Genomic DNA, 53084 nt, shown 5'->3' with positions numbered 1-53084 from the left:
CGCCCGCCGCCGTGCCCCCGGCCGTGCCCCCCACCCCCCCCCCCCCCGGCCCCGGGCGGCCCCCGGCCGCCCGGGGGCCGCCGGGGCCCGCGGGCGGGGGGCCCTGCGGCGGACCGCCCACCCGCCCCCCCCCCCAGGACCGGTCCTGACGGCCGGCGGGCTGATGACCAGTCCCGCGGGCACCGTGCATCCCGAACAGCGCGTGGTCGACGCGGCGCGCATCATGGAACGCCGCCACATCGACCGGCTGCCCGTGGTGGACGAGGAGGACCGTCTCATCGGCATCACCACACGCCGCGACCTGCTGCGCGTCTTCCTGCGCACCGACGAGGAGATCCACGAAGCCGTGGTCGGTGTTGTGTACCCCCACGGTCCCGCACACGACGCCGGCAGGCTTCACATCGATGTCCGGGACGGGATCGTCACCATCGAGGGCGTCGCCGGACCGGAGATCGACACCACGGCCCTGGTCCGGGCCGCCTGGCGGGTCGACGGCGTCGTCGGCGTGGTCAACCGGCTGACGGCCGACAGGCGAGACGACTCTCCCGGGCCGCGCATGCCCCCTTCTGTTTGAAGATGCCCGGGAGGCGGACGCAGGGGTACGGGGCCGTTCGCTGCGCAGCCGGTCGAGCGGCACTGCACGCGTACCGCGCCCGCCGTTCGGGTGCGCGATCTGGCGGCGGGCCTGCTGTGCCGTACGCAGGCAGAGCAGCGACGGCTCCGTCCGTGCCGCGGGTCGGGTGAAGCCGCGCCAGGGTGCTGCGGGGGCCTGTCGAGGCATTCAATGCTGCCCGGTGCGGACGGTGGGATCATGCCGGCTGCCGGCCGTTGTTCCAGCTCCAGTCGGCGACCTCGGACAGGTCGGTGCGGCGTTCGCGGATGAAGGCGTGGTGGCGGATGCGGGCGTCGGCCATGACCTGGCGCACGCCCACGGCTCGTACGGCGAGGCCGGGAACGCGGTCGATCACGTCCGTGACGAGGCGGTAGCGGTCGAGGTCGTTGCGCACGACCATGTCGAAGGGCGTCGTGGTGGTGCCCACCTCCTTGTAGCCGCGTACGTGCAGGTTCGGGTGGCCGGTGCGGCGGTAGGCGAGACGGTGCACGAGCCAGGGGTAGCCGTGGTAGGCGAAGAGCACCGGCTTGTCCCGGGTGAACAGGGCGTCGTATTCCGGGTCGGTCATGCCGTGCGGGTCTTCCTCGTGAGGCATGAGCCGGGTCATGTCGACGACGTTCACCACGCGTACGACGAGCTGAGGGAGATGGTGCCGCAGGAGGCCGGCCGCCGCGAGGATCTCCTGGATGGGGACGTCGCCGGCGCAGGCCAGGACGACGTCCGGGTCGCGGGTCCCGTCCTCGGTACCTGCCCATTCCCACACGCCGGCGCCGCGGGCGCAGTGGGCGCGGGCGTCGTCGAGGGAGAGCCAGTCGAAGCAGGGCTGTTTGCCGGCGACGATCACCTTGACCTGGTCGCGGCTGCGCAGCGCGTGGTCGGCGGCGGTCAGCAGGGTGTTGGCGTCCGGCGGCAGGTAGACGCGGACGACCTCGGGGCTCTTGTTGAGGACGTGGTCGACGAATCCGGGGTCCTGGTGGGAGAAGCCGTTGTGGTCCTGGCGTCACACGTGTGACGTGAGCAGGTAGTTGAGTGAGGCGACAGGTGCGCGCCAGTGCAGGGGGCGGGAGGTCTTGAGCCACTTGATGTGCTGGTTGACCATGGAGTCGACGATGTGGACGAAGGCTTCGTAGCAGGAGAACAACCCGTGCCGGCCGGTCAGGAGGTAACCCTCCAGCCAGCCCTGGCAGGTGTGCTCGGAGAGGATCTCCATGGCCCGGCCGTGCCGGTCGAGGTGCTCGTCGGTGGCCAGGAGCGGTTCCTGCCAGGCCTTGCCGCTCGCTCCGTACACGGCCCGGAGACGGTTGGAGGCGGTCTCGTCGGGGCCGACGAGGCGGAAGTCGCGGCGGTTGGCGGTGGATGCCATGACGTTGTCCAGCTAGTCCCGTACTTCGCGGGTCGTTGATTCGTATGGTGTGACCGGTCCGGGGGTGTCCTGGGCCGGTGGTGTGGCGTTGGGTGGGGTGTGTCGATGACTTCCCGGTCCCCGCGGCCACGGTCTGTCCGTCAGCGTCTTGATGTTGTGGTGACGTCCGTGGTGGAGAAGCGTCTGGGTGCTCTGCCTGTCGCTGCCGAGTTTCTGCGCCGGCTGGATGTCGCCGGAATCGTCGACGAGGTGTGTCCTGGCGGCGCGAGTGCGCTGGTGACGCACGGGCAGGTGATCGAGGCGCTGGTGGCCAACCGGCTGACGTCGCCCGCGCCTCTGGTGCGGGTGGAGGACTGGGCCCGGTGCTGGGCGGTGGAGGAGGTCTTCGGGATCGAGCCCGGTCTGCTCAACGATGACCGTCTGGCCCGGGCGCTGGATGCGATCGCTCCGCATCTGGAGCACATCGCGGGCACGGTCGGGGCGCGGGCGATCGGTGAGTTCGGGATCGATGTGGCCCGGATGCACTGGGACATGACCAGCATGTCCGTGCACGGGGCCTTCCCGGCCCAGGATCAGGACGAGGACTACCCGCTGATCGGCTATGGGCATCCCAAGGACCGGCGCTTCGATCTGAAGCAGGTCCAGGCCGGACTCGCGGTGTCGGCCGACGGCGGTATTCCGCTCCATGCCCGGGTCTTCGGCGGTGGTGCGGCCGAGGTCAGCCAGGTCGTCGGCGCGATGAAAGACCTGCGGGCCATGGCCGGCGAGCGCGGCTTCCTGATGGTCGCCGACTCCAAGCTGGTGTCCTACTCCAACGTCGCTGCCCTGCTTCAGGCGGGAGTGGAGTTCATCGCCCCAGCCCCGGCCGCGCAGGTCAAGGACGAGGTCTACGCGGCGCTCGACCTGCGGCAGGCCGTCGTCGTGGACTGGGTGCCCGACCGGGACGCGGACAAGCCGCCTGAGAAGCGGGAGACCTACCGGGTCCTTCAGGACACCCATGTCCTGACCGGCCCCCGCAAGAGCGATCCGCCCCTCACCGTGCGCCGGATCCTGGTCCATTCCACCGCGAACGCCGCAGGTCAGCAGGCGGCCCGGGTAAAACGCCTGACCAAGGTGGCCAAAGAGCTCGACAAACTCACCGCTGCGGCCGGCGGACGTCACTACAAGACCCGGGAGAAGATCGTCGCCCGGATCGGTGTCATCGCCGCCAAGCGCCGTGTCACCTCCTGCCTGCGCTGGACCGTCACCGACAACGAGGACGGCACCCCGGCCCTGGCCTGGCACTTCGACACCGACGTGCTGAAGGCCGAAGCCGCTGTCGACGGCTGGTACGCACTGCTGACGTCCGTCCCCGCCGACCAGGCGGACGCCGGGCAGGCCCTGATCCACTACAAGGGCCAAGGCGCGGTCGAACGCCGCTACCACGACTTCAAGGGCCCGCTCGCGGTCGCGCCGGTCTTCGTGCAGCACAACCGGCGCGTTGCCGCCCTGATCCAGGTCATCTGCCTGGCCCTGCTCGTCTTCTGCCTGATCGAGCGGCAGGTCAGACGGGCGCTGGGCCCCGAACAGACCATGACCGGCCTCTACCCCGACAACCGCCGCGTCCGTCCCACCGGCCGCATGATCTTCTACCACCTCGGCGAACTCACCCTGCGGATCGGCAACGTCACCGCCCCGCCCACCGTCCAGATCACCCGCGGTGTCCAACTCCACCTCCTCGACCTACTCGACACCGACATCGGACAAACCCGCTGGCCCCAGATGTGACGGAGCGCCTCAAACAGCCCGTGAGCGGGAGAGCTGTCGCTGATGGAGGCAGGTGCACCGCCCGACACTGGGCGCGGGCAGACTACGCACATGAAGCTCCCCGCCGAAGCCGTGGCCGCCGCTGCGCTGCTCGAGGTCGTAAGGATCTCCGAACTCCCGACAAAGCGGGGCACCCCATATCCCGGCAGTGTGGGCGCCCACTGGATCGGGAGCGAGGCCGTCAGCGCTCTGGCCTTGATCGAAAGCTTGCCCGGCAGCGAGCAGCACCGCTGCGGCTTCTCGCCGGGCTGGAGTGTCCGGGCGTACGCGGACACTCTCGACCTGGTGCTGTTCGAGGCGGCGTTCTGCTTCAGCTGCCATGAGGTCCGTATGCATGGAACCGCCGTGCCCCCCGCACTCGCCACGCAGTTCTTCGACGCGGGCGCCCCGCAGGCGCACGCCCTCCTGGCGCTCTTCCGCGAGGCAGCCCCGTAACCGGCCGACCCCCGAACCGACCGCTCCAGTTCGGCCACAACGGCCGACTGGAGCGGTCGGCCACAACAGACCTGAAACGGTGACCCGCGAAGTCCGGGGCTAGTTCTCCGAGCACCCCGGTCGGCTCGTGGCGGGCCTCGCCGGGCTTGTCCACCGGGACGGCGAAGTCTTCGAGCCGAGGCAGGGGCAGGTCCCGCAGGAGCAGGCCGCCGTTGGCGCGTCGAGCGCACCGAGCTCCTCGCCGGTCAGCGGTACGCCTTGAGAGCGCTCGTCCTCGCGCAAGCTTCCTCCGTCGTGTGTGGTCGCGGGCGGCAAGCGGGCGCCGGGCCGTCGTGGTCGAAAGGTACGACGTCCCGCGTCACGGGAACGCGAACCGCCTCAGGACCGCCCGAGGGCACGCACCCCTCGTGATCCCATGGGTCCCGGGCCCCGTGGTCGTAAGTGCACCCGCCGTCCATGACGCTGACACGGCGAAAGCGTCGCGGTAAGGGCCGGACGGGTCACTTCAGTAGCCTCCTCGCGCTGCCCCGGCTGACCACGGCCAGGTGCCTGTCCTGCACTTGTCCCCGGCTCCGTTCCCTGACCCGGCCCTGGACCGAACGGCCCTTCGTGGATGCCCGTACGTCCCGGATGGATGGGAGGGGAGAGGGACTGGTCGCCCCGCGGCGACGGCCCCGTCGGCTCTGCCGGGAACGGTCGGCACCGGACAGGCTGAGAGCGATCAAGGAGGAGTTCCCATGAGCGGTCTCAAGACCACCCAGGCAATCGACGTACAGGTCCGCAGCCGGGGACAAGTGCCCCGAGGCGCGGCCACCTACGCACGGGAGAAGGTGCTCACGGCCCTCGACCACGTGAGCGAGCCGGTGCTGGCCGCCCAGGTGAAGCTCACCCAGACGGTCCATTGCTCGGCGGCTCGCCCCGCCATCGCCCAGGCCGTGATCGATGTGAGCGGCCGGCCGGTACGTGCCCACGTGGCCGCGAGCACCATGTTCGAAGCGGTCGACCTGCTGCAGGAGCGTCTGACCGTGCGGTTGGCCCGGGCACGGCGGTACGGGCCACGCGGGCTCCCCGGCACCGTCCAGGAGGCGTGGTGGGACAGCGCGGGCCACGAGCACCGTCCGCACCGTCAGCACCTGTCGGCCGAGGAGCGCCGCGTCGAGCGGTACAAGTCGTTCAGCCAGACCCGGCAGACGCCCGAGGACGCCGTGATCGACCTGGAGGCCATGGACTACGACTTCTGGGTCTTCACGGACCTGACCTCCGGGTACGACAGCGTGGTCTACCGCGACGTCCGCACCGGCCGCCACCGCCTGGCATCGCTGGGGCCCGTGGGCCAGGAGCGCGAGACCGAGGGGCTGCTGAGCGTGAGCACGGTCCCCGTGCCCGTGAGCACGGTGCCCGAGGCCGTTCAGCGGCTGAACCTCACCGGACTGCCGTTCGTCTTCTTCGCCGATACGGCCACCGGTCGGGGCAGCGTGCTCTACCACCGCTACGACGGCCATTACGGGTTGATCACCCCGGCCCGGTAGTCACCCTCTCGCCGGAGCACCCCGCTTCCGGCCCGTCCCGGCTTCCCCTTGTCGGCCGCTGTGAGCAGCCGGCCTGTTTGCCGCAGACAAGTGCCGCGCCCTGGTGGAGGGGCCCGGCCTTCGCCTGATCCGCGGCCACTTCCCCCACGGAAACATCCCCTTACACGGAGAACTCCATGTCACAAGGTACCGTTATCGCCGCTGTGGACGGCTCGGTCGAGTCGCAGGCTGCCGCGCAGTGGGGTGCCCGAGAGGCGCTGCTACGGGGTCTTCCCCTGCATCTCGTCCATGTCTGGCAGGACTGGTCACCGGGATTCACCCACGCCCCGCTCACGGGTGCGGACACCGCGCCCGGCGATACGACCATCACCCGGCACTGGGCCGAGCATGTCCCGCATGACGTGGCCGAGCGGGTGCGAGAGGGGCATCCCGGTGTGCACGTCAGCGTCGAGCAGGTCTTCGGCCGTCCCGTCGAGGTGCTGCTCGACGCGGCGAAGAAGGCGGAGGTCCTGGTTCTGGGCTCGCGAGGTCTGGGCGCCCTGGGTGGCATTCTGGCCGGATCGGTGTCGTTGTCCGTCATCGCGCACGCCGAGCGCCCAGTCGTCGTCGTGCGGGCCGGCGAGCGGGCCGAGGACGAGAAGCAGCCCGGGGACGGCCCGATCGGCCGGGTGCGGTACCTCGATGTGGTACTGGGGCTCGACCTCACCCGGCCGTGCGACGAGCTGATCGAGTTCGCCTTCTCCGCCGCCGCCGCACGCGGGGCCGCCCTGAGGGTCGTCCACGGGTGGGACGTACCGATCGTCTTCGGACACGATCCCGAAGCCGTCGATCCCGGACACGGCGTCGCGATGGGACTGCGTGAAGCAAGCGTGCTCACCGACGTGCTGCGGCCGTGGCGGGGCAAGTTCCCGGAGGTCGACGTCAAGGAGCAGTGCGTGGTGGGCGGGGCGGCTGACCACCTGGTGGACGCCTCGAAGGACGCCTCACTGCTGGTCGTGGGACGGCGTGTACGCCGCTCGGCGATCGGCCCGCACATCGGCCCGGTCACGCACGCGGTGCTCCACCGTGCTGCGGCGCCTGTGGCGGTGGTGCAGCACCTCTGACCGTCGCTCGCGGTGGCATGACCTCGCTGGAGTCTGCCGGCCACACCGGGCCCGGTCGTTGCGAGGGTGCGGTACCGCGGCAGCCGAGGCCGAAGCGCTGGGGTGACGCTTCTGGCGTTGCCCCGGCCTTGCTCTGGGTTGCTCACCGGGGAAGGCTTCCCGCGCCAGTTGATCGATTCCCCTCGCGGCAGTTCCCAACGATGATGGCCGAGCACCACGAAGGCGGGGCCGGCACGGCCGAGCAGCGGCAAGCCGCCTGCGGTCCCATCAAGACGCTTACCGACGACATCGTCATCTCCCAGACCGCAGAGATCGCCCGGATGCGGACGATACCCAACGTGCCCTGCCCCGCAACAGGCACATGAGCGCCGGGCCCGCCGGGCCCCACCACGGCCGACCAAGTGCATGACAACGGCGACAGCCCCGATGCCGGGCGTGGCGTCGGGGCTGTCACCGCACCGGTCCTGCCGTCGGGCGTCGGGCGTCGGGCGTCGGGCGTCGGAACAAGTTCACCTGCCGTCATATGCCTTGGGCCCACGGCTGGGAAGGGTGGCGCTGGTGTGGACCCGCGGACTCACGGCGTCTTCCCGGAATGGGAGTCATGGCCGTACATGTGCGTGGCGGCTACCAGAGCGAGCATGCCGACCGCCATCATGATCAGTCCCACCAGGGGCCGGTCAGCGCCCTCCCATTGCCGGTCGACGGCGAACACGAGTATCGCGCCGAGCCCGATCGATGTGATGGCTCCGATGGCCAGCAGTCCGGGCATGGGGCCCACCTCCTTGAGCGGCTGATGGGCACCCTGCCCCTGCCGGATCACACTGTTGCCGAACAGCGGTGCGGGGCCCAGGGGCCTGATGGCCCGTCCGGCAGAGCTATGAGGCCCGTATCACGGCAGAGACAGTGGCGGGCCGGCGGCCCGAGTGCATCGGTCCGCCGGCCGAGGACATCAGAACCGGACTCAGCTCACGGCCGCACCGAGCGCCAGGAAGCCGGCGACCGCCACCGTGGTGCTCGGCATCACCTCCGGCGGACGGACCGCGCCCCGCCGCGTCGGCCGCTTCGAGATCGGGCTGCTGCACCGCAACCTGTCCCTGCTCACCCTGGTGTTCCTCGGCGTGCATGTGGTGACCGCGGTGCTCGATCCGTTCGTGCACCTGAGCCGGGCCGTTTCCGTCGTGCCGTACGGGGCGTCCTACCGGCCCCTCTGGCTCGGACTCGGCACGGCAGCCTTCGACCTGTTGATCGCCGTCCTGGTCACCAGCGCGGTGCGGCACCGGCTCGGCGTGCGCCGCTGGAAGGCCGTGCACTGGCTGGCCTACGCAGCCTGGCCGATCGCCCTGTTCCACAGCGCCGGGACCGGTACCGACACCCGGCTCCCCCTTCAGCTGTGGCTGTGCGCCGCCTGCCTCGCAGCGGTGGTCGCCGCCGTGTGGTGGCGGCTGGCGAAGTCCGGCCCGGGCATGTCGCCGGGCGTCTGACGGCCGCCGTGGCCGCGACCGCCGTACCCGGGGTGCTCACCGCGTTCCTCGCCACCGGGCCGCTCCAGCCGAGCCGGGCGCAGCGCGCCGCCGTGACACCGACGGCGCTGACCGGAGGCGGACGACGAACACGACGACAGACGCGACGCCGGACGTGACGCCGAACTCCTCGGCTCCTTCCCCGGCACACGACGTGCCCCGGCTCCTCTCCGGCTGGTATGCCACCGGTGTGCCGACCACCCTCGCCGATCATCTGCGGCGCTACGGCCCGCCGGCGCCCGGCACCGGTACGTCGCCGCTGTCCGTGGTGGAGGCCGTCGAGGCGGCCGGGCTCACCGGGGCGCGGCGGTGCCGGATTCCTTACCGCGCGCAAGCTGCGCGCGGCCGCGCAACGGGGCGGCCGGGCCGTGGTGGTTGTCAACGCGATGGAGGGCGAACCTGCGAGCCGCAAGGACGAGTTCCGCTCACCTTCGCACCCCATCTGGTCCTGGACGGCGCCGTGCTCGCCGCGACCGCGGTCGGCGCCGACACCGTCCATCTGTGCCTGCCCCGCACCCGCACCGCCCAGTTCGAGCAGCTGAGCGCGGCCCTGGACGAACGGCGACGCGACCGTCTCGACCCGGTGCGGCTGCGCCTCCGCGCCCTTCCGCACACCCATGTCTCCAGCGAGTCGACGTCCCTGGTGCGCTGGCTCAGTGGCGGCCCGGCACGCCCGCAGGGCAGCCCGCCCCGTACCCACGAACGCGGTGTCGCCCGCCGTCCCACGCTGGTGAGCAACACCGAGACCTTCGCCCACCTGGCCCTGATCGCCCGCTACGGGCCGGGCTGGTTCCGGCAGGCGGGAACGCCGGGCGAGCCCGGCACGCTGCTCGTCACCGTCTCCGGCGCGGTCACGGCGCCGGGCGTCCTGGAGACCACGTTCGGGACACCCCTCGACGTGATCATCGACCGCGCCGGAGGGCGCACGGAGTCCCTGCAGGCGCTCCTCCTTGGCGGGTTCGCCGGCACCTGGCTTCCCGCCGAGCACCTCCAGGTGCCCCTCGCCCGGCGTGAGCTGGCCCCGTTGGGCGCCGCACCCGGTGCGGGCGTGCTGATCGCTCTGTCCCGGGCGGCCTGCGGCCTGTCCGAGACGGCGCGCATGCTTGCGTACCTCGCCACCGACGGCGCCGGTCAGTGCGGCCCGTGCCGCTTCGGGCTGCCCGCCGTGGCGGAGGACTTTACCGCGCTGGCCGCCGGACGGGCCGACGCGGACCTGCTGCAACGGCTGCGCCGGCGCGTCGGGCTGCTGCCGGACCGGGGCGCCTGCCGCCACCCCGACGGCGCCGCCCGACTGGCCGCCTCCGCCCTGCAGGCCTTCGCCGACGACATCGACCCCCACCTCGTCCAGGGCGCCTGCGCCGCGGCCCACCGGCCGCCGCGGATCCCCGTACCGCCCGCCGTACCCCCGGAGACCTGGCGATGACTCCCGCGCGCCCCGCCAAGACCCTGCGTATCAACCGCATCGCCTGCATCGGACAGGCCCTGTGGCGAACTGCTGCCCGAGCTGATCGACCTCGACGCATGGGGCTACCCCCCATCGTCAAGGACCGGTCCGTCCCCGACCATCTGCATCGCCACGCCCGCCGCGCCGCCGCGGCCTGCCCCCTGCTGGCGCTCCACCTCGACGCCGGCCGGACGTGACGGGCGCGCGCCGATCCCGGCCGTCCGGCCCGGCAGAAGGGCCGGACGGCCCCTGCCGCCGAGGTCACCGCCACGATGGGATGAAGGGACCGAGCCCCACGGTCACCGCACTGCACGGATCGAGGTGCGCCATGAACCCCACCGCAGCAGGTCCGCGCCGCATCACGACGGCGATCACCTCCCTGCGGCTCGAACCGGTCCTCCTGGCCGTCACAGCGGCCGCGCTGGCCGGCGGCGGCATCGCCTGGCTCGTCGGCGCGCGCGGCCTGTCGGACCTGTTGTGGGCTCTGGGAACCGTCGCCGCCGTCGTGCCCGCCGTGGTGTGGGTGCTCGCCGCGCTGCGCCGCGGACAGGCGGGCGTGGACCTGATAGCCGTACTCGCACTCGGCGGCACCCTGGCCGTGGGCGAGTACCTGGCCGGTGCCCTGATCGCCCTCATGCTCGCCACCGGCCGCACCCTCGAAGCCACGGCCCAGCGGCGCGCCTCGCACGACCTGCGCGCCCTGCTGGAGCACGCGCCACGCTCGGCACGCCGCCGCACGGACGCCGGGGTGGTCACGGTCCCGCTGGCCGAGGTCGCCGTCGGTGACCTGCTCGTCGTCGGCCCCGGTGAAGTCGTGCCCGTCGACGGTCGTGTGGAGAGCGCCGCCGCCGTCCTGGATGAGTCGGTACTCACCGGTGAGTCGCTCCAGGTCGAGCGGCCCCGGGGCGAAACGGTCCGCAGCGGCGTGGTCAACGCGGGCGGCGCCTTCGAACTGCGGACCACCGCCACCGAGCAGGACAGCACGTACGCGGGGATCGTACGCCTGGCCCGTCAGGCGGGGGCCGAGTCCGCGCCCGTGGTGCGGCTGGCCGACCGGTACGCGGCCTGGTTCCTGCCCCTGTCCCTCGCTGTTGCGGGACTGGCCTGGCTGATCAGCGGCTCCGCGGTACGCGCGGTCGCCGTCCTGGTCGTGGCCACGCCCTGTCCTCTGCTGCTGGCCGCCCCGGTCGCCATCGTCTCTGGTCTCTCCCGTGCCTCCCGCTTCGGCGTGGTCATCCGCGACGGCGGCGCGTTGGAGAACCTCGGCCGCGCCCGTACCCTCCTGCTCGACAAGACCGGCACCCTCACCCGCGGCCGCCCTCGCGTCCTCGACGTCACCGCGGCCCCCGGCATCACACCCGCGGAAGTCCTGCGTGTGGCGGCCTCGCTCGACCAGTACTCACCGCACGTCCTGGCCCAGGCCATCGTCGACACCGCCCGGGAACGCGATCTCGAACTCTCCGTCCCGACGAACGTCACCGAGGAGGCCGGCCGGGGTGCCGTCGGCAGCGTGGACGGGCACCGGGTCTCCATCGGCCGCCTCGGCCCCGACGACGCACGGCCTCCCTGGTCCAAGGCCGTCGACAACCGCGCGCTCCTCGACGGCGCGGCCGTGGCATGGCTCACCGTCGACGGACGGCTAGCAGGTGCGATCCTGCTGCGCGACCCGCTGCGGCACGACGCCCCGCGCACCCTGCGACACCTGCGGGCGGCGGGCATCCAGCGGCTCCTGATGCTCACCGGCGACCGGGCCGCACCAGCCCACGAGGTCGCCGCCGTCCTCGGCCTCGACGGCGTGCTCGCCGAGCTGAGCCCTGCCGGCAAGGTCGCCGCCGTACACGACGAGCGTGAACGCGCGGTCACCGTCATGGTCGGCGACGGCGTCAACGACGCCCCCGCCCTCGCCGCCGCCGACGTCGGCGTCGCCATGGGCGCCCGGGGCTCCACCGCCTCCTCGGAAGCCGCCGACATCGTGCTGACCTCAGACCGCGTCGACCGCCTCGCCGACGCCGTCACCATCGCCCAGCGCGCACGCCGCATCGCCGTGCAGAGCGCCTTGGGCGGCATGGTCATGTCGCTGGCGGCCATGGCCGCTGCCGCAGCCGGTCTGCTGCCGCCCGCCGCCGGCGCGCTGCTCCAGGAAGGCATCGACGTCGCAGTGATCCTCAACGCCCTGCGCGCCCTCCACGTCGACCAGGCCGCGCGTCCGGCCCTCACCCCCGCCGCCGAGTCCCTCATCCACCGCTTCGCGGCCGAACACGACGACCTGCGCGACGTCCTCGACTCCGTACGCGACGCCGCCGACCGCCTCTCCGACACCCCCGGCCCGACCGCCCTCACGGCAGTGGAGGAAACACACCGGCTGCTGACCGAACGGCTCCTGCCGCACGAGTACGCCGAAGAGCACCAGCTCTACCCGGCGCTGGCCCCCACCCTCGGGGGACCCGAGGCCACCGCAACCATGAGCCGCGCCCACACCGAGATCGAGCGCCTCTCCCACCGCGTCGCCACCCACCTGCAGCTAGCCCACGCCGGCGGCGGTCTGGCCCCCGAACAACTCGATGACCTGCGCTCCTGCCTCTACGGCCTGAACACCGTCCTGCGCCTGCACTTCACCCAGGAAGAGGAGAACTACTTCTCCCTCGCACCGTGAAACGACAGCGGCACCGCCACTGGGCGTCCGCTCACACACCCGCGCCCGGCCGAAGGGCGGCCCGTCGAGGCGGCGCCCACCCGGAAACCGCAGCGATCAGCTGCACGCAGGCCGCCCCGGAGCGAACGCCCACGGGGACGAACAGTGATGACTGAGGCATGTCAGTCCGTCGCCAGCGGCGACCGCCCCAAGAGCACGACCCCGATCACCGCCACCGCCGCCCCCGCCATCTGCACCGCCAGGGCCCACACCGTGACGGCGAGCTGCTCATCGAAGACAGCCACGCCGATGGCCACGGCGCAGATCGGCTCCAGGGTGTCGATGATCGGCAGGCTGACGGCCAAGGAACCCGCCTGGAAGGCACTTTGCGAGAGCACCAGAGCCGTCACTCCCACGGCCATCAGCGCATACAGTTCCCAGTGGAAGAGCGCCCCGAAGCCGTCTGTCCGCACCCGGTCGGCCGTGCTCCTGGTCAGGGCGTCGAGAAGAGCCAGCATCGCGGCCGCGCAGACTGCGTACGAGGCCGTCCGTACCGTACCCGGCCGGCTCGCTCCCACCGCGGCCAACGACACGACCACCCCGATAACAACCACGAGCACCAGCGCCCACTCGCGTACGGCCGGGACCGACGTGCCCGAGGGCGAGGGCGGAAGCGCCACGAGGAACACCGCCACTCCCCCCGCCGTGCAGACGATTCCGGTCACCTCGGAACGACTCAACCGTTCCCCGCGCCGCAGGGCCAGCAACGGCAGGGCGAAGACGAGATCCGTCGCCGCAAGCGGCAGCACCAGTACCAACGGCCCGAAAGCCAGCGCCAGAGCCAGGAAAGCGAACGAGGAGATGGACAGCACCGTCCCCACCAACCACATCGGCCGACGCACCAGGTCGAACAGGAGCCTCAGGCGCAGGGCCTTCTGCGGGGGCGCTCGTCGTGCCGCCTCGTGCTGGAGCACCGACCCGAGCCCGAAACACAGGGCGGCCATCAGGGCGCTCGACACCGCCACCAGAATGTTCACGAGCCCGGCATCCTGGCCGCCTGGTCACTCATGAGCGACGACAGCGACTGGTACGGCGCAGTGGTGGATCACCGCATGGGTGACGGGCCCGACGTGCGCGCCCAGGGTTCCCCTGCGCACACGCCGGCCCACGACCACGAGTTCCGCGTTCTCCGCCGCCTGCAACAACAGTTGCGCGGGGCCGCCCACGCACGATCGCTCCACGAGGTCCACCGAGGGGAACATCAGCCGCCAGGGCCGCAGATCCGCCGCAAGGCGACGCGCGATGTCGGGCCCCATCTCCCGCTCAGCCGCCACAAGGGCCGAGGCATCGCGGACCACGGGCGGAATCGACCATCCGTACAGCGCGAGCAAGCGGGCGTCCCGGCTGGCGGCCTCCTGGAATCCGAAATCAAGCAGCGGGTCAAAAAACTGATCGATGTCCACCCCCACGACCACGTCGCGCGAGGAACGGGCCACGGCGGAGCGGGCGGGAACGGTGGATCGTCCCGGCACCCGTACAAGCACGACGGGACACTCAGTGGCGCCGATCGCCGCCATACCGACCGAGCCGAGGAGGAAGCCTCTGAGGCCGCTCAGGCCGCGCGAACCGAGTACCAGTAGCACTGCCTCCGCACCCGCACCGGCCAGTGCGGCCGCAGGCGGTCCGGCCAGCTGCCGCGTGTCGATCTGAAGAACGGGATGCAGCCGTCGCACGGACTCCGCGGCCTCGGCCAGCAGTTCATCGGCCCGACGGCACCGCGCGTCAGGACCGACGCCCTGCGAGGTCGCCGCTCCCGCCCACTCGTCCGCGTACACGATGAGCAGGGGCGCGCCGCGGAGTTCCGATTCGTGTGCGGCCCATTCCGCGGCTGCGATGCTCTCGGACGACCCGTCCACACCGACGATCACCGGGAGGGACATGCGATGCCCTCCCCTGGGAGAGACAGCAGGTCGTAACCAGTATCTCAAACCACTCCGGTCCAGCGCAGCGGAACGAAAATCGAACCGCTCTCGTGCCCGCCCAGTCCGGGGTCTCGGTGCCGGAGCCCTCGGCTGGGCCCGGGTGATGCGGGCGCTGCGGTCCCGACGGCAGCCGTGGCCCACTCCGCAGGCCCGTGACGGTCTCGCGGCGCTGCTGCGGGACGCGGGTTTCCGCGTACGTTCTGACGAGCGACGCGGGTTCACGATGCGCCTCGACATGCCGGAGGCGGCGGCACTGCTCGTCGACGGCCCGTACCTGCCCGGCCTCACCCCGCGCCGTGCTTGGACGGCCAAGCGGAGTCTGGCGTCCTGGGTCGCCCCGGGCGGTTTGGGGAGCTGCCGCTGCGTCGTGTCGTGGCCGAACCCGGTCCGGGTTCTGGAAGGTGACTGTGGTGTCCGCCCACCGGTGGCCGGAAGGGCCGGGGGATGCCTCGTACCTGGCGTCGTCCGGTAAGCACCGGTGGTCCGCGACGTGCTCGGCGGATGCGTTGTCCAGCGGTGTGCGCGTGGGAAAGGTACCCTCCGGCTGTGTCCGCGGTGGATGCCCGCCGTGGGCCGAGCCGGCGCGTCCACGTCGAGGACAGCGGTGGCCGGGGCTGGTGCTGGGACGAGGTGAGCGATGAGCATGTGGTGGAAGCGGAGGCGGTCGGCCGAGCGCAGGATGAACTGCATGCGGGTGGCCCGGGTCCTGCAGGCATACCTGGACGGGGAGACCGACGAGGTCACGGCCCACCGCGTAGCGGTGCACCTGGAGGACTGCCGCCGCTGCGGGCTGAAGGCCGAAACCTACCGGGACATCAAGAGCGCCCTCTCCTGTGGGGCGGAACCGGAGGCCGGTGCGGTCGGGCGGCTGCGCGCCTTCGCCGAGGGGCTGTTGGGGGACGAGGGGGAAGACGACGGAAAGCGCGAGCGGCCCCCCGGCAGGTGACCCACCGCCGGTCGGGCACCGGGACCGCCCCGAGTTCCCGTGCGGTATGGCCCGCCGGCCGGGGGAGACGGACGCCCGGCCTACGCTCCCGTGCCGTGCGGGCACTCGCCCGGCCGTTCCCCCGACGATGCGGGGCGAGCGGAGAGTTTCTCGGGTTCCGCCGGGTGGCTCACCGGCCGTGGTCGAGGTCCGCGAGCGCGTCCTGCACACCGCGGTGGAAGGTCGGGTAGGCGTAGATCATGTGCCGCAGTGCGGTGACGGGCATCCTGCCCTGGATGGCGACCGCGAGCCCGTACAGCACCTCGCCGCCGGCCGGGCCCGCCGCCGTGGCACCGACCAGGACGCCGCCGTCGGCGTCCTCGACCAGTTTGATCAGCCCGTCGTTGCCCGCCTTGTGGATCCAGCCGCGGGCGGACGACGGCACCCGGGCGAGTCCGGTGCGTACCCGCAGCCCGCATTCTCGTGCCCTCGCCTCGGTCAGGCCGACCGAGGCGATCTCCGGGTCGGTGAAGGTGACGTGGGGCAGGGCCCGGTAGTCGGCGGCGGGTCCGTCCTCGCCGAGGATGTCCCGTACCGCGATCTCGGCCTGGTACATGGCCACGTGGGTGAAGGCGCCGCGGCCGGTCACGTCGCCGACCGCCCACAGGCCGTCGGCCGCGCGCAGATACCCGTCGGTCTCCAGGGCTCGGGCGTGCGGGTCGAGGCCGACGGTGTCCAGGCCGAGCCCGCTGAGGTCCGCGTGCCGCCCGGTGGCCACGAGCAGCCGCTGGGCGGTGAGTTCGGCGCCGCCGTCGAGGGCGGTGGTGAACGCGTCGTGGTCGTGCCGGACGGCCGTGACACGGGCTCCGGTGCGCACGTCGAGTCCCTCGGAGCGCAGCACGTCGGCGATCAGTCCGCCGCTCTCCGGCTCCTCCATCGGCAGCAGGCGTCCCAGTGCCTCGACGACGGTGACGCGGGTGCCGAAGCGGGCGAAGACCTGGGCCAGCTCCAGGCCGATCGCCCCGCCGCCCAGGACGATCAGGGTCGCGGGCGGATCCTTCGTGGCCACGGCGTCGCGGTTGGTCCAGTACGGCACGTCCTTCAGCCCCGGCACGGGTGGGACGGCGGGGCGGGTGCCCGTGGCGACGACGATGCCGCGGCGCGCCCGGTAGGTCTCACCGTCCACCTCCACCTGCCGGGGCCCGGTGAGCCTGCCCCGGCCGCGTACGAAGTGGCCGCCCCTGGAAGTGAACCGGTCCACGGCCACCTGGTCGTTCCAGTCGTCGGTCGCCTCGTCGCGGATCCGGGCGGCGACCGGCCCCCAGTCCGGGGTGACATCGGCGTACCCGGCCAGCCCCGCAACGCGACGTGCCTCGGCCAGCAGGTTGCCGGCCCGGATCATCATCTTGCTGGGTACGCAACCCCAGTACGGGCATTCGCCGCCGACGAGTTCGGCCTCCACGCCGGTGACGTGCAGCCCGGCCTCGGCCAGCCGCCCGGCGATGTGTTCGCCTCCGGGGCCCATGCCGATTACCAGGACGTCGGTGTGCTGTGACATCGGTCCTCCACGGGTTCTCTTACCGGCCCACGCGGTGGCGCGCGGGTATGCGCGGTGGGTGGCCTCGTCGGCCGGTTCAGGCTCCGCCGGGGCCGGTGGAGCCTTCGGAGGGTTCGCCCGGTGCCGTGGTGAGCAGGGCGGTGCCGAAGGCGCGCAGACGGTTCATGGCGGTCTCGTCCGGTTGCTCGTGGCGGGCCAGCGAGTTCTTGATCTCCCGGTAGACGGTCATCTCCAGGCCGCAGCGGCGGCAGTCCTCCACGTGGGCGGCCACCCGCCGCGCGGTGGTCTCTTCGGTCTCGCCGTCCAGGCATGCCTGGAGCACGCGGGCCACCTGCATGCAGTTCATCCGGCGGTGTCGCGTTCCGCCCCGGTGCCCGATCACATCGCGCTCCATTTCCGTTTCGGTGCGAGTCCGGCCGCCGCCAGCTGGGTCCTGATCCGCTTGCGGGCCCGGTGCAGACGGCTCATCACGGTCCCCTCAGGCACGTCCAGTACCCGAGCGGCCTCCGCGTAGCTCAGTCCGCCGATGTCCACGAGACGTACAACCTGCCGGTGCTTGTCCGGCAGCGCGGCCAGAGCGGTGGCGACCGCCTCGTCGAAGCCCTGCCCGACGATCACCTCCTCCGGGGAGGCCGCCGTGTCGCGGGCGGTCAGCCGCTCCAGGTCGGCGTCCGGGTCGTCCAGCAGGTGCGGCCTGCGGCGGCGGTGCCGGTTGATCTCGGCGCGGCGCATGATGGTCAGCAGCCAGGCCCGGGGATGCTCTCCGTCGAACCGGTCGACCGCCCGGTAGGCGCGCAGCAGGGTGTCCTGCACCAGGTCCTCGGCGTCGGCGGGCTGAGCGGTCAGGGTCATCGCCACCCGCAGCAGGACCTCCACCTCGGGCAGCACGTAGTGCGCGAACGCCGTGTCCCGCGTTCCCTGCGACGGTGCCACTGTGTCTCCCACGGACTGGAAACCCTCCGGACGGACCGGAGCATTCCATGGATTGTCCGGTGCCGTGGTGTCGCCTCGCGGCCGCTGGGGTGCCGGTGACCGTGTTGTCATCGACGGAACAGCTCCGCGATCCGGCCCAGTACCGAGGGCCTGGGCGAGGTGCCGTCGGAAGCGGCGGGAGCGCCGGGGGCTTGCGGCACGCGCTGGACCCGCACACCGTGCCAGAACGCGATGCGGCCTCGGATGCGTTCCGCGGCGGCGTACGGGTCGGCATAGCACCAGGCGGCGTCCCTGTTCTCCCGGCCGTCCACGCGGAGGGTGAAGTACCGCGCCTGCCCCTTCCACGGACAGATGCTCGTGGTGTCGCTGGGGACGAGGTACTCCCGGCGCACGCCATCGGGCGGGAAGTAGCGGTGGCCGTCCACCTTGACGGTGTCGCCGCTCTCGGCGATCAGCACTCCGTTGAAAGTGGCCCGGTAGAGCATCGTGCACCTCCTGGTCAGTTCGCGCGGGGCGGCGGGCGCCCCTTTCCTTGCGGAAGGGGAACCCTGCCCGCGCTTGCGGCCTTCCACCGAGCCGGGCCACGTCAGCAGCAGCCGCCTGTGTCGGCCGTCGCCTCCGCGGGCCGGCCAGTCGGGGCGCAGGAGAAGAGGCCGAAATGGGTGGTCTTGTCGCCGGTGATGGTGAAGTGGGGCGTGTAGCGGGTGGCGCTCAGCATGTCGGCGGTGTTGCCGCACACGAGCATCGGCTTGCCGGTGTGGAAGCGGTGGTGGTCGTCGAGGTCGAAGGCGTGCGGGTGCTCGGTGATGGTGCCGTGGTAGACGGCGACCTGGCCGTAGTCCTCGCAGCGGTCCTCCAGCGGGAGCTTGAAGGCGCGGACGGTGCGGGAGGTGAAGGTGGCGAAGCCGATCTTCCGCTCGATGTCCGGGTCGCTGATCGTCACCGGTGAGGTGGCGACGGTGCGGGCGTCCGGGCATCCGGTGTGTTCCAGGATGCGGCGGAAGTCCTCGGTGTACAGGGCGCCGGCGAGGCACTCTCCGACGAGGACGGGATCGTCGAGGAGGGCGGCGGGCAGGCGGTGGTCGGCGAAGATGTCGGAGAAGTACAGCTCACCGCCGGGCCGCAGGACCCTGAAGATCTCGGAGAGGACGCGCGGCTTGTCCGGCGAGAGGTTCACCACGCAGTTGGAGACCACGACGTCCACGGAGGCGTCCGGGATGCCGGCCGCGGCCAGGTCTTCGATGTAGCCGTGACGGAAGTCGGTGTTCGCGTGGCCGAACCGTTCGGCGTGCCAGTCCTGGTGGCGGCGGGCGACGGCGAGCTGTTCCTCGGTCATGTCGACGCCGATCACCCGGCCGGCGGGACCCACCAGTTGGGACAGCACGTAGGCGTCGCGTCCGCTGCCGCAGCCGAGATCGAGCACGGTGGCCCCCTCAAGCGCGGGTGGGATGGGCGAACCGCAGCCGTAGAAGCGCTCCATGACCTCGTCGTGCACTTCGCCGAGAGCCGCGGCGATGTGCGGCGGCGGTGCCGCGTCCGTGCAGCAGGCCGAGGTCTTCAGATCCGCGGAGGACGCGAGGACCTTGCCGTAGTAGTCCTTGACCGATTCCGCCACGGTCGAGTCCGTCTCCTGCCGCTCGGGGGATACGTCGATCGTCGCCATGTCTCTCCTCTGATGCGTGATGCCGGACGCCTCGGCGGCTCTTCGCCGCCGCGACGGGAACCCGTTGTGCGTCGGCTGTCATTCCGACTCCGCTGTGTCTGATTCGGACGGCTCTCCAGTCGGCCGGCGGCCACCCTGCGGTGGGCGACTGCCAGGTGCACCTGGGCATGGAGGCAGCGAGCGGCACCCACGGGGGTGTCACCGGCCGTCGGCAGCCGCGCTGGTCTCCCCGTTGCGGGAGCGGATCAGCCGGGCAGCCCACCCACCGCCCACGCTCAGCACGACCAGAGCACCGAGCGCGCCCCACAGCCCCGGCGATGCGGGATCACCCAGGGAACCGCCGAGCCCGGTGTAGACGACGGTGCCGGGGATGATGCCCAGGGCCGTGGCGGTCACGTAGGAGGAGAAGCGGACCCCGGCCACTCCCGCCCCGTAGTTGATCACTGAGAAGGGGAACAGCGGCACCAGCCGCAGGAGCAGGACGGCTGCGAATCCGCGGCGTGTCAGGTAGGCGTCCAGCCGGGCCAGTCGCCCCGAGCCGGCGTGACGGGCCACCACCGGACGCCCCAGCCAGCGGGCAAGGCCGAACGACAAGGCCGCACCCGCCGTCGCTCCCACGAGTACCGCACCGACCCCGAGTGGCAGCCCGAACAGAGCCCCCGCCGACGCGGTGAGCACCGAACCGGGCAGCAATGCCGTCACCGCCAGGGCGTAGCAGACGGCGAACGCGACCGGCCCCCACAGGCCGAGCGAGTCGACATCCTGGCGCACCTCCCGCAACAGGTCCGCCCCTCCCAGCGCCACCCAGGAGCCGAGCGCCACCAACAGGACCACCAGGAGTGCCAGTCGTGTCCACGCCGCGCGCGCCGACCGCGACGCCGGCCTGTCCGGGGCCGCCGCATCTGGCTGCGGAGGCTCGGTTGCGGATGAGGAGGCTGGCGGACGGTTCATATCGGCTCCTGTGACGGTGTTTCGGTGGGAAGTTCGGCCACCACGCGGCGCAGCGGCAGCTCAAGGCGTCGCCCCGGGGCCGCCCACCGTGTCAGGGAGCACTTGGCGGCCTCGGCGCGTCGAGGTGCCAGTCCGGGCAGGTACAGGGCGTCGGGCAGCAGGGCCGCGGCGTCGGCCGAGTCGATGGCGAGGGTGAAGACGCGTCGCTCGTCGGAACGGACGCGGAACCCCGCATCGCGCAGCAGGGCGGCCAGCCCGTCGCGGGCCTGCGGGTTGGGCCACGGCTGGCGTACGGCGCGCAGGGCGGCCATCACCCGGAGCCATCCGAGCATGCCGGACGGGGAGAGTCCGGTTTGGGAGGGCACCAGCGCCGCGAGCGTCCCGCCCGGGCGCAGTACGCGCCGGATCTCCCCGAGCACCTGCGGCAAGGGGGTGACGACCGGCAGGCACATGGCCGCACAGACGGCCGCGACGCTCGCTGAGGCGGTCGGCAGCGCGTCCGCGCCGGCCCGTACCAGCGGTCCGCGGCCCTGGCGTGCCGCTTCGGCGAGTTCTGCGGCCGAGAGGTCGGCCCCGATCCAGTCGGCGTCGGGCAGCTCGGCACGGGTGGGTGCCGAACCGCAGGCCAGGTCGAGGACCGTGCCCTCGATGCCGTGGAGCGGTTCGGCCAGCCAGGCGTACGGGGAGGTGTCGGCCAGGGTGAAGAGCTGTTCGGTGATGCCGGGATGTGCGTGGTGGTAGGCGGCGATGAAACGTCGCCAGTCCTGTTCGTCCATCCGCTCCTCGTCTCTGTCGCGGCCTGCCGGCCGCTCGGCCCTGTGCTCGCCGCCGGGAACCCTGCCGGGCGGGCTCCGCATTCCGCCTCGGACACGCCGGTTCGGGCTGGATGATTCCGGCCGGCCCGCCGGGCGGGAATCGTGTGGCCGAGAAGGGAAGGCCACGGGCGCGTCACCGGGTTCCCCTCGCGTCCCACTGCTGCGCACCGACCGGAGAGAGCCCACACGATGAGTACGTACGACCTGGTCGTCATCGGCGGCGGCAGCGCCGGCCTGACCGCGGCCCGCACCGCCGGGCGCTTCGGCGCCCGGGTGCTGCTCGTCGAGCGGGACCGGCTGGGCGGGGACTGCCTGTGGACGGGGTGCGTACCGAGCAAGGCGCTTGTGCATGTGGCCGCTGACGTCCAGGCGGCCCGCCGCGCCGCGGCCTACGGTCTCCCGCCGGTGGCCGGACGCGCCGACCTGGCGGCTGCCATGGGGGAGGTGAAGCGGGCGATCGGCGCGATCGAGCCGCACGACTCGGCCGAGGCACTCGCCCCGTACGGCGTCGACGTGACACGCGGCGCGGCAACCTTCACCGGCCCGAGAACCCTGACCACGGGCGGCCGGGAGATCTCCTTCCGGTACGCGTTGATCGCGACCGGCTCCTCGCCTGCCCTGGCGCCGGTCCCCGGCCTGGCCGAGGCCGAGCCGCTGACCAGCGACACCGTCTGGGAGCTGACCGAACTCCCGCAGCGCCTCGTGGTGCTGGGCGGTGGACCCATCGGCTGCGAGCTGGGCCAGGCGTTCGCCCGGCTCGGCTCGCAGGTCACCCTCGTGGAGGCGATGGACTGCCTGGTGCCCCGAGAAGAACCGGGGGCCTCGCAGGTGCTGCGGGAGCGGCTGGAGGCCGAGGGCGTCACCGTGCTGACCGGCTACCGCGCCGAGAGAGTCGATGCCGGCGCCGTCCACGGACCCGGTGGCCCCCTCCCGTACGACACGCTGCTGGCCGTCACGGACCGCCACGCCAACACCGAGGGACTCGGCCTGGAGGCGGCCGGTGTGGAGCTGACCGAGACCGGTCACGTCCGGACCGACGGCCGGCTACGCACCGCCAACCACCGGATCTACGCCGCCGGCGATGTCACCGGCCGTTCGGCCTTCACCCACCTGGGCGGCACGCAGGGCGCAGCAGCCGTCACCGACGCGCTCCTCGGGGTGCGCCGCCCCATTGACCACCGCGCGGTGCCCTGGGTGACGTACACCGATCCCGAGATCGCCCGCGTCGGCCTCACCACCGACGAGGCGCGCGAGAGGTACGGCGACACCGCGCGCGTCCACACGCTGGAGAACGACCGGGTCGACCGAGCGGTCGCCGACGGCCGCACCGAGGGCTTCACCACCCTGGTCCTGGGCCCGCGCGGAAAGATCGTCGGAGCGACGGTCGTGTCACCGAGGGCAGGGGAGACCATCGCCCATCTGGCAGCAGCGGTACGTCTGGGCTGGATGCCCTCCGACTACGCCCGCACCGTGCACCCCTACCCCACCTACGCCGACGGGCCCTGGCACGCGGCACTGGCCGACGTCCACACCCGTCTGGCCCGGGGCAGCGGCGCCATCCGCGCCCTGCTCGGCCTGCGCAGGAGGCTGAGCCGATGATCCTCCGTATCGGCCTGGGTGTCGTACTCGCGGCGATGGCACTGGGCCAGCTCGCCTCGTTCGACGCGATGCCCGGCATCCTCAGCACCTACGGCGTGACGGCCGGCGCGGTCTCGACCGCCCTGACGGTGGCACTGATCGGCGCGGAGGCCGGCACGGCCGTCTGGTTCCTCGCCCGGCCCCGCTCCCGCGCCGTCGCACCCGTCTGGCTGTACACCGCCGTCGCAGTGGTGTGGGCGGCCCTCGCCGCCCAGGCGTTCGCCCGCGGACTCGTCCTCGACAACTGCGGCTGCTTCGGCACGTACGCCGCTCAGCCCCTGCGCTGGTACGTCCTGGTCGAAGACGCCCTGATGCTGCTCTACGCCTGGCTGTTGTGGCGCCCTGTGCCCCGACGACCGCGCAGGAGCCGTACCACCGTGCCCACCGCCGGGGCCTTCGAGGTGCCCCGGACACAGCAGGAGAACCACTGATGCGGATCATCGCCACGCTGCGAGCTCTCGAGCGCGTCACCCGCCCCTACGACCCCGAGTTCGCCGCGGCCATGGAACGCCGATGGGCGGAACTGCCCGAGGCGGCGAGGACCCCCGGCCAGATCCTCGGTCGGCACGGTGTCGGCTGCGAGGGCACCCACGGCGTCTTCCCCAAGTGCAACCTCAAATGCACGCCCTGCTACCACTCCCGGGACGCGAACCAGGTACGCGTCGACGGCCCCCACACCCACGAACAGGTCACGGCCCAGATGGAGCTGCTCCGCAAGCTGCGGGGCCCGCGCGCCCACGCCCAGCTCATCGGCGGCGAGGTGAGCCTGCTCGCCCCGGACGACCACGCCGCCGCGCTCGCCATCATGCGGAACCACGGCCGGGAACCGATGAGCTTCACCCACGGCGACTTCGACTACGACTACCTCACCCGGCTCGCGCTCGGCCCTGACGGCACACGGCGCTTCGACCGGCTGTCCTTCGCCGCGCACTTCGACAAGTTCATGTACGGCCGACGCGGCATCGAACGCCCGCCGGACGAGAAGGCGCTGAACCCCTACCGGGCACGGTTCGCCGCCATGCTCGCCCGTCTGCGGTGCGAGCACGGAGTGCGGTTCTTCCTCGCCCACAACATGACCGTCACCCCGGGCAACCTCGACGAGGTCGCGAGCGTGATCCGCGACTGCCAGGCCATGGGCTACGGCATGTTCTCCTTCCAGCCCGCCGCCTTCCTCGGCGACGCGCGCCGCTGGAAGGAGAAGTTCCGCGAGGCGACCCCGGACGCGGTGTGGGCGGAGATCGAACGCGGCGCTGGAACCCGGCTGGACCACCGGGTCTTCGAGAACGGCGACGTGCGCTGCAACCGCACCGCCTACGGCTTCTACGTCGGCCGCCGCTGGTACCCGTTCCTCGACGGCGGCGACTCACGCGATCTCTCCGTGCGCGACGCGTTCTTCCGTTACTTCGGGAAGGTGACCTTCACCGGCACCCCGCCCGCCCTCCTTGCGGCCAGGGTCCTGCGGGTGGTGGCCCGCCACCCGTCCACCGTGGTGACGGCGCTGCGCTGGCTGGGCCGCACCATCCGCCGGGTCGGAGTGCTGCGGCTGGTCCGGCACCGGATGCGCGTGCGTCCGGTGACCTTCGTGATGCACCAGTTCATGGACGCCGATGTCGTCGCCCCGGCCTGGGAGCTGATGCGGCGCGGCGAGCAGGCCGAGGACCCCGGGCTGCGGGAGACCCAGGAGCGGCTGGCCGCCTGCCACTACGCCATGGCCCAACCGGAGAACGGCACCGTCGTCCCCGCCTGCGTGCAGCACGCCGTACTCGACCCGGCCGAGAACGCCGCGCTACGCACGCTGCTCCCGATCGTCGAGGTCCGCACCCCCGCCGGCAGCCCGTCCGGCACGTCACCGAAGGAGAAGTAGTCCATGCGCATCGGTGTGATCACCGGCTCCGGCAGCTACGACTGGCCCCACCTGGAGGGGGCGGCCGAGCGGACCGTCGTCACGGACCACGGCGTCGTCACCGTCACCGAAGGACACCTTCGGGGCACGGAGACCGTGCAGTTGTCCCGGCACGGGGCCGGTCATCACCGGCTCTCCAGTCAGGTCGACCACAAGGCGAACCTTTCCGCTCTGCTGGCCTGCAAGACGGAGGCCGTCGTGTCCTTCACCGTCTGCGGTTCCCTCGACCCGGCCGTCCGGCCAGGCTCCCTGGTGGTCTTCGACGATCTGTACTTCCCCGCCAACCGGCTGCCCGACGGCACCCCGTGCACCTGGTACGACACGCCCGGCGCGGCCGGCCGCGGGCACTGGATCTTCGACCGGCCCTTCAGCGAGCCGCTGCGCCGGGCGCTGATCTCCGCCGCCGAGCTGACCGGGGTGCCCGTCGTGCCGCAGGGCGTGTACGGGCACGTCGACGGCCCCCGGTTCAACTCGCGCCCCGAGGTGGCCGCCCTGGCCGCGGCCGGGGTGAGCGCCGTCAGTCAGACCGCGGGCCCGGAGATCGTCCTGGCCGGGGAGGCCGAACTGCCCATGGCCCTGGTCGGTTTCGTCACCGACTACGCCAACGGCGTCGCCCCCGAACCGGAACCGGTGCAGGCCCTGCTCGACCGCATGGAGGCGAGCAAGGACATCTTCGCGACACTGGCCGGACACGCGCTCCCTTCCCTGGACCGTACGACCGAGGCCGGCTTCGTCTACCGGTTCGACGCATGAGCACCCCCGGCCCGGCGGGCACTCCCGCCATCCTGATCATGGCCAAGGCGCCACGTCCCGGAATGGTCAAGACCCGGTTGCATCCGTTGCTGAGTCCTGTGCGCTGCGCGGCGCTCCAGGCCGAACTGATCCGCCACACCGTGGAACTGGCCACCTCCCACACCCCCAGCACCTACCTCGCCTACGCCCCGGGCGAAGGCGAGGACGCCATCGGCACGGCAGTGCCCGCCGGTGTCCGCTTGCTGATCCAGCGCGGCGGACACTTCGGAGAGCGCCTGGCCGCGGCCGTGACCGACGCCTTCGCCGACGGCGCGGGACCCCTGTTGGTCGTCGGCACCGACGCACCGACCCTCACCAGCAGCCATCTGACCGCCGCCTTCACCACCCTGGAGAGCCATGACGTGGCACTGGGCCCCGCACTGGACGGCGGCTACTACCTGATCGGCCTGCGCGCTCCCCACACCTCCCTCTTCGCCCTCGGCCCGGAAGTCTGGAGCACCGACCGGGTGCTGACCGACACCCGCGCCCTCGCCCGTGACGGCGGGCTGAGCATGGGGACGCTCCGTCCACTGCGGGACCTGGACACCCCCGCGGACGCGGCGGCGCTTCTGACGGATCCGGTGCTGCCGCCACGTATCGCCGCTCTGCTCCGGCCAGAGGAGTCGTCATGCCCCTGACCCCGCCCCGCGTCTCGATCATCGTCCCGGTCCTGAACGAGGAAGCCGCCATCCACAGTGCGGTGAGCCGCCTGTGCCGGGACTTCCCCGACTGCGAGCTGATCGTCGTCGACGGCGGATCCACCGACGCCACCGCCGAACTCGCGGCCCTCCACGCCACCGTGGTGACCAGCAAGCGTGGCCGGGCCAGACAGATGAACGAGGGCGCCCGTCACGCCACCGGCGATATCCTCTGGTTCGTCCACGCCGACGCCGCCGTCGACCCGGCCGCGCTCGGCCAGATCCGCGCCTGCCTCGCCGACCCCCGGGTGGTGGGCGGCGGTCTCACCATCCGTTTCGACCGGAGGACCTTGGCGCTGGCGTATCTCGCGTGGACGTCGAACGCCCGAGCCCGCCGACTGCACCATGTCTTCGGCGACCAGGCCATGTTCGTCCGCCGCACCGCCTTCGACAGGCTGGGCGGCTTCCCCGACCTGGCCATCATGGAGGACCTGGAGATGTCCCGGCGCCTGCATCGCCATGGCCGGCTGTGCCTGCTGCCCGCGACCTCGACGGCCTCCTCACGCCGCCTCGTCGCGCACGGCACATGGCGCATGATCGCCTTCATGCAGTACCTGAAACTGCTGTACTTCGCCGGCGTCGATCCGGAGGCCATCCGCACCCGCTACACCGCGGGCCCCCGCCTGTTCGGCCGCAGACGCGCGGCAGCGGCGCGCACCACCTGCACCTGAGCCACCCGTTTCCCTTCAGGCCCCTCACCTTCGACATCTTGGAGACCAGTCCTCATGCGCATCGCGGTCAGCGGAGGCCCCTACGGAAACCCGTACGCCCTTCAGGCGTTCGTCGACGATGCCCGAGCGCGCGGCTGTGAGCGCCTGTTCTGCCTGGGAGACTTGGGCGGATTCGGCGCCGACGTGAACGCACTGTGGCCGATCCTCGCCGACAACGGCGTCGAGTGCGTCGCCGGGAACTACGACGTGGCGATCGCACGCGGAGACACCGACTGCGGCTGCGGCTACCGCGACGCCAAGGACAACGAGTACGCCCAGCTGATCTACGACCACACCCTCGCCACCACCAGCCGCGACTTCGCCGCCTGGATGGGCACCCTGCCCACCGAGCGCCGGGAGACCATCGACGGCGTCGACGTGCACATGGTCCACGGCTCGACGCTGGCACTGAACGACTTCTGGTGGGAGTCACTCCCCGAGGAACAGCACCGCCTGCGCACCGAGGCATCGGGCGCCGAGGTGGTGCTGTGCACCCACAGCGGCCTGCCCTGGCAGCGCCAGGTCGCCGGCACCCTGGTGGTGAACGTCGGAGTGCTCGGCAAACCGGCCAACGACGGCCGCCGCGAGGCCTGGTACGCGATCCTCGACCTGGACGGCGGACGCCCGACCGCCGAGCTGGTCCCGCTCCCCTACGACTGGCAGGCGCAGGCCGCATCGATGCGCGCCGCCGGGCTCCCCGAGATCTTCACCGAGACCATCGAGACCGGCTGGTGGACGACCTGCCTGGAGATCCTCCCGCCGCGCGAACGCTCGCGCGGACGCTTCCACCTCTACCGCTCCACTCTGCCGAGCGGGTTCCGGCCTGCGGACTTGGGGTATCCCCTGCTCGAAGAGCTTGGGGAGGGCTGGGGCGAGGACGCGTCCGCGGTGGCCGTGGAAGGCGACCGTCCCGTCGTCCCCCTCTTCGGCACGGCGTTCTTCCCTTCGCGGCTCTGGGTCTACACCAACTTTCACTGCAACCTGGCCTGCGACTACTGCGCGGTCGCCTCGTCCCCGAAGGCGGCACCCCGCACCCTGTCCGCGACCGACTTCCACGCACGCGTCGACGAGGCCGTGGAGGCCGGGTTCACCGAGCTGTACGTCACCGGCGGTGAGCCCTTCCTCCACCCCGACATCGTCGACCTCCTCGACTACGCCACCACGCGACTGCCCACCGTCGTCATGACCAACGCGATGCTGCTGCGCGGCCGCCGCGCCGTCGGACTCAGCGCGCTCGCGGGGCGCAAGCTCACCGTCCAGACCTCCCTGGACGGCGCGACACCGGCCGCGCACGACACACACCGGGGCGCCGGTTCCTGGCAGCGCACCCTGGACGGCATCCGCCACCTCGTCGACCTCGGGCTGCCCCCGCGGGTCGCCCTCACCGAAACCCCGGACAACACCCGCGAGATCCCGGCGGTCGCCGAACTGCTGGCCGGACTCGGCCTGCCCGCCAGTCACTTCGCCGTACGGCCGCTGCTGCGCCGAGGATTCTCGCAGACCGGGGCGGAGATCGGCGAGGAGACCAGCATCCCGGAACTGACCGTCACGGCCGACGGCCTGCACTGGCACCCCGCCGGCGCCGACCTGGCCACCAGCCCCGATCTGTATCTCGCCCCCGCGGGCACCCCGCTCGCCGCGGGCAAGGAGCTGGTCACCGAGCGGTTCTTCACCGCCCGTCTGAACGACGGCAGCCTTCCCCGGCCCGTCCACTGCGCCGTCTGATCCGCCCCGTACGCGTACGGAAAGGGAGTCCACCACCATGCAGCAGCAACGACCACACGTCGCGATCCTCGGCGCCGGACCCGTCGGCCTGGACGCCGCCCTCGCCTGCGCCGACGCCGGATGGCCATTCACCGTCTACGAGGCGGCGGACACGGTCGCCGCCCATGTACGCGACTGGGGCCACGTGCGCCTGTTCACCCCCTGGGACCTGAACGTCTCGCGCCGGATGCGCGCCCATCTCCCGCACGCGCCCACAGGCGACGCGTGTCCCACGGGCAACGAGCTCATCGGCGAAGTGCTCGCCCCGGTCGCACAACTCCCGTCGCTGGGAGAGCGGATCCGCTACCGCACCCCCGTGGTCGCCGTCGCCCGCACCGGCCTTCTCAAACACGAACAGATCGGCACCGGCATTCGGGCAGAGGCCCCCTTCACGCTCCTCCTCGACACCCCCGACGGGGAGGAGACCGCCGAAGCGAGCCTGGTCCTGGACTGCACCGGCACCTACTCCCACCCCAACGCCCTCGGGCAGGGCGGCATCCCCGCCCCGGGCGAACGGGCTCTCCACCCCCGCATCACCCGCACCCTGCCCTCGACCGACGGCGAAGCTCCCGACCGCTGGGCGGGAACCGTTCTCCTGGTCGGCGCCGGGAAGTCCGCCCAGACCGCCGCGCGGGACCTCGCCGCGCTCCCCGGGACCCGCCTCGAATGGGTGGTACGCAGCCCCACGCCCGACTGGGGAGCCGTCCCCGACGACACTCTCCCCGGCCGCCAGGAACTCGTCTCCACCGCACGGGCCCTGGCGACGGGCGCGCACGATCGCGTCACCGTCCATACCGGCGCCCACGTCCAGTCCCTGTCCACCGCCACCGCAGGCCCCGACGGTGACCGCGTGCTCGTACGCCTCGCCACCGCCGACGGTCCTCGCGAGGTGCTCGCCGACCACGTCGTCTCACTCACCGGCTACACGGGCGACCACACCCTCTACCGTCAGCTCCAGGTCCACGAGTGTTACGCCACCGGCGCCCCCATGGACCTCTCCGCCGCCCTGCTCGGCGCAGCGGGCGGCGACTGCCTCACCCAGCCCGCCACCGGCATCGCCCAGCTCCGCAGCCCCGAGCCCGACTTCTTCATCCTGGGTGCAAAGTCCTACGGCCGCCTGAACACCTTCCTGCTGCGCACCGGCTACCAGCAGGTCGACGAGATCGCCACCGGATACGCCGGGGTGGAAGGCCCACGCCCGCCCAGCGGGTTTCCCTCACAGGCAGAGGACCCGAATCGCAGGAGCTTGCCATGACCAGCACCACCACCGTCGACCGGCCGGATCCCTACCGCATCGATCACCCCACGATCCGCACCGTCATGAGAGACATGCTCCTCCCCCGGACCGACCTGGGCCCAGGGGACCGCGTCCCGTCGTTCGACCTGCCCACCACCGACGGCGGCAGGTTCCGCAGCGCCGACCTGGCCACGGACGCCCGGCCGGTGCTGCTCGTCTTCGGGTCGCTGACCTGCCCGGTCACCGAAAGCTCGGCAGCCGGCATCCGTGACCTGCACTCCCGGTACGGTGACCGGATCCGGTTCGTCCTCGTCTACGTACGCGAAGCCCACCCCGGTGCGACGACCCCGCAACCGAGAGCGCTGGAGCAGAAGCAGCGCAACGCAACCGCGCTCCACGCCCGTCACGGCTTCCCGTTCGAGGTCGCCGTCGACGACATCGACGGAGCCCTGCACCGCGCGTTCGGTCCACGGCCGAACTCCGCGTACCTCATCGACCCGTCCGGCGTCATCGTGTTCCGCGCCCAGTGGGCCAACGTGACGGGTGCCCTTGGCGACGCCCTCGCCGCTGTCGCCGCGAAGAAGCCACCGCGCAGGGCCACCGCCGGACACACGGCCCGGGCCATGGCCGCGATGACCGGTCACGCCGACGCTGCTTTTGCCACCGCCGGAAAGGGAGCGCTGCGGGACACCTGGAAGGTCGCACCGCCCTTCGGCGCGGCGATCCTGCTGTCCCGACTGTTCAGCTTCCTGCCACGCGACCGCCGCGGCCTCCCCGCGATGGCGCTCATGGGACTGATGACGGCCGCGGCGCTCACGGGCGGCGTGACCCTGCTCCTCTGAACGCCGATACCCGAGATGAACCGGGCCAGGGGTACGGCCCCGGAAGAAGTCCTCGAACCGCTGCGCGATCATTGCCGATGCGTGGGCAGGCCATGGCATACCCGTTCGGTCAGGCCCTGAACCGCTGGCGGAGACAGCGACGTCGGTCACCGAGGTTCCTTCTGCAGCGGCCGACGGGGTACGAGCAGGTTGAAGGGCACTGATTTGACTCCGTCGGAAATCTTGGAAGACCGGCTGGTCCAGCGAGCGAACCGTCTCACGATGGGGCTCGTGAGCAAGCGGGCCACAAGATTCCCGACAGAGTCAAGCTCAGTGCGGTCTCCGCCCGTGAGACACCCGGCGCCGCTGCGGACGTGGTCTGCGACGGCGCCGGCACCGGTGTCACCGCCGTCGGGGTGGACGGCGGTGACACCTGCTGTTCATAGCTTCTGAGCGCGAAGTGCCTCCTGCCGGATTTCGCGCTCCGCGGCAGGGCCGGACCTCGCCAGGAGGCGACACCCGCCTGCGTCCCCGGGGCTTCGGTCTCGCTCCGGAGGTCAGGAAGCGGGGACCTCGTCGACGAAGGCCGTGCCGGCGCCGCGCAGGGCGGCGACCTTCGCGGCGACCTGGGCCGGGGTGAGGACCTGGTCCTTGACGTGGAGGACGTAGTCGACCTGCTGGTCGTAGGCGCGCGGGGTGGTGGAGGTCTGCCCGTTGAGGTCGATCAGCCACTGGTTGAAGTTGATGGACATGGGGCGCTCGGGCAGGTAGGCGGCGCCGTGGGTGCCGAAGAGGGCGCCGTCGATGTAGTAGGTGATCTTGCTGTTGTCGATGGTGACGACGAGGTCGTGCCAGCCCGCGTAACTGGTGCGGCTTTCGCTGTGCTGGTTGACCGCCTGCCAGGGGTCCGGGTTGTAGGTCTCCCAGGAGGTCGTGTAGAGGATGTTGGCGGGCTCTCCCCAGCCGCCGTTGGGCAGGTACTCGAAGTCGTACTCGGCGTAGTCGTCGGCCATCGGGGCCTTGAGGTCGTTGATGGTGAAGAAGGTCTGGACGATGTGGTCGCCGTCGGGGCCGTACTTCGGGGCGTCGGAGAACTTCACCCGGGCCGCGTAGGTGCCGTTCTTGAACTTGGTGGCCTTGGTGAGGACCTCGGTGTGGGTGGTGGTGGCTCCGGTGCCGGCGCTGGAGGTCTCCAGGTTCATCACGGTGTTGCCGCTCTGGGTGGCGAAGGTGACCTTCGAGGGGTCCCAGGTGGCGCCGGGGACGCCGGGGCCACCGGAGTTGGAGCGGACGCTCCAGCCGTGGGAGGCGAGGGCCGGGTCGGTGTGCGAGGTGTAGGAGAAGTCGTCGAAGAGGGTCTGGCCGCCGGTGGGCGGGTCGGTCGGGTCGGTCGGGTCCGTGGGCGGGTCGGTCGGCTCGTTGCCGGCGGGGGCGGTGCCCCACACGTTCGCGCCGGCAAGCTGCGCGGTGACCTTGGTCCAGTCGGCGTAGGCGGTCTGGGCCCCGGAGAAGGAGTAGTCGTCGCTCTGGTTCAGGGTCTGCCAGCTGGACTGGTAGAAGCGCAGCTGCATGTCGCCGGTGTCGGCGCCGGGGGCGAGGGAGCCGGCCCCGGGGGTGAAACCTATCTCCAGGTAGCGGTCGGCCGTCGCGGTGGGGTTGGCGAGTGTGCCGAAGGTGCCGGTGACGACCGAGCAGCCCTTGACGGCCCAGGAGCAGGCGAAGCGGTACGTGGCGGTCGGCGAGTCGGCCTTGAAGTAGTAGCGGATCTTGACCTGGCTCAGCGCCACGTCGGTGGTGCCGGTGTTGCGCACCTTGAGCCACGGCTCGCTCTGGTCGGCGGTGGCTCCGGTGGCGCTGGTGCGGTACTGGACGGCGACGCCGCCCTCGGAGGCGGAGGCGGTCGTGAGGGGGAAGGTCGCCAGGGCCGCGCTGCCGACGATCGCGGTCAGCGCGAGGGCCGCCCGGGTGGCGCGGCTGGTGCCGCGCCCGGGGGTACGAGTGCTCATGTGACGGTTTCCTTTCGTGCGCTCCCGCCGGCCGGCGGGAGGGATCGGGGGCGAGCGGGGATCGGGGGCGCTTCACGCGGGTGCGTGTGCCGTCTGGTCCCGGAGGGTGTCGTGCGGTACGCCGAGCGCGGTCAGCCGCGCGCGGTGCCCGTCGAGGCGGGTGCGGAAGTCCCGCCAGTCGTCGGCCGCGCTCCACGCCCGCTCGGCGAGGGCGCACAGGCGGGGGTAGGTGAGGTACTCGATGTGCTCGGGCGTCGGGACGAACTCGGTCCACAGCTGGCCCTGCGTGCCCAGGACCTTCCCGGCGAGGCCCGGCTCGTCCGCGGGCGGCAGCAGGTCGAGGCCGTACACGCTCCGCAGGTCGGTGACGTGACCCGGCTGGGCGGGCGGTTCGCAGGGTCCGGCGCCCCGGGCGTAGTCGAAGTAGGTGCGGCGGTGGTCGGCGTGGATGACGTCGTGGCCCCGGCGGGCCGCCGCCCAGGCGTGTTCGGGCGTGCGCCAGCTCATCACCGTGCAGGACAGGGGCAGGGTGGTGCCGTCCTCGGCCCAGGCGACCGGGCGGCGGCCCGCCCGTACGACGTGGTCGGCCATCCGGCCCATGAACCAGCCGTGCAGTTCGCGCGGGCCGGGCAGGCCCTCGCGGGCGGCGCGGGCGATCGCCGCCCGGCTGGACTCCCACTCCCCGGTGGGGACTTCGTCGCCGCCGATATGGACGTACGGGGAGGGGAAGAGGTCCATCACCTCGTCCAGGACGGTACGGAAGAAGTCCAGGACGTGGTCGTCGACGCCGAGCACGTTCGTGCAGACGCCCCAGTGGGTCCACACGTCGAGGTGCCGGTCCGGGAAGTTGCCCAGTTCGGGGTAGGCGGCCAGGGCGGACCGCACGTGCCCCGGCACGCCGACCTCCGGCACGACGGTCACCCCCCGCGCGGCGGCGTAGGAGACGAGGCCGGCGAGTTCCGCGCGGGTGTACGCGCCGCCGTGCGGGCGGCCGTCGAAGTGCTCGCTGCCCTCGGGACCCACCATCGACTGCGCCCGCCGGCCGCCGACCCCGGTGAGCCTCGGGTAGGCGTCCACCGGCATCCGCCAGCCCTGGTCGTCGGTGAGGTGGAGCTGGAGCACGTTCAGCTTGTGGAGGGCGAGGAGGTCGACGAAGCGACGGAGGTAGGACACCGGCTGGAAGTGCCGGGCGACGTCGAGGAGCATGCCGCGCCAGGGATGCGCGGGGGTGTCCGTGATCTCCACGCCGGGCAGCTCGATTCCGTACGGGGCGGTGCCGGGCTGTTCCGTGCCGTGCGGGTCGGCGCCCGTGCCCGTCGGGGCGGTGAGGGCCTCCGGGGGCAGGAGCTGGCGTACCGTCTGGACGCCGCGGAGGAGGCCGGTGGGCCGGGCGGCCCGCAGCAGCACGCCGTGGGCGGCGACGGTGAGGCCGTATCCCTCCTCCCCGAGACCGGTGAGCGCGGGGTCGAGGGCGAGGACGAAGGTGCCGTCCTCGGCGTGTTCCAGGGCGAGGCCGGTGGCGGGCCCCAGATAGCCGCGCAGGAGGTCGGCGGCCCGTTCGGCGCCGCTGGCGACGCGCAGGCGGGTGGTGGCGTCGATGCGGAAGCGGCCGGGGCGCGGGGAGAGTCGGCGGGGGCGGGGGACGAGGGTGAGGTCGGGGCGTGGGCGGGCGGGGTGGGGCAGGTCCACGGGGTTCTTCTCCGGTGTTCTGCGGGGCGCGGGGGATCTCTCCGAACCCCTGCGGGGCGCGGGGGTGACAGGGCGGGTCATGCCGGTCAGCCCTTGACGCCTCCGGCGGTGAGGCCCGAGGTCACGTGCCGCTGCAGGGCGAGGAAGACGACGAGCGCGGGCAGCGCGAAGAGGGTGGAGGCGGCCATGGTGGCGCCCCAGTCCGTGCCGAAGGTCGTCTGGAAGGAGGAGAGCCAGACCGGCAGGGTGCGGCTGTCCTGCTGCTTGATGATGAGGAAGTTGGCGTAGGTGAACTCGTTCCAGGCGGTGATGAAGCCGAAGAGCGAGGTCGCCATCAGGCCCGGGGCGAGCAGGGGGAACGCGATCCGGCGGAAGGCGCCCACGCGGGTGCAGCCGTCGACTTGGGCCGCCTCCTCCAGTTCCGGCGGGATGCCGGCGATGAAGCCGCGGAGCACGACCACCGTGAACGGCAGGGTGATCATGAAGTAGACGAGGGTGAGCGTCGGCAGCCGGTCGAGCATGTTCGTGTCGCGGGAGATGATGTAGATCGGGATGATCAGTGATTCCCACGGCGCCATCTGGGCGATGAAGACGGCCAGCATGAACTGGCGGCGGCCGCGCCAGCGCAGCCGGGCCACGGCGTACGCCGCGCCGAGTGCGACGACCAGGGCGAGGAGCACGGCGCCGAGGGTGACGAGGGCGCTGTTGCGCCAGAACAGGGCGAAGCCGTCGGCCTGGACCGCGGTGCGGAAGTGGTCGAAGGTCCATTCCTGCGGGACGAGGCGGGGCTCGTAGGACTGGATGTCACGGGACGGCTTGAGGGCGGTCGTGACCATCCAGTACACGGGGAAGAGGCAGATCGCGACGGTCAGGGCTGCGGCCGCGTGGAGCGGGAGCCGGCGGAGCGCGCGGCCCTGGGCGGGTCTGCGGGTCGTGGTCACAGGTGCTCGCCCTCCTGGCGGAACAGTTGGCGGAAGTAGAGGACGAGGACGCCGCTCATGAGCAGGACGGTGACCATGGAGGCGGCCGATCCGAGGTCGTAGCGCTGGTTGGCGAGGGCGGTCTGCACGGCGTACACGGGCAGGATGGTGGTCGCGTCGCCCGGTCCGCCGCGGGTCATGACCCAGATCTGGACGAAGGCCTTGAAGGTCCAGATCACCTCCAGGGAGAGCACGAGCATGAAGATCGGGCGCACCAGGGGGAAGGTGACGGAGCGGAAGATCGTCCATGCGCCGGCGCCGTCGAGGCGGGCGGATTCGTAGAGCTCCTCGGGGACGGTGGTGAGGGCCGAGTAGAGGGTGATGGCGGCGAACGGCACCGACTGCCAGACGATGAGGGCGACGAGGATCGTGAAGGCGGCGGGGCCGTTCGCGAACCAGGTGTAGCCCTCGAAGGAGTCGAAGCCGAGATCGGTGAGGGTTTCGTTGACGATGCCGAACTCGGAGTGGAACAGCCACTGGAAGACGGTGGTGGCGGCCACGGCCGGCACCGCCCACACCAGGACCAGGGAGCTGAGGACCACGGCCCGGCCGATCCGGCCGAGCCGTTCGGTCATCAGGGCGACCAGCGTCGCGAGGATCATGATGGCGACGACGTTGACGGCCATGAACAGGAACGTGCGGCGGACGACCTCCCAGAACCTCGGGTCGGACAGAAGGGTCTGGTAGTTGCGCAGTCCGACGAACTCGGCGTCGCCCCTGATCAGTTCGCGCAGCCGGAAGTCCTGGAAGGAGATGAGCAGGGCCCGGCCGAACGGGTAGAGCAGGAGGTAGAGCATGCCCAGGACCGCCGGTGCGACCAGCAGGTAGGGGCCGGGGGTGAGGCGGCGGCCGCGGGGCGGCCGCCGGGAGGACTTGTCGGACATCGGTCAGGAACCGCTGTTCAGGGTGATGGTGATGGACCGGGACGCCTTCGCTGCCTCGGCCCGGGCGTCGCGGCCGGTGAGGACGGCCGTCATGTAGTCCTTGATGGGGTTCTTGGCCTCGACCGCGGCCCACTGGGGAGTGTTGGGGGTGGCGTGTCCGTTGGCGGCGCCGACCGCCATGACGGCGGCGCCGGGGTCGGAGGCGACGGCGGTGGCCAGGTTGGTCTTGTTGGGGACGTAGCTCATCGCGAGGGCGAGCTTCGTCTGCCACGTCTCGCCGGTGAGTTCCTTGAGGAAGGTGTACGCCTCGTCCTGGTGCCGGGCGACGGCGGGCACGACCAGATCGGAGCCGCCGGTGAAGACGGCGCCGGGGGTGTCGGCGGTCTTGCCGGGGACGGGGAAGAAGCCCAGCTTGCCCTTGAGGGCGGGGTTCTTCTGCGCGATGACGTTGGCACCGCCGGGGGTGGCGATGACCTGGGCGACCTGCCCCTTGGCGACGACCTCGGCCTGGAGGGGGCGGGACTCGTCGGAGTCCTTGGGGCCCTTGCCGAGTGCCTGGAGCTGCCGGTAGAAGTCCATGGCTCTCATGGCCCCGGGGCTGTCCAGTCCGCCCTTCCAGCCGCCGCCTTCCCAGAGGGCGAGGTCGCCGCCCTCGTCCCAGATGAAGCCGGCGAGGGCGAACCAGTTCTGGCCAGGCAGGTAGATGCCCTGGACGCCGTTCGTGTTGAGCTTCCGGGTGGCGGCGAGCCACTGGTCACGTGTCTTGATCTTCGTGGCGTCGATGCCGGCCTGCTGGAAGAGGTCGGTGCGGTAGATGACGACCCGGTTGGCGGCGTAGTAGGGGATGCCGTACTGCTTGCCCTCCCAGACTCCGGGCTCGGCGAGGCCGTCCAGCCAGAAGTCGCCGCCGAGCTCGGCGGTCCTGTCGGTGAAGTCGGTCAGTCCGCCGCTCTGGGCGTACTGGGCGACCTGGGTGTTGCCGACCTCGATGACGTCGGGGGCGTCGTTGCTGGCCAGGGCGGCGGTGACCTTCTCGCCGATGCCCTCCCACTCCTGGATCTGGATCCTGACGTCAATCTCCGGGTGGGCCTTCTCGAAGCCGGCCTCGAACTCCTCCTGGAAGGCGTCCGAGACGCTGTCGCGCATCAGCCAGACATCGAGAGTGGTCGGCCCGCCGGCGTTCTGCCCGTCGCCGGGCGAGGAACAGGCGACGAGGCCGGTGCTCAGCAGCATGGCGCCGAGCAGGACGAGGGGGCGGTGCTTCACGGTTCACCTCTGAGGAGCCTGGAAACGGAGGGAAACCCCGAGCTGACCACTTACTTGCCAGGGGTTTACCAGTTGGTGCGAGATGAAGGTGGCATAGACCAATGCCGCCGTCAATCCCCATGACAAAGATGCTTTCTAGTCAAAGTGCGGCCGGAAAAGCTCAGGCAGCCTCAGACTCACCCAGTCGCCACGACATGACCAGCAGACCAGTTATGGTTGACCAGAGAACCTTCCGACGACGACGAACGAGAGCACCGTATGGAGATCGACGCGGCAGCCTCCGGAGCGATGCTCAAACGCGAGCGGGTCCGTGACGCGATCCTCGAACTCATCGAGGCGCGGCGCCCCGGCGATGCCATCCCGTCCGAACGCGCCCTCTGCTCCGAGCTCTCCGTCTCGCGCCCCACGCTGCGGGCCGCGGTCGACGAGCTGGTCATCGCGGGGCTGCTGGTCCGCGAGCACGGCCGGGGCATGTTCGTGGCCGCGCAGAAGATCACCCAGGAGCTCATCTCCGACAAGACCGCCTTCAGCCTTCCGCAGGCCGGGGGGGTATGGACCAGCCGGCTCCTGGAGTTCAGCACCCTTCCGGCCGGCGCCCGCGTCAGCCGCAAGCTCCGCATCTCCCCCGCCGCCGAGATCCTCTACGTCGCCCGCCTGCGCCTGGTGGACGGCTCCCCCATGGCCATCGAGCACCTCCACATCCGGGCCGACCTCGCCCCCGACCTGACCAGTGACGAACTGGAGCAGGGCGACCTCTACGAGCACCTGCGCGACCGACACGGCGTCCAGGTCAGCGAGGCGGTCCAGTCCATCGAGCCCACCGTCGTCACCCGCGCCGAAGCCGATCTGCTCGACGTGCCCGAGCTGTCTCCTGCGCTCCTCTTCGAGCGGCTCACCACGGACGCCCACGGCCGTGCGGTGGAGTACGTCCACTCGCTCTACCGCGGCGACCGCTACCGCATCGTCTCGCGCCTCGCCCTCAGCGCCCGCGACAAGCAGCCCACGGCGAAGGAAGGACACCACCCGGGCATCCCCCCGGGCGACTTCACCGGCGGCGACCCGGTCACGTTCTCCACACAGGGCGTCGTCCAGCAGGGCAGCTGAGAGGCGCGCCGGGAGCGGAACCGGGGCGCCCGCCGCACGGCACGCACGTGAATCCTCCCCCCTCGTAAATCGAGAGGGCTTCTTACTCGTCTAGCTCATTGGCCTGCCTCTTCCCGCCAGATGGCGCGGGGGGGGGCGGGGGCGGTTACGACGCGATGGCCGGCGCGCTCGCCCGCATCTTCGACGAGCGGCCGGACACCACGGGGCTCGTCGTACAGAACGAGCACGCGATCGAACCGCTGCTCGCTCTGCTGCGCCAACGAGGCCGCCGTGCCCGAGGACATGTCAGTGGCCGCGGTCTACCCGGACCAGCTGGCCGTCCACGCCTCGGTGCGGCTGGCGTCGGTCGCCATCCCCGCACAGGAGATGGGGCGGCAGGCGGTCGAGCTCTTGATCGCCACACTCGACGGCCGCACCACGGACGAAGCCATGCTCATCACACCCAAGCTGACGGTACGTACGAGTACCGGGCCGACACCCTCCCCAGACGCCTGACCCCGACAACCCTTCAAGCGACGCGGAAGCGATGGAGGCCGACCGGTGACAGGCATGAGGGCGGCACGACAGTGGCGGGCTCGTGTCCGCGCCGTCGGCCGCGGGCCCCGGACACGGGACCGTCTGCGCGGCTCTGGCGGACCGGGCTTTTCCTGCGCTGCCGTCATGACTCCGCACCACCACCGTGACGCTGATGGACGGGCCGGTGGGCGGGGCGACCGGCACGGGAATCACGATCGGGCTGGCCGGTGGCTCGGCCCGGCCCACCAGCTCGCCGATCGCCCTGGACGCGTTCTCGGCGGCCTGACGCCCGATCCGCTCATCCGGTCCTCCCTCCTGGCGCCGGGCCGGCGGCCCGGGGAGTCGGAAGGGGGTTCGAGGAGAGCTGCTCGACCCGCGTGCAGTAAGGCAGTCCGTACAGCGGCTCATCGGCCAAGAAGCGGGTCACCAGGTCGATGATCTCCGTCGGCCGTTCCAGGAAGAGCATGTGGTCGCTCTCTGCGACTTCCGCGAACCACCCTTTGCCGCACGCCACAGCCATGCGACGACACTGCGCCGGGGTGGTGAAGGCGTCATGCTCCCCTGTCACGGTCAAGGTCGGGGCCTGCACCCGCACGCTCGTGTCGAGCTCCGCGTGATGCAGCAGGCGCAACGTGTTGGAGCTCACCTGAACGGCCTCGGCGTCGGTGAGGGCGGTCAGGCGACGCAGAAGGAACCGACGGACCCGCGAGCCGTTGGTGATCCCGTCGAGGCGCTCCGGATTCATCAGGATGTCGACCGCGGCACGGGCGTACTCGTCCATCCTGCCGGCGTCCAGGAAGGCCAGTGCACGCTCCATGGCCTCACGGGAATGCTCGGGAATGGCCGCCATGGTGCCGACCAGGACCATCCGTCTGACCCGGTGGGGATGGCGCTGGGCGATGCGGTAGGCGATGGCGCTTCCGTAAGAGCCACCCACCACATTGACCTGCCGCAGACCGCTCTCATCGAGTATGTGGCAGACGGCGTCCGCCAGCACGTCCACGCTCTGCCCTGCGGGCAGGGGGTCGGCCATGCCCCAGCCGGGCGGGTCGACGGTAAGGACGTCCATGTTCCTCAGGAGCAGCTTCTCGCAGCGCCCCCACGTCTCCTTGTTCTGAAAGGCGCCGCCGATGAGCAGCAGCGGGCGCAGTCGGGGAGAGGCCGCCCGCACCAGTCGCGACTCACAGCGCAACCCGTCCCAGCGGTGCTGGCGTACCAGTACCGGACGCTGTATCGGCAAGGACCCGACCGGATCGTGCGGTGAGGAGAGATGCATTGCGGGGTTCCCATCAGGTGAGTGAAGAAAGCGCCGGGAAGCAGCGATATGCCAAGTCGTCGCCCGGACGGTCACACATCTGCCCGACCCTTCCCATCGGCACCATTTGTCCCGCCCTCGGAACTCAACGAGCTTCGACATCGAAGGGCACGCAGACCGCTGCGAACGGGAGCGGCTTTCATAGGGGCGCCCGGTCCCACGTGCCCTTACGCTTCCCGTGCCCCGTCGCCGCCCCGCAGCAGCCGAACCGGAAGGCTGCCGCTATCTCCTGGGGCCGATCCGGGTCCTTCCACATGAGCACGGTGTCGATGCTTTGGCCGGTGAGCTTGTTCCGCTTTGACGGGCACCTTTGGTGTGTTGGTCAGGCTGCCAAGGCAGTCCCGTATTCGGCGGGGCTGCGGTAGCCTAGGCTGCTGTGGAGGCGGTGCAAGTTCTACCAGCTCTCGATCCACTCGAATATCGCGGTGTGGGCAGCGGCCCGACTGGGCCAGGGCTGACTGTCGCCGAGCTCGTTCTTGAGAGTGGAGAAGAACGATTCGGCGAGGGCGTTGTCCCAGCACTGACCAGTGCGTCCGCCCGACAGCCTGATGCCGAAATCCGTTGCCAGGGTGGCATGTTCGCGACTTGTGTATTGACCAGGTTCAACCAGTGGATGCAGCACCGGGCCGATCGGGCGGCGGGTGCGGAAGGCGGTCGTGAGGGCGTCGGCGACGAGTTCGGTCCGCAGGTGGTCGGCGGTGGCCCAGCCGACGACGCGGCGGGAGGCGATGTCGATGACGGTGGCCAGGTAGAGCCAGCCCTCGTCGGTGGCGATGGAGGTGGGTCTGGTGCAGGTTCGGGTGACATCCTTCTCCCGACAGTCCTCCGCGAGCTTGACGTGGCGCAGTCCAGTCGAGTGTCCGACGACACCTTCCTGCCCTCGGGAGCTGGGGCGTTCCCGGGATCGCGTCATCCTGGCCCAGATGTCGTCGCTCGCTGGAGTTGACCGGGGACAGGTTCGAGATCCAGTACTGCACCGGTTCGCGCTCGCCCTCGGGTCACCGGGCGATCAGCTAGGACAACCCGATCGTGCTGTCGGCGGCCGGTTTCGGGCGACGGCCCGAGAGCCGGACGCGCTGGCAGTGTTCTCGGAGCCGACTCTCTACCGGGCCCGTGCGATCCGGTCGCACCCGAGACCGGGGCGGCCTGGCATGCATGACAGCCACGTCGCACCCCACCCCGTCGGCAGCAGGTTCTGCCGGGCGGACGTCACCGACATCACCCGGCGGCGAGCAGGGCCGGCGCAGCACTCTTCGCGCCGGGGGACGAGGGTGTGGTTCGTGTTCATGCCCGGTGTCCTTGGGGCCGCCGGTGTCTTGCGAGTCGTGCGGCGTCGGCCTGCTCGGGCCGGACGTTCGTCAGGGGCGGGGCGGTGCCTTCGCTCTCGCCGAACCGTTGTTCGTTGCCGGCGGTGTGGGGTGGCCCCGCTGGAATCCGCCGCGTTCTCCGCCGATGAGATGCGGACGCTGTCCCCTGCGGGCAGAGTGGGAAGGACCTGTTCGTACCGAGGTGACCCCCTGTGGTCCCGCGTGCTGGAGACCGGGACGAAGTGATGCGAGGATTGTCGTGACGTCGGAGTGATCGATGTTCCGCAGACGACCTGCCGACAACAGCGAGGACCTTCTGGTCCGGCTCGGGTCGCTGACCGCCAGGGCGCGGGAGTTGGCCGAGACGCAGCGTTCCCGTGTCGAGCTCGCCGTGGCCCTGCAGCGCGGCATGCTGCCCTCGGACCTGCCCAGTTTCCCGGGCGCCCGGCTGGCCGTCCGCTATGAGCCCGCCAATCACGGGCTCAACGTCGGCGGTGACTGGTACGACGCCTTCTCCCTGCCCGACGGGCAGATCGGCATGTCCATCGGTGACGTGCAGGGACACAACATCGAGGCCGCCGCCTTCATGGGACAGGTCCGCGTGGCACTGCGCGCGCTGGCCTCCGTCACCGGAGACCCGGGAGAGCTGCTCGGTCGTACCAACGACCTGCTCATCTCTCTGGGCGCCGACCTCTTCGCCACCTGCACCTTCCTGCGGCTCGATCCCGCTGCCGGCACCCTGGAGTGCGCCCGGGCCGGTCACATCCCCCACATCTGGGCCACCACCGACGGCCGCTCCGGCATCGACGACAGCGAGGGCGGGCCTCCTCTCGGTGTGCTGCCCGGCGTCGACTACCCGGCCACGCGCCACCGGATCACCGCCGGCGGTGTCTTCGTCCTCCTGACCGACGGGGTGGTGGAGGGGCCCTCGCTCCACATCGACGAGGGTCTGGACCGGGTGACGAGGCTCGCCGGGATCACCGCCGTCGCCGGACTGGACGTCGACGGGCTCGCCACCGCCGTCATGAAGCTGGCGGCCACGGTGGGGCACGAGGACGACGCGGCCGTCCTGGTCGTCGGCCATGACGCCGGTCCGGCCCGGCCTGCGGCCAAGGAATGAGGGGAGGGGGCTCGCCTCGGGCCGGGTCGGCCCTCGGGCCCGCCCGGACGGCGGCGCCCGACACGCAGGGGTCTTGCCCGGTCGTGGCGGCCCGGCCGGTGTCTGATGGCTGACGTGTTGGATATTCGGCAGTTCCGGTCCTCTACGAGGGCGGCTCTGATGTCGCTGGCCGTCGCGGTTTGCTACTACGCGGCCGGACGACTCGGCCTGATGGGAAGCCTTGTCGTCGAAGGCGTGGTGGTCACCCCCATCTGGCCTCCCACCGGCGTCGCCGTCGCCGCCCTGCTGTTGCTCGGCGCGCGGGTCTGGCCCGGGATCGCCCTCGGCTCCTTCCTCGTCATCGCCTCCCTCACCACCCCGGGACCCACCACAGCGGTCACCGTGGTCAGCAACACCGTCGCGCCGCTCTGCGCCTTCTTGCTGCTGAGACGGGCCGGCTTCCGGCGCGACATGGCGCGGCTGCGGGACGGACTCTCCCTGGTCTTCCTCGGCGGGTTCGGCGCCATGATGATCAGCGCGACCGCGGGGGTCGGACTGCAGGTGGCGAAGGGCTCCCTGGACAAGAGCGAGTTCTGGCCCGTCTGGCTGGCCTGGTGGGTGGGCGACACGATGGGGGTGCTGCTCGTCGCCCCGCTCATGCTCGTCCTCGCGGGGCCGGCCGGACGGCTCCGGGTACGACGTTGGAAGGAGGCGGCCTTTCTGGGGCTGACGACCCTGATCCTCATGCCCATGGTCGTACTCAGCCCGATGAGCATGCTCTTCCTCGTCTTCCCCCTGCTGATCTGGGCAGCGCTCCGCTTCCAGCTCGCCGGAAGCATGCTGTGCGCGCTCTTCGCCTCCGTGCTCGCCACCTTCGAGGCGACCTCCGGACGGGGCGCGTTCCTCCACCTCACGGACGTCGAGATCATGGTCAAGCTCCAGGCGTTCAACGGTTCCGCTGCCCTGACCGCCCTGCTTCTCGCCTCCGTCATCACCGAGCAGCGTGCGACCCGCCGGTCGGTGCGCCGCGCCTGCCAGGAACTGGCGGAGGTCCTGGAGCACCTCGCGGCGGGCGAGCCCTCACCGGATCCGCCCGGCACCGCCGAGAGACGAGCAGCCCCACCCGGCGGGCACCGGAATCCCTGATCCCCGCGCCGGTGCCGGCGCAGGGATCAGGAACCGTACAACGACTGCAGGGCATGGGAACTGTCCGGCGCTAACAAGCCGGTGCGTGATGGCGTTGGAGATGCACGGTCCTGAGCTGGCGGCCTGTTCCGTGAGCGTCCGGCGGGACACGTCGAACTGGGCCGTGGCCTGGACCTGACCCGCGTCCCAGGCGGCAGCCGCCCGTTGTCGGCCGGCCTCCCAGGCGGCAGCGAGGGCGAACACCCCCGTCAGCGCTCCGCCGCCGATCGCGGCCCCGCAGCGACGAGCACCGTCAGCACGGCGTCGTTCACGTCGGACGCCCAGCCTCCCACCCCGCTCGCACATCCTGCATCTACCTGCTCCTCCGCAAGGCCGACGGTCGCGTAGGTCCCTCTTCTGCCCAGCCGGACCCGCGGGAACCTCCGCCGCCGCCCGGAATCCGGTACGACTCGAGCTCACACTTCGACTCCCATGACCCGTACTGGTCCCATGCAAGTGGGCCCGCAAAGCACCGATTCCGGGTCTCCGTCGTGGGACTACTGGTCCCCGCGCGAGCGGGGGTGCAGGGATCACAACTCGCGGTTCATCTTGTGCACAGGGGGGCTGGGCTCAGCATCCATCGTCCTTCGATGCGAACTACTGGAGCCGGAAGCGGGGGTGCGCGAGGAACCACTTGTGCACCACGGGTGCTTTGTGGGCGGAGAGGAAGCCCCCATGTTTCGTCAAGCCGCAGAAGGGGCCTGGTTGGCGGCTCGGGGCTGGATGTGCCGGTAGAACTCGCGGGCGCCGTACCGCTTCGGACACCGGATGATCTCGCGCTTGGGCATGCCCTCGGCGGTGCGTCGCTCCAGATACTTCTGGGTGCGTTCGTCCCGGCGTATGCGGGTCTGCACGATGCGGTAGAGGGCGGCGTTGGCCTGGCGGTTGCCTCCGCGGTTCAAGCACCGGCGTTGTGTCTTGCCGGAGGACTGCTCGACCGGGCTGACGCCGCACAACGCGGCGAAGGACGCTTCGTCGACGAGTCGGTCGGGGTTGTCACCTGCGGCGATGAGGAGGACCGCGGCGCTGTCGGGCCCGACACCGACGCGGTGAAGGCACAGATGCGGCACGCCCTGGACGCACTGGAGGCCAAGCTCCCCAAAGCCGCAGCCCACTTGGACACCGCCCAGCACGACCTGCTCGCCTTCACCGCCTTCCCGCGCGAGACCTGGAAGCACATCGGGTCGAACAACCCCCAGGAGCGGCTGAACAGGGAACTCGCCGCCGCACTGACGTCGTCGGCATCCTCCCCGACCGCACCGCCGCCATCCGGCTGGTCGGCGCGGTCCTGGCCGAGCAGAACGACGAATGGACCGAAGCCCGCCGCTACATGGGCCGCGAACTCCTCACCAAGGCCCGCCTCCACCCGATCGAGCCAGAAACCGATGAACCCACCATCCCGACCGAACTCGCCGCATAGTCTCGAAGACGAGATCACCCAGTGGCCGTCGATACACCACTCCAGCGGACGTGACCGGTGCTCCATGGAGTTCCGGAGCGCTCAGCAGCCGCGCCCTGGACCGACCTGCGCCCCCTGCGGAGCACATCTGGCATGAGGCGGGGAGGGTCGTTCGGTTACATGAGTGCAACGGGCATCGTCCGGCCTGCTGTTCCTTCAGCGAGTTCTGTGACGGCAGGCCCTTCATCGGATGCGCGGAGGAGAGGTGATCACTCGGGCTCGACCCGCCAGTACTCACCGCGGTGATGACCGGCGCGATAGGCGAAAGGGCAACGCCTTCCAAGGCTTCGGTGTCGGCTCCTGACCTGGGCTTTCGCCCGTCAGGCGCCGTCGGCTCGACCCGCTCGACACGGGTGTCAAATCTTTCTGTTCCTCCCGGTTCGTCCAACCCCTCTCCGACGGTCGAGGTACGCGTCAGCTGACCCGAAGACCGACCGCCAGCGTCAGCTCGAGAACCCGCTGTGGCGATGCGAGATCCGGAAACAGCTCCCGCAGCTGCGACATCCGGTACCGGACGGTCTGGGGATGGACGAACAACGCCGCCGCCACCTCGTCCCGCCTGCCCTGGTGCAGCAGCCACTCCCGCAACGTCTCCTCCAGCCGCCGTCCGGTCGCGACAGGCAAGGTCCGCAACGGTGCGAGGGCTCGGGCACGCAGGTCTGCGAGCACGTCCACGTCGGCGCTCAGCACCAGCTCGGGCAGGTGGTCCTCGGTGTCGCGGATATCGGAGGAGAGCAAGCGGGCACGTGCGGCTCGTGCGTACGAGGCGGACGCTCGAGTCCACGGCCGGGCCGGGCCGACCACGGCGGTGCGGTCGGTCAGCTGCCGCAAGAGATGTGACCGGTCGGCATCGGGGACGAGCAGCACACCGGTGCCGTCCGGCAGATCGTCGAGAACGAGGGTGCTCGGGTCGAGCGCGCGGTAGGCAGGCCGAGCCTGGGCGGCGGGCAGCAGGACCGCGGTCAGCGAAACCGGAGGCTGCCACCCTGCCCGTTGAGCAGAGGCCAGCAGCACGTCCGGGCTCGCGTCGGCAAGGAGGTCGCGGGCCAGGTGTTCCAGGTGGCGCTCGTGGACCCTGCCCCGGGCGGCCAGTTCGTCGGCGTGGCCCGCGGCGCTCGCGGCGGAGAGCTCGTCGATGTAGGCGAAGGTCAGCTCGGCGAACTTGGCGACCTCGGCGGCGGGCAGACCTGCGGGTACGGCACCGGCTGCCAGGCATCGCCAGGCCACGCGGGCGCCGACGCGGTAGGCGCTGAGCAGGGCGTCCATCGAACGGCCGTCGCGGACCTCGCCGCGGCCCAGCTCGTAGGCCGCGTCACCGCCGTCGCCGCCCGTGGCGTTCCCGCTCGCGAGGTCCAGGTAGTGCCCGAGGGCGGTTCGGACGGCGCGGCGGATGGTGGCGCCCATGTGGCCCGAAAGGGCGTTGGCGTAGGGAGGGACCTCGTCGATGATCGCCTGGACGACCTCGTCGGCGGTGGCCTTCAGCGCGGCCCGAAGTACGGTGACCGTCGTCTCATCCAGGGCCAGCTCGCTGGCCCTTCGGGTTACATGGCTCACGTCTTTGTTCCCTGCGAACAATTCTGCCGATCAGATTCACGTCCTACGGTCAAGACCTTACGCCCTGAGGCGCATCAAGCTGGGGGCATGACGAGTGCAGCCCTCCGCAGTGGGGCGTGGAAACTGCTGGAGATGGTCACGACGCCGCTGCTGCCGTCGGACTACCTCGACCTGGTCAGCCCGCTGCGTGCGGGCGCTGACCTGCGCGGGCGCATCGAGGCCGTGCACCCCGAGACGGCTGACGCCGCGACTATCGTGATCAGGCCGGGAAGGGGCTGGCGCGGCCATACGGCCGGTCAGTACGTGCGGATCGGGGTCGACGTCGACGGGAGGCGCCTGTGGCGTGCCTACTCCATCACCTCGCCGACGAACCGCCAGGACGGCCGCGTCACGATCACCGTGAAGGCGATCCCGGACGGCAAGGTCAGCAACCACCTGGTCCGCAGAGCGACACCGGGCACGCTGGTCCAGCTCGACCAGCCGACCGGTGACTTCGTACTGCCGCAGGCCAAACCCGCCAAGGTGCTCTACCTGACGGCCGGCAGTGGCATCACGCCCGTGATGGGCATGCTGCGCGACATCGACTTCGACGACGTCGTCATGGTCCACTGCGCGCCACAGCAGCAAGACGTGATCTTCCGCAACGAGCTGCACGAACTGGTCGCGGCCAAGAAGCTGCGGCTCACCGAGGTGCACACCGACACGGATGGCAGGCTCGACATCGCCCGCCTCGACGAACTCGTGCCCGACTGGGCCGAGCGCGAGACCTGGGCCTGCGGGCCCGCGGGCCTGCTCGACGCCGCCGAGGATTTCTGGAGCGGCCACGGCGTCGGAGAGCGCCTGCACACCGAACGCTTCCGCCCCCGCATCGTCGTGGCCGGCGACGACGGCGGCGAGGTCACGTTCAGCGCCACCGGCAAGACCGTCGACGCGGACGGCGCCACGCCGTTGCTGGACGTCGGCGAGGAGGCCGGCGTGCTCATGCCGTCTGGGTGCCGCATGGGCATCTGCTTCGGCTGCGTCACGCCGCTCAAGGCGGGCGCCGTCCGCGACCTGCGCACCGGCGAGATCACCGAGGCCGAGCCGGGCGTCCTCATCCAGACCTGTGTGTCCGCCGCGGCGGGCCCCTGCGACATCGAACGGTAGAAGCACCTTGACCGCCATCGACCCCACCACCCACCTGACCGCGGAGCAGATCGAGGAGCTCGGCCGCGAGCTGGACGCGATCCGCGACGAGGTGATCGCCGACCGTGGCGAGAAGGACGCCGCCTACATCCGTAAGGTCATCTCGGCGCAGCGCAAGCTCGAGCTGGTCAGCAGGGGCGTGCTGCTGTTCTCGTTCTTCCCGCCCGCGTGGCTGCTCGGCACCGCCGGGCTGTCCGTGGCGAAGATCATGGACAACATGGAGATCGGCCACAACATCCTGCACGGCCAGTGGGACTGGATGCGCGACCCGAAGATCCACTCCACCACCTGGGAATGGGATCACGTCTCGCCGGCCGACCAGTGGAAGCACTCACACAACGAGCTGCACCACACGTACACCAACGTGATCGGCAAGGACAACGACCTCGGCTACGGCATCATGCGCGTCGACGAGGACCAGAAGTGGCACCCGTTCCACCTCGGCCAGCCGCTGTGGAACTTCGTCAACGCCTGCTTCTTCGAGTACGGCATCGCAGCGTACGACCTGGAGCTCGGCAAGAACCTGCACAAGAGCCGCCGCAACAACCCGGAGTTCCGCGCGCGGGCCAAGGCCGTGGGCCGCAAGATCCGCAAGCAGGTGCTCAAGGACTACGTGATCCACCCGCTGCTGTCGGGCCCGTCGTTCCTCACCACGCTCGCCGCCACGTTCACCGCGAACCTGATCCGCAACATCTGGTCCCACTCGGTGATCATGTGCGGGCACTTTCCCGAGGGCGTACAGGTCTTCGAGCGCCGGTCGATCAAGGGCGAGACGCGCGGCCAGTGGTACCTGCGCCAGATGATGGGCTCGGCAAACATCAGCGGCAGCAGGGCCATGCACTTCATGACCGGCAACCTGTCGCACCAGATCGAGCACCACCTGTTCCCGGACCTGCCGAGCAACCGGTACGCCGAGGTCGCGGTGAAGGTGCGCGCGCTGTTCGAAAAGTACGAGCTGGAGTACGTCACCGGGCCGCTGCCCAAGCAGGTGTTCTCCGCGTGGCACAAGGTCTTCCGGCTCTCGCTGCCGAACAAGAAGCCCAAGGCCAAGAAGCCGGACCGCGAGCAAGAGCTCGTCGCCGCCTGATTCCCGATATCGGTTCAGACCTTTCACCCGTACGCCGGCCGTTCTCACTCTGCACGCCGACCTGCCCACCGGACCTCGGAAGGACCTGGCACCCCCGCGCAACCCGCGTGAGATTCAGGCACGGGATGTGGCGGCCCGACAGGTGGGCGTGCTGGACTGTCCGATCCCTGCCGCCCGGGCCGGAACGTATCAAGATCCGGACCATTTCCGGCCCAGCCCCTGTCAGAAGGCCGCACCAACTATCGTTTTTCCTGGTCAGCATGGGTGCAGGTGCTGTACCAGCAGCGGACGAAGAACCTCCTCGTGTCGTACTCGCCGAAGAAGCTCGGCTTCTTCCAGGGTCACGAGAAGAGGCGCCACCGGTGGTGGTCGTACCCGGCGCCGAGCTGCTGGACGTCGATCGGGGCGATGTACGGCGTCGCGGTAGGTGGCGCCGGCCCGCTGGATGGTGACGTTGTCACCGGCCTGCAGGGGGAACTTGCCGTCGAAGCCACCCTCGAAGTCCCCGCAACCGTAGGTGTCCTCGTGCTCTCCGAGGTCATCGACGATGACGGTGTTGGAGTGGACGCCCGGGCGGTCGATGCACGGGCCGTGATCGTACTTGCTCTGGAGCGCGGGTTCCGCCGAGCCGAGCTCGTAGCCGAGCTTCTCGGTGCTGGACCTGCCGGTGCTCTGCGAGCCCATCCGGTTCACGTTGACGGACGGGGCGCAGAACAGGTGCCTCGGGAGCGTCTTGATGATGCCGAGCGGCATCGTCGCCTCGGAGTACGACTCCACGCCGTTCCAGATCATCTGTGGGACTTCCGCCCAGCCGAGGTTCTTCTCCGGTTAGTTCCAGTTGCCGGGCTTGCGGACGTCGTCGTAGCTGTAGCGCAGGAACGGCTGCCGATCCGCGGGGTACTCGGGGTTGATCGGGTTGTTGAAGCAACCCGGGCCGACGGTCCCGTCGGTGTAGACGACGGAGTTGTAGCCCCACAGCGCCGTGTACCAGTTGGGCCTTCACCACGTATGGGCGCAACGCAGCTGATGCCCTGTCCGATTGCTCAACTTGCCAAATGAAGCGCTCAGCCACAGCGGGCTGTTGACGTCTTGGTGCAGGTAAACGGTCAGTAGTCGAGGTCGAGGTCGTTGAGGGTGACGTCGGAGAGTCCTGTGGCGCGGCCTCCGCCGTCTTGGAAGTAGATCTCCTTGAATCCTTCGGCGATGATGCCGCGCATCTGCTGGTCGCTGGCGCCTGTGCTGCGGGCGTCGAAGAGGCGTTGTGCGTACTGCGGGGGAGGCGCACGGCGAGGCGGCGGAAGCGTCCGTCGTCGGTCGCGCCCACGAGCACGGTGACGTCCGGGATCCGGTTGGTGTGGTCCCCCTCGTTGTCGTACCGGCCGAAGACCTTGGCCGGGATTCCGTTGGCCCGGGTGAGGGCGGCGCGGAGACAGCTGCGACCGACACGGCCGAAACCGTTGACGCCGACGCGTACGGTCATGGTGGTGGGCTCCTTCGCGGTCGGGGGCGCGGGAGCCCGGCCGGCCCTCGGCAGGCGCGTACCGTGGACGCAGGACACGGTTGGGTCATCGGGAAACGGAGGTGACATGGGCGGCGGGAACGCGGCGAAACTGTCACGTGCGGTATACGAAGAGGAACTGCTGCGCCTGCAAGCCGAGCTGGTGAAGCTCCAGGAGTGGGTACGAGCGAAGGGCGCGCGACTGGTCGTGGTCTTCGAGGGCCGGGACGCAGCGGGCAAGGGCGGCACCATCCAGCGGGTCACCCAGCATCTGAACCCGCGCGTGGCGCGGATCGCGGCGCTGCCCAAACCGACGGAGCGCGAGCGCACACAGTGGTACTTCCAGCGGTACGTCGAGCACCTGCCGGCCGCCGGGGAGATCGTGCTGTTCGACCGTTCCTGGTACAACCGGGCCGGTGTGGAGCATGTCATGGGTTTCTGCACCAAGGAGGAGCACCGGCTCTTCCTGCGCCAGTGCCCCGTCTTCGAGCGGATGCTCGTCGAGGACGGGATCTTGCTGCGCAAGTACTGGTTCTCCGTCAGCGACACCGAGCAGCAGGAGCGGTTCCGGCGTCGGCTGGAGGACCCTCTGAGGCGCTGGAAGCTGTCGCCCATGGACCTGGAGTCGATCACCCGCTGGGAGGCGTACTCACGGGCCAAGGACGACATGATGGTGCACACCGACATCACCGAGGCGCCCTGGTACGTCGTGGAGAGCGACGACAAGCGGCGGGCCCGCCTGAACATGATCGCCCATCTGCTGGACTCCGTCCCCTACCACGACGTGCCGCCGCCCGTGCTGGAACTGCCCCAGCGCCCGCCGTCGACCGGCTACCAGCGCCCGCCGCGCGACCTGCAGACCTACGTCCCCGACCACACGGCGAGCCTGTAGGCCGAGCACGGTCCTCACGACTGCTGCGGTACGACGGCGACCGGGCAGGTCGAGTGGTGCAGCACGGCGTGGGCGACCCGGCCGAGCTGGAGGCCGAAGCGGTGGCCGTCACGGCGCCGGGCTCCGACGACGAGCAGCCCGGCATCGGCCGAAGTGTCGAGCAGGACCCCACGGGCGTGGCCCTCGGCGGTGCGCAGGTGCGTCTCGACGTCGTCCGGGACGCCGCGCAGGGCGATTGCGAGTTCCTCCGCGGCCCGTCGCTCGTGCAGCTGCGGGGCTGTTCCCTGCACAAGCACGCGCGACAGTTCGGCGGAGAACTCGCCGGCCGGCACGGGGGGATCCACCCTGTCACGTGCAGGGCAGCGCCAGGCGCGTACGGCCTCCAGCGGCACGCCGTGCAGGCGCGCCTCCTCGACGGCGAACCGCACCGCCGCGGTACCGGCCGGCTGTTCGCCGATGCCGAGGACGATGCGTCGCGCACCGGGGCGGACCCGGTGTTCGTGACCGCCGCGCAGCACGATCACCGGGCAGTGGGCATGGCCGGCCACCGTCACGCTGACGGAGCCGAGGAGCGCCTCGATCAGGCCGCTCCGGCCACGGGAGCCCAGGACCACCGCGGAGGCGGTACGGCTCTCCCGCACCAGTGCGTACTCGGGCTCCTCGGCCTGCACGTCGGTGGTGACCTTCACACCGGTCCGGCGGCCGTGCGCACGGCGCTCGGCCGCCTCGACGATGTCCTGCGCCAGCACCTCTTCCGAGGGCTTGTCGAGGTCACCGGCGAGTGACGCGCCTTCGTAGCGTCCCCACAAGGAGGCGTACACCAGCCGCAGCTCCGCCCCGCGCAGGGCGGCCTCGTCGACGGCCCAGTCGACGGCCCGCATGCTCGGCTCGGACCCGTCGACGCCGACGACCAGGGGCGCTTCCACCGTCCTCACCGTCCCTCGCTCAGGTGGAGCACGGTCCAACTCCTGGTGCAGACGGACGGTACGACGCCCATGGGCTGCCTCGCGGTGACGAGCGGACGGGGCTGAGGAACGGCGCTGACGTGGTGGACCGGGCCGGAGCCGGGACGTGTCTCGATGACCGGGGGCGGGGCGGAGGCGGCGACGACCGCTGGCTTCATGGTCTGTCCTACCTTCTTGATGTGGGTCTGAGCTGGTCATTCGTAAGATCGGCGGGCCCAGGGGTTCCGGGTATGGCTGTCATGGAGTCGCCGCTGGATG

At 71.0% G+C, this 53084-nt stretch carries 49 protein-coding genes and 4 pseudogenes; 29 read left to right on the top strand and 24 right to left on the bottom strand.

Annotated elements, in window-relative coordinates; genetic code table 11:
• Window positions 1-163: 163 nt before the first annotated feature.
• Complete coding sequence (locus ACFW2Y_RS10770) at window positions 164-574, top strand: CBS domain-containing protein (protein ID WP_384876357.1); 411 nt, start codon at window positions 164-166, stop codon at window positions 572-574.
• Between the two features lie 235 nt (window positions 575-809).
• On the opposite strand, the pseudogene ACFW2Y_RS10765 reads toward ACFW2Y_RS10770, so the two are convergent.
• A pseudogene (locus tag ACFW2Y_RS10765) lies at window positions 810-1988 on the bottom strand (phosphoketolase); the annotation flags it as partial.
• Between the two features lie 156 nt (window positions 1989-2144).
• On the opposite strand from ACFW2Y_RS10765, the gene ACFW2Y_RS10760 reads away from it, so the two are divergent.
• The 5 genes from ACFW2Y_RS10760 to ACFW2Y_RS10740 all read left to right on the top strand — a co-directional run bounded on the left by ACFW2Y_RS10760 (window position 2145) and on the right by ACFW2Y_RS10740 (window position 7214).
• Window positions 2145-3743 carry an IS1634 family transposase gene (locus ACFW2Y_RS10760; RefSeq protein ID WP_384876355.1) on the top strand — a complete coding sequence of 533 codons (1599 nt, stop codon included), beginning with the start codon at window positions 2145-2147 and terminating at the stop codon, window positions 3741-3743.
• A gap of 90 nt (window positions 3744-3833) precedes the next feature.
• A complete protein-coding gene (locus ACFW2Y_RS10755) occupies window positions 3834-4217 on the top strand; it encodes a hypothetical protein (RefSeq protein ID WP_384876353.1) in 384 nt (127 codons plus the stop codon).
• 737 nt (window positions 4218-4954) lie between these two features.
• On the top strand, window positions 4955-5746 hold the full coding sequence (locus tag ACFW2Y_RS10750; protein ID WP_384876351.1) for an HPF/RaiA family ribosome-associated protein: 792 nt from the start codon (window positions 4955-4957) through the stop codon (window positions 5744-5746).
• A 176-nt stretch (window positions 5747-5922) separates the two neighbouring features.
• A complete protein-coding gene (locus tag ACFW2Y_RS10745) occupies window positions 5923-6849 on the top strand; it encodes a universal stress protein (RefSeq protein WP_384876349.1) in 927 nt (308 codons plus the stop codon).
• Between the two features lie 17 nt (window positions 6850-6866).
• Window positions 6867-7214 (top strand): DUF305 domain-containing protein, encoded by a 348-nt coding sequence (locus tag ACFW2Y_RS10740; protein WP_384876347.1) that lies wholly within the window; start codon window positions 6867-6869, stop codon window positions 7212-7214.
• Between the two features lie 209 nt (window positions 7215-7423).
• On the opposite strand, the gene ACFW2Y_RS10735 is transcribed toward ACFW2Y_RS10740, so the two are convergent.
• Complete coding sequence (locus ACFW2Y_RS10735; RefSeq protein ID WP_384876345.1) at window positions 7424-7618, bottom strand: hypothetical protein; 195 nt, start codon at window positions 7616-7618, stop codon at window positions 7424-7426.
• A gap of 241 nt (window positions 7619-7859) precedes the next feature.
• On the opposite strand from ACFW2Y_RS10735, the gene ACFW2Y_RS10730 reads away from it, so the two are divergent.
• From ACFW2Y_RS10730 to ACFW2Y_RS10710, 5 genes are all read left to right on the top strand, one after another.
• Window positions 7860-8330 carry a ferric reductase-like transmembrane domain-containing protein gene (locus ACFW2Y_RS10730; protein ID WP_384876343.1) on the top strand — a complete coding sequence of 157 codons (471 nt, stop codon included), beginning with the start codon at window positions 7860-7862 and terminating at the stop codon, window positions 8328-8330.
• 218 nt (window positions 8331-8548) lie between these two features.
• The gene (locus ACFW2Y_RS10725) at window positions 8549-8911 is read left to right on the top strand and encodes a hypothetical protein (RefSeq protein ID WP_384876341.1); all 363 of its coding nucleotides are present in this window, start codon (window positions 8549-8551) and stop codon (window positions 8909-8911) included.
• Complete coding sequence (locus ACFW2Y_RS10720; protein WP_384876339.1) at window positions 8830-9792, top strand: NADH-ubiquinone oxidoreductase-F iron-sulfur binding region domain-containing protein; 963 nt, start codon at window positions 8830-8832, stop codon at window positions 9790-9792. Before ACFW2Y_RS10725 ends, ACFW2Y_RS10720 begins: the two co-directional genes overlap by 82 nt.
• A gap of 98 nt (window positions 9793-9890) precedes the next feature.
• Window positions 9891-10010 (top strand): ferredoxin, encoded by a 120-nt coding sequence (locus ACFW2Y_RS10715; RefSeq protein WP_384876337.1) that lies wholly within the window; start codon window positions 9891-9893, stop codon window positions 10008-10010.
• Window positions 10011-10141: 131 nt separating this feature from the next.
• On the top strand, window positions 10142-12466 hold the full coding sequence (locus tag ACFW2Y_RS10710; RefSeq protein ID WP_384876335.1) for a heavy metal translocating P-type ATPase: 2325 nt from the start codon (window positions 10142-10144) through the stop codon (window positions 12464-12466).
• A gap of 161 nt (window positions 12467-12627) precedes the next feature.
• Here ACFW2Y_RS10710 and ACFW2Y_RS10705 read toward each other — a convergent pair whose 3' ends face one another.
• Window positions 12628-13482, bottom strand: a complete 855-nt coding sequence (locus ACFW2Y_RS10705) for a DMT family transporter (RefSeq protein ID WP_384876333.1) — start codon at window positions 13480-13482, stop codon at window positions 12628-12630.
• Window positions 13483-13506: 24 nt separating this feature from the next.
• Entirely contained in the window at window positions 13507-14385 is an 879-nt protein-coding gene (locus ACFW2Y_RS10700) for a universal stress protein (protein WP_384876331.1), read from the bottom strand.
• A 679-nt stretch (window positions 14386-15064) separates the two neighbouring features.
• Between ACFW2Y_RS10700 and ACFW2Y_RS10695 the strand changes: the two genes are divergently transcribed.
• Window positions 15065-15373, top strand: coding sequence for an anti-sigma factor family protein (locus ACFW2Y_RS10695; RefSeq protein ID WP_384876329.1), 309 nt, complete (start codon window positions 15065-15067; stop codon window positions 15371-15373).
• Window positions 15374-15542: 169 nt separating this feature from the next.
• Here ACFW2Y_RS10695 and ACFW2Y_RS10690 read toward each other — a convergent pair whose 3' ends face one another.
• The 7 genes from ACFW2Y_RS10690 to ACFW2Y_RS10660 all read right to left on the bottom strand — a co-directional run bounded on the left by ACFW2Y_RS10690 (window position 15543) and on the right by ACFW2Y_RS10660 (window position 21233).
• On the bottom strand, window positions 15543-16910 hold the full coding sequence (locus tag ACFW2Y_RS10690) for a dihydrolipoyl dehydrogenase family protein (RefSeq protein ID WP_384876327.1): 1368 nt from the start codon (window positions 16908-16910) through the stop codon (window positions 15543-15545).
• Window positions 16911-16986: 76 nt separating this feature from the next.
• Window positions 16987-17304 carry an anti-sigma factor family protein gene (locus ACFW2Y_RS10685; RefSeq protein ID WP_384876325.1) on the bottom strand — a complete coding sequence of 106 codons (318 nt, stop codon included), beginning with the start codon at window positions 17302-17304 and terminating at the stop codon, window positions 16987-16989.
• On the bottom strand, window positions 17289-17855 hold the full coding sequence (locus ACFW2Y_RS10680; protein WP_384876324.1) for an RNA polymerase sigma factor: 567 nt from the start codon (window positions 17853-17855) through the stop codon (window positions 17289-17291). The genes ACFW2Y_RS10685 and ACFW2Y_RS10680 overlap by 16 nt, the downstream gene beginning before the upstream one ends.
• 95 nt (window positions 17856-17950) lie before the next feature.
• Window positions 17951-18328 carry a DUF427 domain-containing protein gene (locus ACFW2Y_RS10675; protein WP_384876322.1) on the bottom strand — a complete coding sequence of 126 codons (378 nt, stop codon included), beginning with the start codon at window positions 18326-18328 and terminating at the stop codon, window positions 17951-17953.
• 101 nt (window positions 18329-18429) lie between these two features.
• Window positions 18430-19506, bottom strand: coding sequence for a methyltransferase domain-containing protein (locus ACFW2Y_RS10670; protein ID WP_384876321.1), 1077 nt, complete (start codon window positions 19504-19506; stop codon window positions 18430-18432).
• A 198-nt stretch (window positions 19507-19704) separates the two neighbouring features.
• A complete protein-coding gene (locus ACFW2Y_RS10665; protein WP_384876319.1) occupies window positions 19705-20340 on the bottom strand; it encodes a TVP38/TMEM64 family protein in 636 nt (211 codons plus the stop codon).
• 113 nt (window positions 20341-20453) lie between these two features.
• A complete protein-coding gene (locus tag ACFW2Y_RS10660; RefSeq protein WP_384876317.1) occupies window positions 20454-21233 on the bottom strand; it encodes a methyltransferase domain-containing protein in 780 nt (259 codons plus the stop codon).
• A 228-nt stretch (window positions 21234-21461) separates the two neighbouring features.
• Here ACFW2Y_RS10660 and ACFW2Y_RS10655 point away from each other — a divergent pair, with 228 nt between their 5' ends.
• The 9 genes from ACFW2Y_RS10655 to ACFW2Y_RS10615 are packed head-to-tail and all read left to right on the top strand — an operon-like array spanning window position 21462 to window position 30856.
• Complete coding sequence (locus ACFW2Y_RS10655; protein ID WP_384876315.1) at window positions 21462-22871, top strand: dihydrolipoyl dehydrogenase family protein; 1410 nt, start codon at window positions 21462-21464, stop codon at window positions 22869-22871.
• Window positions 22868-23341, top strand: a complete 474-nt coding sequence (locus ACFW2Y_RS10650) for a MauE/DoxX family redox-associated membrane protein (protein WP_384876313.1) — start codon at window positions 22868-22870, stop codon at window positions 23339-23341. The genes ACFW2Y_RS10655 and ACFW2Y_RS10650 overlap by 4 nt, the downstream gene beginning before the upstream one ends.
• Window positions 23341-24774 carry a radical SAM domain-containing protein gene (locus ACFW2Y_RS10645; RefSeq protein ID WP_384876311.1) on the top strand — a complete coding sequence of 478 codons (1434 nt, stop codon included), beginning with the start codon at window positions 23341-23343 and terminating at the stop codon, window positions 24772-24774. Before ACFW2Y_RS10650 ends, ACFW2Y_RS10645 begins: the two co-directional genes overlap by 1 nt.
• Window positions 24775-24777: 3 nt before the next feature.
• Window positions 24778-25566 carry an MTAP family purine nucleoside phosphorylase gene (locus ACFW2Y_RS10640; protein ID WP_384876309.1) on the top strand — a complete coding sequence of 263 codons (789 nt, stop codon included), beginning with the start codon at window positions 24778-24780 and terminating at the stop codon, window positions 25564-25566.
• Window positions 25563-26243 (top strand): TIGR04282 family arsenosugar biosynthesis glycosyltransferase, encoded by a 681-nt coding sequence (locus tag ACFW2Y_RS10635; protein WP_384876307.1) that lies wholly within the window; start codon window positions 25563-25565, stop codon window positions 26241-26243. The genes ACFW2Y_RS10640 and ACFW2Y_RS10635 overlap by 4 nt, the downstream gene beginning before the upstream one ends.
• Window positions 26234-26974 (top strand): TIGR04283 family arsenosugar biosynthesis glycosyltransferase, encoded by a 741-nt coding sequence (locus tag ACFW2Y_RS10630; protein WP_384876305.1) that lies wholly within the window; start codon window positions 26234-26236, stop codon window positions 26972-26974. The genes ACFW2Y_RS10635 and ACFW2Y_RS10630 overlap by 10 nt, the downstream gene beginning before the upstream one ends.
• A 54-nt stretch (window positions 26975-27028) precedes the next feature.
• Window positions 27029-28738, top strand: a complete 1710-nt coding sequence (locus ACFW2Y_RS10625; protein WP_384876303.1) for a radical SAM protein — start codon at window positions 27029-27031, stop codon at window positions 28736-28738.
• Between the two features lie 37 nt (window positions 28739-28775).
• On the top strand, window positions 28776-30032 hold the full coding sequence (locus tag ACFW2Y_RS10620; RefSeq protein ID WP_384876301.1) for a hypothetical protein: 1257 nt from the start codon (window positions 28776-28778) through the stop codon (window positions 30030-30032).
• On the top strand, window positions 30029-30856 hold the full coding sequence (locus ACFW2Y_RS10615; protein WP_384876299.1) for a redoxin domain-containing protein: 828 nt from the start codon (window positions 30029-30031) through the stop codon (window positions 30854-30856). The genes ACFW2Y_RS10620 and ACFW2Y_RS10615 overlap by 4 nt, the downstream gene beginning before the upstream one ends.
• Window positions 30857-31392: 536 nt before the next feature.
• On the opposite strand, the gene ACFW2Y_RS10610 is transcribed toward ACFW2Y_RS10615, so the two are convergent.
• From ACFW2Y_RS10610 to ACFW2Y_RS10590, 5 genes are all read right to left on the bottom strand, one after another.
• Complete coding sequence (locus ACFW2Y_RS10610) at window positions 31393-32841, bottom strand: cellulose binding domain-containing protein (RefSeq protein WP_384876297.1); 1449 nt, start codon at window positions 32839-32841, stop codon at window positions 31393-31395.
• Between the two features lie 72 nt (window positions 32842-32913).
• A complete protein-coding gene (locus ACFW2Y_RS10605; protein WP_384876295.1) occupies window positions 32914-34530 on the bottom strand; it encodes a beta-N-acetylhexosaminidase in 1617 nt (538 codons plus the stop codon).
• A gap of 86 nt (window positions 34531-34616) precedes the next feature.
• Window positions 34617-35471 (bottom strand): carbohydrate ABC transporter permease, encoded by an 855-nt coding sequence (locus ACFW2Y_RS10600; protein WP_384876293.1) that lies wholly within the window; start codon window positions 35469-35471, stop codon window positions 34617-34619.
• Entirely contained in the window at window positions 35468-36394 is a 927-nt protein-coding gene (locus ACFW2Y_RS10595; protein ID WP_384876291.1) for a carbohydrate ABC transporter permease, read from the bottom strand. The genes ACFW2Y_RS10600 and ACFW2Y_RS10595 overlap by 4 nt, the downstream gene beginning before the upstream one ends.
• 3 nt (window positions 36395-36397) lie before the next feature.
• A complete protein-coding gene (locus tag ACFW2Y_RS10590) occupies window positions 36398-37660 on the bottom strand; it encodes an extracellular solute-binding protein (protein WP_384876289.1) in 1263 nt (420 codons plus the stop codon).
• Window positions 37661-37918: 258 nt separating this feature from the next.
• Between ACFW2Y_RS10590 and ACFW2Y_RS10585 the strand changes: the two genes are divergently transcribed.
• Together ACFW2Y_RS10585 and ACFW2Y_RS10580 are read left to right on the top strand one after the other, a co-directional pair.
• Entirely contained in the window at window positions 37919-38764 is an 846-nt protein-coding gene (locus ACFW2Y_RS10585) for a GntR family transcriptional regulator (RefSeq protein ID WP_384876287.1), read from the top strand.
• A gap of 140 nt (window positions 38765-38904) precedes the next feature.
• Window positions 38905-39259 (top strand): annotated as a pseudogene (locus tag ACFW2Y_RS10580) (substrate-binding domain-containing protein); the annotation flags it as partial.
• Window positions 39260-39578: 319 nt separating this feature from the next.
• Here the strand turns inward: ACFW2Y_RS10580 and ACFW2Y_RS10575 are convergent.
• Together ACFW2Y_RS10575 and ACFW2Y_RS10570 are read right to left on the bottom strand one after the other, a co-directional pair.
• Window positions 39579-40520 (bottom strand): alpha/beta fold hydrolase, encoded by a 942-nt coding sequence (locus ACFW2Y_RS10575; protein ID WP_384876285.1) that lies wholly within the window; start codon window positions 40518-40520, stop codon window positions 39579-39581.
• Between the two features lie 469 nt (window positions 40521-40989).
• A complete protein-coding gene (locus ACFW2Y_RS10570) occupies window positions 40990-41508 on the bottom strand; it encodes a DDE-type integrase/transposase/recombinase (RefSeq protein ID WP_384876283.1) in 519 nt (172 codons plus the stop codon).
• A 671-nt stretch (window positions 41509-42179) separates the two neighbouring features.
• Here ACFW2Y_RS10570 and ACFW2Y_RS10565 point away from each other — a divergent pair.
• Entirely contained in the window at window positions 42180-43022 is an 843-nt protein-coding gene (locus ACFW2Y_RS10565; RefSeq protein ID WP_384876281.1) for a PP2C family protein-serine/threonine phosphatase, read from the top strand.
• Between the two features lie 105 nt (window positions 43023-43127).
• Window positions 43128-44147: an MASE1 domain-containing protein gene (locus tag ACFW2Y_RS10560; RefSeq protein WP_384876279.1), complete on the top strand. Its 1020-nt coding sequence runs from the start codon at window positions 43128-43130 to the stop codon at window positions 44145-44147.
• Window positions 44148-44869: 722 nt separating this feature from the next.
• Here ACFW2Y_RS10560 and ACFW2Y_RS10555 read toward each other — a convergent pair.
• Window positions 44870-45256, bottom strand: a complete 387-nt coding sequence (locus ACFW2Y_RS10555; protein WP_384876277.1) for a transposase — start codon at window positions 45254-45256, stop codon at window positions 44870-44872.
• On the opposite strand from ACFW2Y_RS10555, the pseudogene ACFW2Y_RS10550 reads away from it, so the two are divergent.
• Window positions 45221-45606 (top strand): annotated as a pseudogene (locus ACFW2Y_RS10550) (transposase); the annotation flags it as partial. The gene ACFW2Y_RS10555 and the pseudogene ACFW2Y_RS10550 overlap by 36 nt on opposite strands.
• Window positions 45607-46059: 453 nt before the next feature.
• Here ACFW2Y_RS10550 and ACFW2Y_RS10545 read toward each other — a convergent pair.
• The gene (locus tag ACFW2Y_RS10545) at window positions 46060-47199 is read right to left on the bottom strand and encodes a helix-turn-helix domain-containing protein (RefSeq protein ID WP_384876275.1); all 1140 of its coding nucleotides are present in this window, start codon (window positions 47197-47199) and stop codon (window positions 46060-46062) included.
• An 87-nt stretch (window positions 47200-47286) separates the two neighbouring features.
• Here ACFW2Y_RS10545 and ACFW2Y_RS10540 point away from each other — a divergent pair, with 87 nt between their 5' ends.
• Both ACFW2Y_RS10540 and ACFW2Y_RS10535 read left to right on the top strand, forming a co-directional pair.
• Window positions 47287-48345 carry a ferredoxin reductase gene (locus ACFW2Y_RS10540; protein WP_384876274.1) on the top strand — a complete coding sequence of 353 codons (1059 nt, stop codon included), beginning with the start codon at window positions 47287-47289 and terminating at the stop codon, window positions 48343-48345.
• Window positions 48346-48352: 7 nt separating this feature from the next.
• The gene (locus ACFW2Y_RS10535) at window positions 48353-49471 is read left to right on the top strand and encodes a fatty acid desaturase family protein (protein WP_384876272.1); all 1119 of its coding nucleotides are present in this window, start codon (window positions 48353-48355) and stop codon (window positions 49469-49471) included.
• Between the two features lie 255 nt (window positions 49472-49726).
• Here the strand turns inward: ACFW2Y_RS10535 and ACFW2Y_RS10530 are convergent, their stop codons facing one another.
• A complete protein-coding gene (locus tag ACFW2Y_RS10530) occupies window positions 49727-50263 on the bottom strand; it encodes a hypothetical protein (protein ID WP_384876270.1) in 537 nt (178 codons plus the stop codon).
• Window positions 50264-50577: 314 nt separating this feature from the next.
• A pseudogene (gene tpg / locus ACFW2Y_RS10525) lies at window positions 50578-50804 on the bottom strand (telomere-protecting terminal protein Tpg); the annotation flags it as partial.
• A 253-nt stretch (window positions 50805-51057) separates the two neighbouring features.
• Here tpg and ppk2 point away from each other — a divergent pair.
• Window positions 51058-51861, top strand: a complete 804-nt coding sequence (ppk2, locus tag ACFW2Y_RS10520) for a polyphosphate kinase 2 (RefSeq protein WP_384876268.1) — start codon at window positions 51058-51060, stop codon at window positions 51859-51861.
• Window positions 51862-51875: 14 nt separating this feature from the next.
• Here the strand turns inward: ppk2 and ACFW2Y_RS10515 are convergent, their stop codons facing one another.
• Together ACFW2Y_RS10515 and ACFW2Y_RS10510 are read right to left on the bottom strand one after the other, a co-directional pair.
• Window positions 51876-52787 (bottom strand): universal stress protein, encoded by a 912-nt coding sequence (locus ACFW2Y_RS10515; protein WP_384876266.1) that lies wholly within the window; start codon window positions 52785-52787, stop codon window positions 51876-51878.
• Window positions 52788-52792: 5 nt separating this feature from the next.
• Entirely contained in the window at window positions 52793-52984 is a 192-nt protein-coding gene (locus ACFW2Y_RS10510) for a hypothetical protein (RefSeq protein WP_384876264.1), read from the bottom strand.
• Between the last annotated feature and the right edge of the window lie 100 nt (window positions 52985-53084).

It is taken from the genome of Streptomyces sp. NPDC058877 (genome assembly GCF_042742855.1).
Lineage (GTDB): Bacteria > Actinomycetota > Actinomycetes > Streptomycetales > Streptomycetaceae > Streptomyces.
This window is presented reverse-complemented; position numbering and strand designations above follow the sequence as displayed.

What these genes read in the sequence shown, in the direction of transcription:
- ACFW2Y_RS10770 (WP_384876357.1), top strand. Translation starts at nt 164, where the DNA reads ATGACCAGTCCCGCGGGCACCGTGCATCCCGAACAGCGCGTGGTCGAC.
- ACFW2Y_RS10755 (WP_384876353.1), top strand. Translation starts at nt 3,834, where the DNA reads ATGAAGCTCCCCGCCGAAGCCGTGGCCGCCGCTGCGCTGCTCGAGGTC.
- ACFW2Y_RS10750 (WP_384876351.1), top strand. Translation starts at nt 4,955, where the DNA reads ATGAGCGGTCTCAAGACCACCCAGGCAATCGACGTACAGGTCCGCAGC.
- ACFW2Y_RS10745 (WP_384876349.1), top strand. Translation starts at nt 5,923, where the DNA reads ATGTCACAAGGTACCGTTATCGCCGCTGTGGACGGCTCGGTCGAGTCG.
- ACFW2Y_RS10740 (WP_384876347.1), top strand. Translation starts at nt 6,867, where the DNA reads ATGACCTCGCTGGAGTCTGCCGGCCACACCGGGCCCGGTCGTTGCGAG.
- ACFW2Y_RS10735 (WP_384876345.1), bottom strand. Translation starts at nt 7,618, where the DNA reads ATGCCCGGACTGCTGGCCATCGGAGCCATCACATCGATCGGGCTCGGC.
- ACFW2Y_RS10725 (WP_384876341.1), top strand. Translation starts at nt 8,549, where the DNA reads ATGCCACCGGTGTGCCGACCACCCTCGCCGATCATCTGCGGCGCTACG.
- ACFW2Y_RS10715 (WP_384876337.1), top strand. Translation starts at nt 9,891, where the DNA reads ATGGGGCTACCCCCCATCGTCAAGGACCGGTCCGTCCCCGACCATCTG.
- ACFW2Y_RS10710 (WP_384876335.1), top strand. Translation starts at nt 10,142, where the DNA reads ATGAACCCCACCGCAGCAGGTCCGCGCCGCATCACGACGGCGATCACC.
- ACFW2Y_RS10700 (WP_384876331.1), bottom strand. Translation starts at nt 14,385, where the DNA reads ATGTCCCTCCCGGTGATCGTCGGTGTGGACGGGTCGTCCGAGAGCATC.
- ACFW2Y_RS10695 (WP_384876329.1), top strand. Translation starts at nt 15,065, where the DNA reads ATGAGCATGTGGTGGAAGCGGAGGCGGTCGGCCGAGCGCAGGATGAAC.
- ACFW2Y_RS10690 (WP_384876327.1), bottom strand. Translation starts at nt 16,910, where the DNA reads ATGTCACAGCACACCGACGTCCTGGTAATCGGCATGGGCCCCGGAGGC.
- ACFW2Y_RS10685 (WP_384876325.1), bottom strand. Translation starts at nt 17,304, where the DNA reads ATGGAGCGCGATGTGATCGGGCACCGGGGCGGAACGCGACACCGCCGG.
- ACFW2Y_RS10675 (WP_384876322.1), bottom strand. Translation starts at nt 18,328, where the DNA reads ATGCTCTACCGGGCCACTTTCAACGGAGTGCTGATCGCCGAGAGCGGC.
- ACFW2Y_RS10670 (WP_384876321.1), bottom strand. Translation starts at nt 19,506, where the DNA reads ATGGCGACGATCGACGTATCCCCCGAGCGGCAGGAGACGGACTCGACC.
- ACFW2Y_RS10660 (WP_384876317.1), bottom strand. Translation starts at nt 21,233, where the DNA reads ATGGACGAACAGGACTGGCGACGTTTCATCGCCGCCTACCACCACGCA.
- ACFW2Y_RS10655 (WP_384876315.1), top strand. Translation starts at nt 21,462, where the DNA reads ATGAGTACGTACGACCTGGTCGTCATCGGCGGCGGCAGCGCCGGCCTG.
- ACFW2Y_RS10650 (WP_384876313.1), top strand. Translation starts at nt 22,868, where the DNA reads ATGATCCTCCGTATCGGCCTGGGTGTCGTACTCGCGGCGATGGCACTG.
- ACFW2Y_RS10645 (WP_384876311.1), top strand. Translation starts at nt 23,341, where the DNA reads ATGCGGATCATCGCCACGCTGCGAGCTCTCGAGCGCGTCACCCGCCCC.
- ACFW2Y_RS10640 (WP_384876309.1), top strand. Translation starts at nt 24,778, where the DNA reads ATGCGCATCGGTGTGATCACCGGCTCCGGCAGCTACGACTGGCCCCAC.
- ACFW2Y_RS10635 (WP_384876307.1), top strand. Translation starts at nt 25,563, where the DNA reads ATGAGCACCCCCGGCCCGGCGGGCACTCCCGCCATCCTGATCATGGCC.
- ACFW2Y_RS10630 (WP_384876305.1), top strand. Translation starts at nt 26,234, where the DNA reads ATGCCCCTGACCCCGCCCCGCGTCTCGATCATCGTCCCGGTCCTGAAC.
- ACFW2Y_RS10625 (WP_384876303.1), top strand. Translation starts at nt 27,029, where the DNA reads ATGCGCATCGCGGTCAGCGGAGGCCCCTACGGAAACCCGTACGCCCTT.
- ACFW2Y_RS10620 (WP_384876301.1), top strand. Translation starts at nt 28,776, where the DNA reads ATGCAGCAGCAACGACCACACGTCGCGATCCTCGGCGCCGGACCCGTC.
- ACFW2Y_RS10615 (WP_384876299.1), top strand. Translation starts at nt 30,029, where the DNA reads ATGACCAGCACCACCACCGTCGACCGGCCGGATCCCTACCGCATCGAT.
- ACFW2Y_RS10610 (WP_384876297.1), bottom strand. Translation starts at nt 32,841, where the DNA reads ATGAGCACTCGTACCCCCGGGCGCGGCACCAGCCGCGCCACCCGGGCG.
- ACFW2Y_RS10595 (WP_384876291.1), bottom strand. Translation starts at nt 36,394, where the DNA reads ATGTCCGACAAGTCCTCCCGGCGGCCGCCCCGCGGCCGCCGCCTCACC.
- ACFW2Y_RS10585 (WP_384876287.1), top strand. Translation starts at nt 37,919, where the DNA reads ATGGAGATCGACGCGGCAGCCTCCGGAGCGATGCTCAAACGCGAGCGG.
- ACFW2Y_RS10570 (WP_384876283.1), bottom strand. Translation starts at nt 41,508, where the DNA reads ATGACGCGATCCCGGGAACGCCCCAGCTCCCGAGGGCAGGAAGGTGTC.
- ACFW2Y_RS10565 (WP_384876281.1), top strand. Translation starts at nt 42,180, where the DNA reads ATGTTCCGCAGACGACCTGCCGACAACAGCGAGGACCTTCTGGTCCGG.
- ACFW2Y_RS10560 (WP_384876279.1), top strand. Translation starts at nt 43,128, where the DNA reads ATGGCTGACGTGTTGGATATTCGGCAGTTCCGGTCCTCTACGAGGGCG.
- ACFW2Y_RS10540 (WP_384876274.1), top strand. Translation starts at nt 47,287, where the DNA reads ATGACGAGTGCAGCCCTCCGCAGTGGGGCGTGGAAACTGCTGGAGATG.
- ACFW2Y_RS10530 (WP_384876270.1), bottom strand. Translation starts at nt 50,263, where the DNA reads ATGATCTGGAACGGCGTGGAGTCGTACTCCGAGGCGACGATGCCGCTC.
- ppk2 (WP_384876268.1), top strand. Translation starts at nt 51,058, where the DNA reads ATGGGCGGCGGGAACGCGGCGAAACTGTCACGTGCGGTATACGAAGAG.
- ACFW2Y_RS10510 (WP_384876264.1), bottom strand. Translation starts at nt 52,984, where the DNA reads ATGAAGCCAGCGGTCGTCGCCGCCTCCGCCCCGCCCCCGGTCATCGAG.